Below are 57,671 nucleotides of genomic sequence, written 5' to 3'. Positions count from 1 at the left end.
GCGCGAAGCCGCCATCGCCAAGCGACTGGATCGCCTGTCACGGCAGTTCGAGCGTCTCGAACGCGACCAGGCCATCGAGATCGAGACGCTGGCCTTGTTTGTGCGCTACTTCCTGACCGTCAGCACACCCGTGCCGGAGGCGCATCAAGAGGCAGCCAAAGCGCAGGGCAAGGCGCGCTTCGAGCAGTTCGTCGAGCAGCTCGGTCGCCACCTCTTGCGTGGCCGCAGTCTGGTGCGCGACGTAGTGGAGGAGCTCTACCCGGAGGGACGGCACTTGGATAGCGCGGCGGACGAACCACGGGAGCGAGGCCGATGAGTGCTGCTGGCCAAGCCACTCAGGCTGTCTCGCTGGACCGGCGTATCGCCATGCTTCGCACCGCGATGGGTCCGGTCATCGCAGCTGCCCTTGAAGACCCCGATGTCGTCGAGGTCATGCTCAACCCTGACCGGACGCTGTGGGTGGACCGGCTGTCGTCAGGGCGCGCGCCGCTCGGCGCGGAGCTCTCCGAAGCGGATGGTGAGCGCATCATCCGGTTGGTCGCCGCGCATGTCGGCGTGGAGGTGCATCGCGGCAAACCGCTGCTGAGCGCCGAGCTGCCGGAAACCGGCGAGCGCTTTGAGGGCATCTTGCCGCCCGCGGCACCGGGTCCCGCCTTCGCGTTACGCAAGCGGGCCGTGGGCGTCATCCCACTGGAGCGTTACGTGACAGACGGGATGATGACCGCAGCCCAAGCCGCCTGGCTGCGCGAGATCGTGCGTGAACGGCAAAACATCCTGATCGCCGGCGGCACCAGTACCGGTAAAACCACGCTGGCCAATGCGCTGCTCGCCGAGATTGCCTGCACTGGCGATCGGGTGCTGGTGCTTGAAGACACCATCGAACTGCAGTGTGCCGCCCGCGACCACGTACCGCTTCGCACCCGTGCAGGCGTGGTGTCCATGCGCGAACTGGTGCGCACGACGATGCGGCTGCGTCCCGACCGCGTGGTGGTGGGAGAGGTGCGCGGTGGGGAGGCGCTGGACCTCGTCAAGGTTTGGGGCACCGGTCATCCGGGCGGCATCGCCACCATCCATGCCAGCTCCGCTCAGGGCGCACTGCTGCGATTGGAACAGTTGGTGCTGGAGGTCGCGGTAAATCCGCCTCGAGCGTTGATCGCCGAGGCGGTCAACGTGGTGATCGTCATCGCCGGGCGCGGCCGGCTTCGCCGAATCCAGAGCATCGCCCGCGTGGTCGGTTACGACGGCGCGGGTTATCACCTGGCGGACGCGCAGCACGCCTCTAATGCCGTCCCAAACGCTTCTGCTTCGTTACCCTCAACCACGCCTGGAGAACTGCCATGAAAGCCGCGTATGCCCCTGTTTCCCGCCCGGTCGCCAACCTGAGGTTGGGCCTGACGCACTTGCGTCGCCTGGCTGCGTCTGTCGACAGCGGCCTGTTGCTCGCAGCCATCATGCTGACGACCGTCGGTACGGCGAGGGCGGCCGGCTCCTCGATGCCTTGGGAAGGTCCGCTCGAATCCATTCTCGAATCGATCCAGGGACCGGTCGCGCGCATCGTGGCGGTGATCATCATCATCGCCACAGGCCTCGCGCTGGCATTCGGTGACACCTCGGGTGGTTTCCGCAAGCTGATCCAGATTGTGTTCGGCCTGAGTATTGCCTTCGCCGCGTCGTCGTTTTTCCTGACGTTTTTCAGCTTCGCTGGCGGAGCGGTTGTATGAGCGCCGAAGTCGACTTGCCGGGCTTCGAGGTGCCGCTGCACCGAGCACTGACTGAGCCGATCCTGCTGGGTGGGGCGCCGCGGACCGTGGCCATTGCCAACGGTACGCTGGCGGTGGCCGTCGGGCTGGGTTTGCAGCTCTGGCTGCCGGGGCTGGTGCTGTGGCTGATTGGCCACGCGCTGGGGGTCTGGGGCGCGCGCGTCGATCCACAGTTCATGCAGGTGTTTGCCCGGCATCTCAAGCACAAGCCGCTGCTGGACGTGTGAAAGGGAAGGCGCTGCAATGCTAAATCTCACCGAATACCGTCAACGCCCAGCGCTGCTCGCCGACTGGCTGCCCTGGGCCGGGCTGGTTGCGCCCGGCGTCGTGCTGAACAAGGACGGTTCTTTCCAGCGCACGGCACGCTTTCGCGGCCCTGATCTCGACAGCGCGACGCAGAGCGAGCTGGTCGCCACCACGGCGCGGCTGAACAACGCATTGCGCCGGCTCGGCACCGGCTGGGCGATGTTCGTCGAAGCCGAGCGTTGTCCGGCGGCAAGTTATCCGCACTCCGACTTCCCCGAGCCGTTGTCGTGGCTGGTGGACGAGGAGCGCCGCGCGGCGTTCGAGGAAGGTGGCAACCACTTCGAGAGCTGCTACCACCTCACGCTGCAGTACCTGCCTCCAGAAGAGTCGCGTGCCCGCGCTGCCAAGCTGATCTATGAAAACACCTCGACGGCCGGCGTGGACTGGCGCGAGCGCCTCACGGCTTTCATTGCCGAGACTGAGCGCATTTTCGACCTGCTCGCGGGCGTGATGCCGGAGATCGGCTGGTTGGATGATGGTGAGACGCTGAGCTACCTGCATACGACCGTCTCGACACGGCGTCATCGCGTCGGGGTTCCGGAGGTTCCGTTCCACCTCGACATGCTGCTGACGGACGTGCCACTACTAGGTGGCTTGGCGCCGATGCTGGGCGATGAGCACCTGCGTGTGACTACGCTGCGTGGGTTCCCGACCTCAACTTGGCCGGGGATCCTCGATGACCTCAACCGGCTGGGCTTTGCCTATCGCTGGAGTACACGCTTTGTATGTCTCGACAAGGACGAGGCGGAAGGGGAGCTGGGTCGCCTGCGTCGCCAATGGTTCGCCAAACGCAAGAGCGTGCTGGCGCTGCTGCGCGAGACCCTATTCCAGCAGGAGAGCCCATTGCTCAACACCGACGCCAGTAATAAAGCGGCGGATGCGGACGCTGCCCTCCAGGCGTTGGGCAGTGATCAGGTTGCCTTTGGCTACCTGACTTCCACCGTGACGGTGCTCGATGCAGACGCCGACCTGGCCGACGAGAAGCTTCGCAGGGTGGAGCGCGTCATCCAGGGACGAGGCTTCGTCACCATTGCAGAAAGCCTCAACTCAGTGGAAGCGTGGCTTTCGTCCATCCCGGGCAACGCCTACGCCAACGTGCGTCAGCCGGTTGTGTCGACGTTGAACCTCGCGCACCTGATGCCCTTGTCCGCCGTATGGGCCGGACCGGAGCGCAACGCCCACCTCGACGGGCCACCCCTGATCGTGACCCGTACCGAGGGTGCGACGCCATTCAGGCTGGTCACTCACGTGGGTGATGTCGGTCACACGCTGGTCGTCGGTCCGACCGGCATGGGCAAGTCGGTTTTACTCGCCACACTGGCGATGCAGTTCCGTCGCTACAAGGGTTCACGGATTTTTGCCTTCGACATGGGGCGCTCGATGCGAGCGACCGTGCTGGGTCTGGGCGGCGAACACTACGACTTGGGCGGTAATGGCGCGATCGCCTTCCAACCGCTCGCACGTGTCAACGAGGAGGGCAGTCGTAGCCGGGCTGCTGAGTGGGTCGAAGGGCGTCTGCTTCAAGAAGGAGTGGCCGTCGGCCCCGATGAAAAGGTGGCTATCTGGTCAGCGCTCGGCAGCCTCGGGGGGGCTCCTGTCGAACAGCGCACTCTCACCGGTCTGTCGCTGCTACTGCAGTCAAACACGCTACGCCAGGCGTTGGCGCCTTATGTGCTCGGTGGCGCGCACGGCAAGCTGCTCGATTCCGACCTCGACTACCTAAGTACGGCCGATGTGCAGTGCTTCGAAATGGAGGAGCTGATGCCTAGCAAGGCCGCGGTTCTGGCCGTGCTGGGCTACCTGTTCGCGCGTTTGGAGGAACGCTTCGATGGCGCGCCGACGCTGCTGATCCTCGATGAGTCCTGGCTGTTCCTCGACGACCCGATCTTCTCCGCGCGCATCCGCCAGTGGCTCAAGACCCTGCGCAAGAAGAATGTCAGCGTCATTTTCGCCACCCAGTCTCTGGCCGACATCAAGGATTCAAGCATCGCCCCGGCGATCATCGAGAGCTGTGCGAGCCGCATTTTTCTGCCCAATTCGCAGGCAACCGAGCCACAGATTCGCAGCATCTATGAAGGCTTCGGCCTAAATGCACGGCAGATCGAGATCGTCGCTAATGCTCAGCCCAAGCGCGATTACTACTACCAGTCCCGTGCAGGCAATCGCCTGTTCGACCTCGATCTTGGGCCGGTTGCGCTTGCGTTTGCCGGCGCCTCGTCGCCACAGGACCAGCAAGCAATCGATCAGATGCTTCGCGACGCCAGCCTGCCAGGGTTCGTCGGCGCCTGGCTGCGTCATCGCGGCCTCGACTGGGCGGCTGACTTGCTGCCATCTGCACCACCGCCGGCTGTTTCTACCGAACCGGAGGAGGACGCTTGATGAGCAAAGGCGTGCATTTCTGGCCCCTCGCTGTTGCATGGTCGTTGCTGACAGTGCAGCCAATTTCAGCCATGACGGTCATCGACCCCACCAACCTGGTGCAGAACACGCTGACAGCGGTTCGCACGCTGGAGCAGATCAATAACCAGGTCGAGCAGCTGCAGAACGAATCGCAAATGCTGGTCAATCAGGCACGCAACCTGGCGAGCCTCGATTACAACGTCCTTAACCGCCTGCATGCGTCACTGGCGAAAAGCGAGAAGCTGATCGCAGAGGCACGAGGGTTGGCCTACGACGTGCAGAGCCTCGACAGTGAGCTTGCTCGGCTGTACCCAGAGGAATATGCGTCCACCATCAGCGGCGATCAGATGTACCGGGACGCGCGTAAACGTTGGGCGTACACGCTCGATGGGCTGCACACCGCCATGCGTGTACAGGCCCAGGTCTCTGGCAACCTCGCCGACGACGAGAGGGCCTTAGCCGACCTGGTGGGACAGAGCCAGTCGGCCAGCGGCTCGCTGCAGGCCATGCAGGCCACCAACCAGCTGTTGGCGTTGCAGGCAAAACAGTCGATCCAGGCACAGCAGCTTCAGCTTACACAGGACCGTGCCGCCTCTTTGGAGCTTGCTCGGCAGGCGGCAGCCACCGAGCGTGCCCGCGAAATCCGCCGCCGGTTCTTGGGCGACGGCACGCCGTATACACCCTTTCCCGTCCGTTTTTACGGGAACTGACTGAAATGGCCATGCGCTATGTTTTGGTGTTGTGGACCGGACTGTTGGTCGCCTGCGACCAACCCTGGGATGGGCTGGCAGGCGATCCAATTCGGCGCGAGACGCAACACGCCCTGCACATCGCTGTCGGCGGCAGGCCGAGTATGGCTACAGCCGAGGTGTATCGACACCGCTTTTTCAGCGGTAAGGGTGGCCCCGACGAATTCGGAACCCTAAGGCAACTGCCCGCGATTCCGCCGACATTCGATGGGCCCGTTGAGGTTTATCCCGATGAGAGCCGTAGGCCGCTTGCGCGTCAGGGGGTTGCCCATGAATGACGTCACGGTCATTGACCGGTTCCTCGATACGTTTTCCCGCTACATCGACTCGGGGTTCGGGCTGCTGCAAGGAGAAGTTGCCTACCTGACCGCCACGCTAGTGGCCATCGACATGACGATTGCCGGCCTGTACTGGGCGCTCGGCCATGCCTCAGGCCAGGGCGAGGATGTCATGGCGAAGCTGATCCGCAAGGTGCTCTACGTCGGTGCCTTCGCCTACATCATTGGCAACTTCAACCGGCTGGCTGGCATCGTCTTCAACTCCTTTGCCGGGCTGGGTCTGACGGCAACCGGCTCGCTCAGCATGGAGAGCTTTCTACACCCCGGGCAGTTGGCTAAGGCGGGTATCGATGCCGGTGCGCCGATCCTAGAGCAGATCGGCAAACTGACCGGCTTCCCCGAGGTGTTCGTCAATCTCGAACCCATCGTTATCCTGTTTCTGGCCTACCTGGTGGTCATTGTCTGTTTCTTCACCTTGGCCGTGCAGCTGTTCATCACCCTCATCGAGTTCAAGCTGACCACGCTTGCCGGGTTCGTGCTGGTGCCGTTCGCGTTGTGGAACAAAACGGCGTTTCTCGCCGAGAAGGTGCTCGGCAATGTGGTGTCCTCGGGCGTCAAGGTCCTGGTGCTGGCCGTAATCGTTGGCATCGGCACAGGTCTGTTCGCCGAGTTCCAGGTACATCCCGACGAGCCTTCCATTGATCATGCGCTGGTCGTCGTGCTGGCGTCACTGGCGTTACTCGCTCTGGGCATTTTCGGCCCTGGCATCGCGACCGGGTTGATCTCCGGAGGACCACAATTAGGTGCTGGGGCCATGGCCGGTGCTGCCCTTGGCACAGCCGGGCTGGCGGCGGGCGTCGGCGCCGCAGCGACCGGTGTAGGCACCGCAGTTGCCGCCGGGGCGCGTATGGCGTCCGGCGCAAAACTCGCAGCAGGCGCGCGCACGCTTGAAGGCCAGTTTGCAACAGCAGGCGGAGGAGCAGCCGCAGGTCACGCGGCTGCACCGAGCAACACCGCAAACGCCTTCACCAATACCAAGGCGCAACCTGCCTGGGCCAGGCGCCTGCAGCAGCGTCAGCAAATCAGCCATGCCGCTACCACCGTTGCGCACACGTTACGCGGCGGTGACGGCGGTGGCTCCGGCAGTGGGCCGAACCTGCGCGATGCAGATGGATAAGGGGGAGTCATGCGCTTCAAACGACCACGTGTGCGCTACGCCGAGACGCCGCAACCTGCTACACCATATCAAGCCGCTGGGCAGGCTTGGGATGAGCGCATTGGCTCGGCGCGCGTACAGGCGAAAAACTGGCGCCTCATGGCCTTTGGTTGCCTATCGCTTGCCCTGCTGATGGCGTGTGGTTTGGTCTGGCGCTCGGCACAGTCCATCGTCACGCCTTATGTGGTGGAGGTCGCTAGCAGCGGCGAGGTGCGGACGGTCGGCGAGGCCGCCATGCCCTACCGGCCATCCGATGCCCAGGTGGCCTACCACCTGGCGTGCTTCGTCACCCTGGTGCGCTCACTGTCGATCGACCCGATTGTCGTTCGGCAGAACTGGCTAGACGCATACAACTACACCACTGATCGCGGTGCCGCCGTGCTCAACGACTACGCACGCAACAAGGATCCGTTTGCCCTCGTCGGCAAGGAGTCTGTCACGGTGCAGGTGATCAGCGTAGTGCGGGCCAGCGATGCTTCATTCAACGTGCGCTGGACCGAGCAGCGCTTCGTCAACGGTGGGTCCGCCGGCACCGAACGCTGGAACGCAGTGATTTCCATTGTTCAGCAGACCCCGCGCACCGAACAACGTCTGCGCAAAAACCCGTTGGGCATCTACGTTAATGGGCTGTCCTGGAGCCGCGAACTGGATGTATCTGAGGGAGCAAAGCCATGAACCTGTTCCGCCGCACACTTACGCTGTCGGTCGTCGTACTTGCGTTGGCCGGCTGTGCGACCCAAGGCAAGCCGGCGCCGCGCATCTCGCTCGACGAGCCCGTGCAGGCGCAACCACTGCCCGAGCCGCCGAAGCCCATCGCAGTCGTCGAGGTGCCGAAAGTGTTGCCGATGCCTGCGCAAATGAAACCTCTATCGGGTGTCGCCAATAACCAGACCTCGCCGGAGCCAGTCGATGAAAAGCGACGCGTCACCCACGCGAACCGCGAGGCCCGAATGCCGCCTACTCGCGAGGGGTACATTGATGCCATACAAGTCTGGCCGTACAGCGAAGGGGCGCTATATCAGGTATTTGCCGCGCCGGGGCGAGTCACGGTGATCGGGCTGCAGGAAGGAGAGGAGTTGGTGACGGTGGCCGCCGGCGATACCGTGCGCTGGATCGTCGGCGATACGTCCAGCGGTGCTGGCGACGCTTTGCGCGTCAGTGTGTTGGTCAAGCCAATACGTTCGAACCTGAAAACCAACCTGGTGATTACAACCAGCCGGCGGACTTACCTGATCGAACTGACCTCTACCGAAAAAGCCTGGATGGCCTCGGTTTCCTGGAATTATCCGAAAGACCGGATGCTGGCGCTGCAGCGTCAGGCACGGGCCGCACAGGTTAGCGCACCGGTCGATACTGGTCTTTCGCTGGAGCGGATCCGCTTTCGCTATGCGATCAGCGGGAGCAACCCACCCTGGCAGCCGCTGCGGGCCTTTGATGACGGCGAAAAGGTCTACATCCAGTTTCCCGCCGGCATCGCTCAGGGCGAACTGCCGCCCATGTTCGTGATTGGCGCGCAGGGCGATGGGCAACTGGTCAACTACCGCTTCCGCTCGCCGTACTACATCGTCGACCGGCTTTTCGGTGCAGCTGAACTGCGCCTGGGGGCAGACAAGGGCGACGTGGTGCGAATCGAGCGTACCGACGGTCTGCCGCGAGGGCGTTAAGGATGAGCCAGGAAGGTAATCCCGAACGCTTGGCGGCACCTGTTGATAAGGTCCCGCCGGAAGCGGTGGCGTTGCGCGCTCAGCCTCGGCCCGTCAAACGCTTGAGCCGGCGTACCCTGGCAGCGCTTGTCGGTGGACTCGCTGTCGCTGTGCTGGGTGCCACGATCTGGTCGCTGCGGCCGCTGGAGCGCCGTGAACGACACGGCCCGGCCGAGCTATACAATGTCGATCGCGTCTCTCGCTCCGAGGGGCTCGAGAGTTTGCCGACAGACTACGCTCAGCTACCGCCAACATCTTTGGTGCACCCTCCTGAATTGGGGCCTCCGCTTCCGGGCGACCTCGGGCCAGCCATGTTGAAGTCTCAGCGGCCGGCGGCACCCATTTACACGCCGGCCGGCCAGGATCCCGCTGAGGCTAAACGATTGGCTCGATTGAAAGAGGCCGAAGAGGCGGCTGGCTCGTCGCTGTTTTTTCAAGCCGACAGCCGGCGTTCTGCTTCCACTGCAAACGCCTCGTCAGAGCGAACGGCGCAAGCGTCCATGCTGTCGGCTTTTGATCCGCTGGCGACGGTATCGAGCTCGGAAGTGGCGCAGCCAACCGATCCGATGGCTGTGCAGAATCGACAGCAGCAGAAGGAACAGTTCCTGCGTCCGGACACCAGGGCCACACGCAACACAGGGGACCTGCAGCTACCGGCATCGCCTTATCAGGTTATGGCGGGCACGGTCATCGCCGGCGCGCTGGTGACCGGCATAAAGTCCGATCTTCCAGGCGACATCATCGGTGCCGTGACTGAGCCGGTCTACGACACGGCAACGGGTGAGCACCTACTCATCCCGCAGGGTTCGAGGATACTTGGACGTTACAGCAGCCAGGTCAGCTACGGGCAGAGCCGCGTGCAAGTGGTGTGGAACCGCATCATCCTGCCGGACACCACTTCGCTGACCCTGGATAATTTGATCGGCACCGACCCGGCCGGATACGCCGGCTTGGAGGATGGGGTCGATTGGCATTGGAATCGCGTCTTCGCCGGCGCTGCGTTGACCACGCTGCTTGGTATCGGCGCCGAGCTGGCAGCACCGGAAAACCGACAGGACGGAGACCGCGTCATCATCGCTGGTCGCGATGGCCTTCAAGACAGCGTCAATCAGGTGGGCCAGGAAATGACCCGGCGCAATATGAACATCCAGCCGACATTGACCGAACGACCAGGCTTGCCGGTGCGCATCATCGTTAACCGGGACTTGGTGCTGCGACCTTACCAACCCTTGTTCTTTAACAGTGGAGGATCACGATGAGCGCGACGCGCAAGCTGAGACTGGGGCCGCTGCCTAAGACTGAGAACACCAAGCTGACCTTTCTCTGTCCTGCAAGTCTTAAGGCCGATCTAGACCGTTACGCCTCGATGCACGTGGAGACATATGGCGAGCCGGTTGATGCGGTAACCCTCATTCCGTACATGCTGGAGGCCTTCATGGTGGGGGATCGCGGATTTAAGCGTGAGGCGAACCGCTATAGATTCTCGTCGCTTTCTACGCCGAGCGCTCAGAGCACTTGAAGCCCGCCGTTGCGCAAGGCACAGCGGGGCTTGAAGTTGTAGCTACATCAAATCCTCGCGAGTGCCCACTGGACTCGTGGCTCAGGTCCGTACCTATGCGTCCAGAGAGCGCAAGCCTGTCGGTTGGTGGCAGGAATGATCATCCATGCCGCACGCAACCCGTGCCACTCGGTCGATAAAACGATCCAATGGTGCTGACGGCTCGCTATTGCGACGGACCAAGTAGGTGGTCAGCGTGCTCTGGCCCGCCAGGGGACGGGTGGCGATGTCCGGATTGTGGAGCTCTAAAATTCGCGGCAGGCTGGAGAACCCCAGACCGTAACCGGCGGCTACCAACGCGATCATCAGATCGAGGGTTGGGACACGCTCCGCGATGGTCAGTCTGGGCGCAATAGGCCGTAGTACGAGCTGTAGCTGCTGCCAGAACCCTTCGCAGACTTGAGGCTCACAGAGCACCAGTGGGTGCCCGGCGAGTTCCTCCAGCGGAATCTCGCGGTGGGCGAGCAATTGGTGGCGTGCTGGCAGGGCAACGACAAGCGGGTCATGCCATACGGGCACGGCCAGCAGCCCGTCAGTCTGGTATGTGGTTTGCGACAGACCGACATCGAACAAATCGTCCAGCAGGCCTCTGGTCTGCATCGCAGACGGCACTTCACGCAGGAAGATTTCGATGTCGGGGTCTTCCTCGCGGCACAGCGCGAGCAGCGACGCCAGCCGCGATTGCGGGACGCCGTCGGACAGGGCAATGCGTAGCTGACCTCGGTAACCCGAGGCGGCGCCTTTCACGCTTGCTTTGGCCTGTTCTACGACCGCAATGACACGCCGGGCTTCCTGCAACAGGACCGTGCCCGCCCAGGTGAGACGTGTTCGGCGCGTTGTGCGTTCGAACAGCTGCACACCCAAGCGGTGCTCCAAGTCCTTGATGGTCCGCGACAAGGGCGATTGCTCCATATGCAAACGTTCGGCAGCCCGTGCGAAATGCAGCTCCTCGGCGACCGCCACGAAACAGCGAAGATGACGAAGCTCCAACTTGCTCCTCCAGCTAGGTCAATGGTTGGTTTTAGGTTGGACTGTGCGCGGCCAGGCTCGCTGACGACGAAGGTTGAGAACCTGAAGCAGTGCGCCGAGTAACGCGATCAAGCCGGCACAGGTGGCCAGCGTCCAGGTGGGCATCTGTAGCAGCAGGACGAAGCCACCCGAGGCCGCACCTATGGCGCTGCCCAGGTACAGCGCCGATTCGTTGAGAGCGATCGCAAGGTTGCCATCGCCGTGTGCCTGCCTGGCCTGTATCAGTTCGTTGTTCTGCGGTACCTGCAGGGCCCAGCCTACGGCGCCCCATGCCATGATCGGCAGCATGACCAGCCATGTGCCGAGCGTGGCCGAAACCGGTAAGAGGAACAAGGAGACCGAGAGGATCACCATAATGGCGAAGACCAGCACGGGCCCCCTGACTCGATCGACAACCGGGCCCACCAGAAAGCTGCCGAGTACGCCGCCGATGCCCCAGATCCAGAGATAAGGCGTTACCGAGCGGACTGCACCGAGTTCCGGGTCGGCGAGCAGTGGAGCGATAAAGGTATACATGCCCAGACTGGCAACGGCAGCTAGTAGGGAAATAAGAAGTATGGTCATCACGTGCCCATCGGCAAGGATCCTGAGCTTTTGTCCCAGGGAGCTGGTGGGCGCCGCTTGCAGCCTCGGCAACATCAATGCCAGGCCCGCAAAAGCTAACAACCCCAGCAAGGTGACGAGCCAAAGTGCAGCTTGCCAGCCGAAGCTGTCTGCAGTTATCAAACCCACTGGAACTCCCAGCACAACGCCGCTCGCCATGCCTCCCATGATGATGGCGATCGACTTTCCGCGCCGCTCGGGCGATGAGAGCGCTGCTGAGGCGCCGATGCCCATGGCGAGGTAGACGCCGGCGCCTATTCCGGCCACGGCCCGCCAGATCACCAGTTCGGCAAAGCCTGCTGCGAGGGCGCTGGCCGCGTTTGCCAGAACGAACAATCCAAGGGCGAACAGCAAACCGGTGCGTTGATGATCGGGTGGGGTCAGCGCAACGAATATCGGCGAGCCCAGGCCATAAGCGAGGGTAAAGGCGGTCACAAGCTGCGCAGCCACAGCGACCGAAACGGAAAAGGAGACCTCGATTAGGGGAATCAGGCCTGCTGTGACATAGGAGGCCATGCCCAACGCAAATGCACCGAGTGCGATCAGGTAGATGGGAAGTTGCTTGTTGGGATACGGGGTATTCATAGTATCGCCGCTCCAGGATGGAGGCTGGACGCGGTCGCTGGACCGCGTCGCGCTGAGTTAAAGATCGAGGCTGACATCCTGTTCGGTCAGCCAGGTGTTCAGGCCAACCGCCAGCTCCATGCCCATTCGGTCGTACATGGGCGAGGTGTCGCCAACGGGTCTCTCCAGGGTGCGCTTGACCTGCGATGCATCGAGAAGGGCTCGCACAGGTGCGTCCTTGTCGGCCATGATCTGGGTGAGTGAGGTGCGAAGCGCCTGCTCGTAAGCAGGATCCTGCGTCGAGGGGTAGGGGCTCTTGACCCGATCGCTGATCGATTTGGGTAACAGGTCACGAGTCGCCGCACGCAAAATGCTCTTTTCGCGCCCGTCGAAGGTCTTCATTTCCCAAGGAATGTTGAATGTGTACTCGACAAGCCTGTGGTCACAGAAGGGCACCCTGACCTCAAGACCGACGGCCATGCTCATCCGGTCCTTGCGATCAAGCAATGTCTGGACGAAGCGGGTCAGGTTGACGTAGCTCATCTGGCGCATGCGCCGATCCGTCTGCTCCTCCGACGGCAGTACTGGGGCTTCGCTGAGCGCCTGACTGTAGCTGTCCTGTACGAACCCGGGCAGGTCTAGCTGATGTAGCAGCGCCGGCTCGAAGAGGGTCTTGCCGTCGAAGTATTTGCCCGTCACAGACACCAGCCAGGGAAAGGTCTGGGCCTGGATTGCCGCGGGGTCGTGGAACCAGCGGTAGCCCCCAAAGACCTCGTCCGCGCTTTCTCCGGACAGTGCAACGGTGGAGTGCTGGCCCACTTCCTGGAACAGCCGATAGAGCGATGGCCACATGTCGCCCCAGAAGGCAGGCGGTAGATCGAGCGCCTCGATGACTCGATGACGAAGCGCCGGATCGGCCAGTTCTCGGCTGTCCAGGACGATCTCGTGATGACTGCAATGGATACACTCAACCAAGTCGCGAACGTAGGGCGCATCAGGCGTGCCCCTTACTGCATCGCTGGCAAAACTGCTGCCGTGATCGAGAAAATCGACCGAGAACGAATGAATGTTTTCCTTGCCTTCAGCAAGCAGTTTTCTGGACGCCAAGGCGGTGATGATCGACGAATCGAGACCCCCGGAAAGCAGGCTGCACAGGGGTACATCCGAAACGACTTGCCGCTGCACGATATCTTCCAGGAGATCTCGCGTATGCCGGACGGTCTGGTCAAGCGTATGACCATGCTCACGAGCCTCGAGTCGCCAATAACGGTGTCGTGTGAGGCCCTGACGATTGATGCGGACGACCTCGCCAGGCAAGACTTCACGCATGCCGTCATACACTGCATGGCCCGGAGTTTTGACCATCTCCAGGATCTCACGCAGCCCGTCGGCCCTTACGGTACGGGGCACGAGCGGGTTGGCTAACAGGGCCTTGGGTTCGGACCCAAACACCACCCCGTCGACCGTCTCGTAGTAATAAAGCGGCTTCACGCCCATCCGGTCACGAACCAGCAGTAGTTCCTGCGTTGTGAGGTCCCAAACCGCGAAGGCATACATCCCGTTGAGCCGCTCGACGAATCCCTCTCCCCATTCTAGGTAGGCGCGCAGGACCACTTCAGTGTCGCTGAGGCTTTCGAAACGATGGCCGCGTCCTTTCAGCTCGGCGCGCAGTTCACGAAAGTTGTAGGCCTCACCGCTGTAGGTGATCGCCGCCGCTTCTAACCCGTCGTCGCGTCGAGCCAGCATGGGCTGCCGACCACCTTCCAGGTCGATTATTGACAACCTTCGATGGCCAAAGCCGATTGGACCCGTTATCCAGATCCCCTCGGCGTCGGGCCCCCGATTTGCCATCGTTTCGGTCATGCGCTTCAGCGTATTGCGTTGCGCCTGCATGTCCTGGCTGTAGGACAGCCATCCAACGATTCCACACATGTGGTTCTCCCGCTGATATCCATTTAGCCGAGGGCTTCCAGGTCGCTGCCCTCGACGAGCAAGGCGCGCTGAGCGCCACGGTTGTAACGGGCCGCGGCAGGGGTGAGCGCGCGATGCTCCAGTTGATTGAGCAATTCCTGTAGCTCGACGGCGTCGTCCCGGCTGGCGAATGGGAGGGGAGGCGGCTGGCGCCGCACGACCCAGTCAAGGACCTGTTGGCAGAACTCAGAAAGCTTGTGCAGGGTCTCGAGTCCCGACTGGCTGGGAGAGAGTCGGAGCTCGTGCAGCACGAGTTCCGTGCCGTCGATATCGCGCATCCAGATCCGCAGATGGTCATGATCCCAGCGCGGCGTATCGAAGGTCAGTCGCGCATGGATAAGCTGGTCTTCCCGATCGATAAAGCTGAAGTCGACGGTGCGTTGGCGAACGACGTTGACAAAGCTGCTGTAGCCGGTGACTGGCGCGGAACCAAGGACAGCGGTCAGCTGCACGGTGTCGAGAACCGCAAGTCCAGATACCGAAAAGTCTGACCGGATACCCAGAACGCCATCCAGCCGCAGCGGACCCGCGGTCGGGCATACCCAGCGCAGCAGATCCAACGCATGAATCGCTTCACTGGTAACTCCGCAAGTGGGCCGGTAGTCATTGATGCGATCCTTGCCCCAATAGAAGCTGGCACGTGCCAATTCCCACCCATGGCGGGCGACCCATTCACGCAAGATCTGCGTCGCCTGCGAATAGCGCTCAATCAGATTCAGCGCGAATCCGCCGACACCGCTGAGCGCGTCTTGGACGCCGTTCAGCGCGTCAGTGGGTGTGGCGAGCGGCTTTTCGCAGACGACAAAGCCTTGGTAGCCCGCAAGCTGGCGCAATACATCGGCGTGACTTATATCGTTGGCACTGACCACTACGATATCGGGTGTGAAATGCTGGAGCGCACTGTCAATGCAGGCGAAGTAACGCAGTGGCGTAGCTTTCTGACGTCGTCCGACATATGCGATAGAGGTCGAAACACCGGCTCGGTTTGTGACATGTTCGAATGCTTGGCGAAATCGCTGTCCGGCGTAGCCCAGGCCAATAATCAATACGTTCATGCTGACGCCCCCTGGCGAAGCAGGAGGCCCTCGCCTGTTGGGCAGAAGCCAAGACGTTCGTACAGCCCGGATGCGCCTGCTGTAGTCTGGAGCGCTACCGTTGCAACGTCCCGGTTGCCAAACCAGCGAAGCAGATGATTCATGAGCTGAGTTGCGATGCCGTGCGCCCTCCATTGCGGATCAACCACAACCGACTGGATCCATCCGGACAGACCGTTAGCATTCGCAGCGGTGGGCGCCCTGAGATCGATGATTCCAGTAGCACAGCCGGCGACTTGCCGAGTTTCACAGTGTTCAGCTACGAGCACCTGCACACTGTCATGTACCCCTAGGTGCGCGGCTAGCCAGTGCTTATACGCCGTACGCCATCTTTCAGAGTCCGTCTGGCTGCGGCTGGCGTAAATGGCCGACGTACCGTCTAGCAAGAAGGACCTCAGTTCTATCAGCCACTCGATGTCCTCCTGCGTCGCGTTTCGCACGGTGAACGATAAGTTGTTCATCAGGCCACCTCCGAAGTGAAGGTTTTGGATGCCCAAGGGATCGCAAAATGGTCGAAGGTTTCGCGCAGGGAAACGGCTAGATTCTCGATCTGGGCTTGGCTGTGGTTGGGCGTTGCGTTAACCCGAAAGCGCTCCGTACCGACCGGCACAGATGGGTAGTTAATTGGTTGGAGATAGACCCCGTGTGTATGTAGAAGCCGCAGGGCGGCAACTTTGCAGCGCTCGGCGTCACCGACCAATACCGGCAATACGTGCGTCTGCGAGCAGGGCATGACGGGGATGTCGTGTTGTTTCAAACGCTCGCGCAATAAAGCGGTGTTGATCTGTAGCTTCTGGCGCTCGTCATCGCTGGACTTGAGATGCTCGACGCTTGCCAGGCAGCCAGCCGTGACGGCAGGAGGAAGGGACGTGGTAAAGATGAAGCCTGTCGCAAAGGAACGTACTGCGTCCACGATGACACGGGTCGAGGCGATGTAACCACCGATCACGCCGATGGCCTTGGCCATGGTGCCTTGGATGACGTCGATCTTGTCGACCAGGTCGAGCTCGGCAGCGATGCCAGCCCCTCGAGCGCCGTACATGCCGACCGCATGAACTTCGTCGAGATAGGTCAGCGCGTTGAAGCGCTTGGCAACTTCCACGATGTCGGCAATCGGTGCGATGTCGCCGTCCATCGAGTAGATCGACTCGAACACAACCAGCTTCGGTTGACCAATTGGATAGCGGGACAGTATCTGGGCCAGGTGTTCCACGTCATTATGGCGAAACACCTGCCGTTCATTCGGTGTTGCTCGGATGCCGTTGACGATCGATGCGTGATTCAGCGCATCGCTGATCACGACACAATCGGGGATTTGCCTCAGCAGGCATTGGAGGGTGGCGTCGTTCGAGCCAAAGCCGGTCGGGAAAACCAGTGCCGCTTCTTTATCGTGCCAGTCGGCAAGGCTCGCCTCGAGTCGCTCATAAAGCTCGTAGGAGCCACCGATGTTGCGCGAACCGCCTGAGCCAGCGCCGTACGTTTCCAATGCCAGGTGCATCTGCTCGCGTACGGTCGGGTGCTGCGACATTCCTAGGTAGTCGTTGCTGCACCATACAACGACCGGATCCGGCTGCTCGCCGTTCAGCTTGGCGAACGGATACTGGCCGCAGATGCGACTGAGAGTGGTGAAGGTGCGGTACTGGTTGGAGGACTTCAGTAACTCCAGTTGCTCACGAAGCAATGATTGGTACATCCGAATATCTCCTGAACGATCAAGCCGCTCGATGCCGGCCAGCTGTCTGGAACGGGGCATTGGCGACGAGGAGTTATTCTTAATCCCGCTTCGATGGGGTTACAATTTGACCTCTTATACTATTACTGGAGAGTAACTGGATGAGCGCGCCTCGCAGCCTTGAGCGAAACCGGGCGGAGCTGGCCAACTTTCTGCGAAGCCGCCGTGAACGTATTTCTCCACAGGACGTGGGCTTGCCTACTGGTGCAAGACGGCGGACTCCGGGGCTTCGACGGGAGGAAGTCGCAGCCCTCGCCGGGGTAGGACTGTCCTGGTACACCTGGCTGGAGCAGGGGCGAGAGATCAGCGTATCTGCAACTTTCCTCGAAAATCTGTCGCGCACGTTGAAGCTGGACGCCACCGAAAGACGGCATCTTTTTCTGCTGGCGCATCAGAGGCTTCCGCCAGAGCCGGGCAAAACCTGGTGTGTCGTGCCACCGCTCGTTCATCGGTTGATGGCCGACCTCCCAATGCGTCCGGCGTACGTCCTCAATCTTCGCTGGGATGTGCTGGCTTGGAACGCGGCTGCAGATAAGGTCTTCGCTTTCTCAAGTGTTCCGACAGAGCGGCGCAACTTCCTTTGGCTGTTGTTCACCGCATCTTCGATGCGCGCATTGCTCGACCCATGGAAGGATCAGGCCTTGCAAATCCTGTCGAGTTTTCGCCGTGATTTCGTCAGGGCAGCCGAGGACCCCGACATTGGAGCATTGGTTAAAGATTTGGAGAAGATCGATACCGATTTCAGGGCCTGGTGGCGGCAACAGGATATTCATGGACCCTGCCAGGGCATCCGGAATTTTCAGATCGACGGGATCGGCCAGGTGGTGTTCGATCACACCTCACTCACGATCGATGTCGACCGGGACTTGCGGCTTGTCTACTATGCGGCGAAAGAGGGGCAGGTGCAAAGCCGGCATTTTGAGCGATGGCTGACGACCCCGAGCGGAAACGCGATCGGCGTGTAGCAGGCCTTTAACCAATACTTGGGTAAGTGAGGTAGGCAGGTCGCACATAGCACATGGTTACTAAGACTTCGGTGTACGCCGATTTTAAAAAGTTTCAACGATACGGTGTTTCTCTCATCAGTCTGTTGGACCGCTTTGCAGCATTACCTACTTAACCGCGGGGGTTGTATGGGCGCACGAAGCCGATGATCCCAACTGGCCTGAGAGGCTATTAAATGGATGGAGCTACATGGGTCGGTGGGCCAGCTGCTGATGGTTGTTGCGACCATCGACCTGATTTATTCAAGCGGCATGGCTCCTATAAAGCCTTTGTAAAGGTAAATGATCAAGTTCAACAATGCTGCCGGAAAACAGCATTTTTCTTAGGGCTAGTCTTTCTGACTTGCCAGCGCATAACACTGCGATTCGGTCACTATGTTGCAGCGTCGTTGTCACAAATACATAGGATCTGGAGGGCAAGGCTGCTAAGTCGTCAGATATTTTCCCAGTTTCTGACGAGGCCTCGGAAAAGCGGGTCGATCAACGGACCGCTGTCCCCTATTGGGTCGAACAATTGCGTGTTTCTTGTCCAGTCAGTGAACAAGCCAATCATAAGAGCATGGATCGAGATTGCAGCCATTCGAGGTGTGACACCTGGCTGCAGTATCTCAATGTTGCTGGCAAATATCTGCTCACATTGATCAATAAGCTGAATTATCAAGAAATTGTGGCGAGCTTCCGCTGCAATAAGCTCGTCGGTGAACTCGCAGCGATGCAGAAGAATTTTCATGACGCGGCCTTTTTGCTGGTCTATCGCCAGAGCATTTACGCCTTCTACACATAAGTCCCGTAATAAGCGCAACGGATGTTGTGAAGAATTATCATTGGTTACTTCCATTATTTTTTCAGGCGATATCCGAACCTGGTCGAGCAATTGGTTTAATAGGTCGGATTTGTTCTCGAAGTGCCAATAAACTGCGCCACGCGTTACGTCGGCATCATGGGCAATCTGGCTGAGACTCGTTCGTGTCACTCCGTTAGCGAGAAAGAGTCGCTCCGCAGATGCGAGAAGTGCCGTCCGAGTTTTTTTAGCGTCTTCTTTTGTTCGTCGCATTCTTTCTCTCAAAACTTTGTCTGCTGGTCGTCCCACTAGGCAGTTGTAATTGTGTTCCTGACGACACGTGATTGCCTCAGCCTAGCGGTTAGTCACCCTACGAAACTCAGCAAAATGCCCGCGGCGACCGCCGAGCCAATGACGCCCGCTACGTTAGGCCCCATGGCATGCATGAGCAAGAAGTTCTGCGGGTTCGCCTCTAGCCCCAATTTATTGGACACTCGCGCCGCCATTGGCACTGCCGATACACCGGCCGACCCAATCAGCGGATTGATCTTGTTTGTGCTGAACATGTTCATGACCTTGGCCATCAGCACGCCCGCCGCGGTACCACCACAGAACGCAACCATTCCAAGCAGCAAGATCCCAAGCGTTTTCATCTGCAGGAAGGCTTCAGCGGACAGTTTGGAGCCGACAGTTAGCCCCAACGCGATGGTCACGATGTTGATCAGCGCATTTCGTGAAGTGTCGGCCAGACGATCCACGACCCCGCATTCGCGTAACAAGTTACCAAAGGCGAACATGCCCACAAGCGGCGCGGCATCAGGCAATAGCAAACCAACCAGAAGAGCAAGCATGAGCGGAAAGACGATCTTTTCTGTCTGACCGACATGGCGCAGCTGCGTCATGACAATGGCGCGCTCCTCCTTTGTCGTCAGGGCGCGCATGATGGGCGGCTGAATCAACGGAACCAGCGCCATGTAAGAGTAGGCTGCGACAGCAATCGGCCCCAGCAGATGCGGCGCGAGTTTGGCCGTAACGAAGATTGAGGTCGGCCCATCCGCACCGCCAATGATCGCAATCGACGCCGCTTCACGCAGGGTGAACTCCATGCCTGGAATACCCATCGCTGCTATCCCCAATGCACCGAGCAACGTCGCGAAGATACCGAACTGCGCTGCCGCACCGAGCAACAATGTTTTGGGGTTAGCCAGCATTGGCCCGAAGTCGGTCATGGCACCGACGCCCATGAAGATCAACAGCGGGAACACACTGGTCGGTAGACCGACTTCATAGAACAGGTGGAGGATGCCAGCACCCTCGGCCATGTTGGCGACGGGAATATTGGCGAGCACACCGCCGAATCCAATCGGGATCAGCAACAAGGGCTCAAACCCCTTGCGAATCGCCAGATAGATCAATGCCAGGCACACCACGATCATCAGCAGCTGACCAGGCTCTATGTGATAGAGACCGGTGCTGTGCCACAGCTTGAGCAACTTATCCATGCCGCACTCCTTAAGCGATCATCAGCAGGCTGTCGCCCACCGACACCGCGTCGCCGACCTTGACGTTCACAGCTGAGACGGTGCCGGCCTTGAATGCACGGATTTCAGTTTCCATCTTCATGGCTTCGAGGATGATCACCAGATCTCCTTCCTGAACCATCTGACCGGGCTGTACGAGGACTTTGAAGATGTTGCCGGCTAACGGCGCCGGCTGAGGTTCGCCCGTACCTGCGGCCGGCGCAGCAGCCGCTGGTGCTATGCCTGATTCGCCGCCAACAGGCTTGATTCCCTCGATGTCGCCGCCGTCGTTGACCTGTACGACGAACGACTTGCCGTTGACCTCGACGGTATAGACCTCGGGTGCGCCCGCTTCGCGTGGCGCCTGCTGCTTGCCGGTCGGCACCGGCTCGAAAGCAGCGGCATTACCGCGGTTCTCCAAAAATTTCAGGCCGATCTGAGGAAACAGCGCATACGTGAGGACGTCATCGATCTCGTCCTCGGCCAGCTTGATGCCTTTTTCTTGCGCCAGCCCTTTTAGCTCGGCCGTCAGCTTGTCCATTTCTGGCTGCAGCAGATCAGCAGGGCGGCAGGTGATGACCTCTGCACCGTCGAGCACGCGTTGCTGCAGTTCGGCATTGAAGGGAGCAGGCGCGGCGCCGTACTCGCCTTTGAGGATGCCGGCGGTTTCCTTGGTGATGGATTTGAAGCGCTCGCCGGTAAGCACGTTAATCACGGCTTGAGTTCCGACGATCTGCGAAGTCGGCGTCACCAACGGAATGAAACCGAGGTCTTCACGCACGCGAGGAATCTCGGCGAGCACTTCATCGAACTTGTCGAGTGCACCCTGCTCCTTCAGTTGGCCTTCCATATTGGTCAGCATGCCACCCGGCACCTGTGCCACGAGGATCCGCGAGTCGACGCCCTTGAGCGTGCCTTCGAATTTCGCATATTTCTTGCGCACTTCACGGAAGTACGCAGCGATCTCTTCAAGCAGCAACAGATCGAGCCCGGTGTCCCGCTCGGTGCCCTGGAAAATAGCCACCACCGACTCGGTTGGCGAATGTCCATAAGTCATCGAGAGCGAGGAAATGGCGGTATCAACGTTGTCGATGCCCGCCTCGACAGCCTTGAGAATGGCCGCAGTGGACAGGCCCGCCGTGGCGTGACACTGCATATGGATCGGAATGGATAGGCTTGCCTTCAAACGCGAAACCAGCTCAAAAGCCATGTAAGGCGTGAGAATGCCGGCCATGTCCTTGATCGCCACCGAGTCGGCGCCCATCTCCTCGATCTGCTTGGCCAGGTCGACCCAAATCTCCAGAGTATGTACAGGGCTAGTGGTGTAGGAAATCGTGCCCTGGGCGTGCTTGCCCTGCTGCTTGACCGCTCGCAGAGCGGTCTCCAGGTTGCGCGGATCGTTCATAGCATCGAACACACGAAACACGTCAACGCCGTTGATCGCCGCGCGCTCAACGAACTTTTCCACCACGTCATCGGCGTAATGCCGATAGCCCAGCAGGTTCTGGCCACGCAGCAGCATTTGCTGCCGGGTGTTAGGCATCGCCTTCTTCAGTTCTCGAATGCGCTCCCAAGGGTCTTCACCGAGATAGCGAATACAGGCATCGAAAGTCGCCCCACCCCACGATTCGACGGACCAGAAGCCAACCTGATCCAGCTTGCCGGCAATCGGCAGCATGTCTTCCAGGCGTACACGGGTGGCCAGAATGGATTGGTGCGCATCACGCAGCACCACATCGGTAATGCCGAGCGGTTGTTTGACAGATGTCATGAGGGGAACTCCCTGTTCTGAATCAACCGCGACGAGCGCGGTGCTGATGAATGGCGGCCTGGATGGCTGCAAGAACGTCGGCGTCCAATTCAGCCGTGACAGCGGCAGACTTAATGGAGGCAGGCTGAGTCGTCGGCGCGCTATCAAAGCGGCCGATCATGAAAGACATCAGGCGAATGCAGGCAATCAACAGAACGAGGAAAACAAAAACGGAACCTAAGCCGAACAGCATAAGTTCAACGCCTTCCCAGAGAAGCTGGTTAGAGGTCATAACGGAAACCGCCTGGTTAGGTTCAAATTAAAGAGCAACCATGTCGATCTTGGCCTTGGCCGCTGACTCGCGGAACTCGGCGATCTGATCGAAGCTCAGGTAGCGGTAGACGTCTGCTGCCATGGTGTCGATCTGCGCGGCGTACACCATGTACTCTTCGACAGTCGGCAGGCGGCCTAGAATCGAAGCGACCGCTGCCAGCTCGGCAGATGCCAGGTACACGTTGGTCGCGTCGCCCAGGCGGTTGGGGAAGTTACGGGTCGAAGTGGAGACTACCGTCGAACCGGTTTCCACGCGTGCCTGGTTACCCATGCACAGCGAGCAGCCCGGCATTTCCAGGCGCGCACCGGCGCGACCGTAGATGCCGTAGTAGCCTTCCTCGGTCAGCTGATGCTGGTCCATCTTGGTCGGCGGCGACAGCCACAGACGGGTCGGCAGGGAGCCTTCGACCTTGTCCAGCAGCTTGCCGGCCGCACGGAAGTGACCGATGTTGGTCATGCACGAACCGATGAAGACTTCGTCGATCTTCTCGCCCTGTACGCTGGAGAGCAGACGGGCATCGTCCGGGTCGTTCGGTGCGCAGAGAACCGGCTCGGTGACTTCGGACAGGTCGATCTCGATAACTTCGGCGTACTCGGCGTCAGCATCGGCAGTCAGCAGCTGAGGGTTGGCCAGCCAGGCTTCCATGGCCTGAGCGCGGCGCTCGAGGGTACGGGCATCGCCGTAGCCTTCGCTGATCATCCAGCGCAGCAGGGTGATGTTGGACTGCAGGTATTCGGCAATCGCCGCTTCCGGCAGCTTGATGGTGCAGCCCGCGGCAGAGCGTTCGGCCGAGGCGTCGGAGAGCTCGAAGGCTTGCTCTACGGTCAGCTCGTTCAGACCTTCGATTTCGAGAATGCGGCCAGAGAAGATGTTCTTCTTGCCCTTCTTCTCGACGGTCAGCAGGCCTTTCTGGATGGCGTAGTAGGGGATTGCATGGACCAGATCGCGCAGGGTGATGCCAGGCTGCATCTTGCCTTTGAAGCGAACCAGTACCGACTCCGGCATGTCCAGCGGCATGACACCGGTGGCAGCGGCGAACGCGACCAGACCGGAACCTGCCGGGAAAGAGATGCCCATCGGGAAGCGGGTGTGCGAGTCACCGCCGGTACCGACAGTGTCCGGCAGCAGCATGCGGTTCAGCCAGCTGTGGATGATGCCGTCGCCCGGACGCAGGGAAACACCGCCGCGGGTCATGATGAAGTCCGGCAGGGTGTGGTGCGTGGTGACGTCGATCGGCTTCGGGTAGGCCGCGGTGTGGCAGAACGACTGCATTACCAGGTCAGCCGAGAAGCCCAGGCAAGCCAGGTCTTTCAGCTCGTCGCGGGTCATCGGGCCGGTGGTGTCCTGGGAACCGACGGTGGTCATCTTCGGCTCGCAGTAGGTGCCCGGACGGACGCCTTTGCCTTCCGGCAGGCCGCAGGCACGGCCAACCATCTTCTGCGCCAGGGTGAAGCCTTTGTTGCTCTCGGCGGGGGCTTTCGGCTTCTTGAACAGGTCGGATGGGCCCATGCTCAGTTCGGCGCGGGCCTTTTCGGTCAGGCCGCGACCAATGATCAGCGGAATACGGCCGCCAGCGCGAACTTCGTCGAGCAGGACGTCTGTTTTCAGCTGGAAGGTAGTGACCAGCTCGTCACTGCCGTGGCGGCGGACTTCACCCTTGTAGGGGTAAACGTCGATCACATCGCCCATGGCCAGGTCGGAGCAGTCGAACTCGATCGGCAGGGCGCCTGCGTCTTCCATGGTGTTGTAGAAGATCGGCGCGATCTTGGTGCCGAAGCAGAAGCCGCCTGCACGCTTGTTCGGTACGTTCGGGATGTCGTCGCCGAAGAACCACAGCACCGAGTTGGTAGCGGACTTACGCGAAGAACCTGTACCAACCACGTCACCGACATAAGCAACCGGGAAGCCTTTGGTCTTCAGCTCTTCCATCTGCTTGAGCGGGCCAACCGAGCCAGGAACGTCGGGAGTGATGCCGTCGCGCGCCATTTTCAGCATGGCCAGGGCGTGCAGCGGGATGTCCGGGCGCGACCAGGCGTCAGGCGCCGGGGAGAGGTCGTCGGTGTTGGTTTCGCCGGTGACCTTGAATACGGTCAGGCTAATCTTTTCGGCGACCGGGGCGCGGTTCTTGAACCATTCGCCCTCGGCCCAGGACTGCAGAACGGCTTTGGCGTTGGCATTGCCAGCCTTGGCTTTCTCGGCGACGTCGTGGAAGGCGTCGAACATCAGCAGGGTGTGCTTCAGTTGCGCTGCGGTGGTATCGGACAGTTCCGGGTCGTCCAGCAGGTCGACCAGCGTGACGATGTTGTAACCGCCCTGCATGGTACCCAGCAGTTCGACAGCGTGCTGCTTGCTGATCAGCGGAGAAGCGGCTTCACCCTTGGCGATGGCGGCGAGGAAGCCGGCCTTGACGTAGGCGGCTTCATCCACGCCCGCCGGAACGCGGTTGGTGATCAGGTCGAGGAGAAATTGCTCTTCGCCAGCTGGCGGGTTCTTCAGAAGCTCGACCAGGCCTGCGGTCTGCTCGGCGTTCAGGGGCAAGCCGGGAAGTCCTTGGCTGGCGCGTTGTTCGAGTAGGATTCGATAAGCTTCGAGCACAATGTTCTCTCATGCGGGCCCTGAAAGCAGGCTGGATAGTCGGGTTAAGTTGTGAAAGCCGAAAGGGCAGAGCAAGCCGGGCGTTATAAAACGAACAAGGCTGATCTTGCAGCCTGCTGCGCTTAGAACTGTTCAAGCAGATTTCTAAAAAATGTACAAAATATCAAAAAGCGTGCAGAAAGTAAGTTGCACGCGATTCGTTGTCAAACACAAATTTGCTAAAACGAACCCGCTGTGAACCGAGAATTGACGCGCGCCGCAGCAAGGTGAATGCCGAGGTGGTTGTTTATATCTGTGCCGATGGACGATGCACAATGACTTTGATAGGCAGTCCTGTGTTTCGGAAAAGGCGCGGTGAAAGCGGGGTGCCTATTCTTGGCTCGGGGACTTTCTTAGCGGCCGGGTTGCTTGCCGCAGCGAGTTGGGTGACCGTCAAAAAAGCCCGCTGCTGTCAGCCTGCGATAATCGATTACCTCATTTGGTGAGGTCAATGAACGCCGGGTTTTGCCAATGACAGGTTGCAGCTATCCCAGGCGTTTGTGACGCGCCCAGACGATCCCGCCAACTCTGAAGGTTGCTGGTTCGCCGATGCCAGGTTGGGCTAGCTAAACGGGCGCGAGCATCGCTTCGTCATGCGTGCGCTCATAAATTCCGCTCTGTCTGTTTTTCGATTTTCATCGCCTTGATGGCTACGAGTTTGGACGTCGGTGTATGGCTTGCTTCACCGAAGCTGCCAAGCGGTACCGGTGGGTTGGTCTCGCGTCCGCCTGGCCCACGGGGTGCCGTAGGCGAGAAGACTGAAACCATGTACCTTCCGATCGACGCCGTCGTCCGAGAGCGCGACCTTCCACAACTTCTCCATTCTCGAACCCGAGCCGTGGAATGTCGCGCGGACTGACAAGCACAACCTCGCGCAACGCAGGGTCTGCAAGATGAGGTCCGGCGTCTGGCCGTCGCGGCTGGTCGTTTCCGTCAACAGGTCCAATGGCAGTGGATGATGCTTGGACTGAGCACGAACGCTTGCGGTGTTCCAGATTCGGCATACCGCATCGGTTTCCAGTCCAGGGCGGGATTCAAGCCGCGACTGCGCAACGCGTGATCGAGTGATTGCCGAAAATGCATGCCGCTCCACAACGTGCCGAGCGGAAGCTTCGCCAGCGCCTTCCCACGTCACAGGCACCTGGAAAGCGAAAGTGACGCCGGTCGTGCAGCAACCGTGTTGCACCCAGCGGCAGGCTCGCGAAATACGCCTGGTCGAGACGCTCAAGATAGGAATGCTCACGTCGAACTGGTTTTGGTTCAGCCTTCCCAAAATCTGATCGCTGCTCAAGGCGAACAGCTGGAAGCGCAGACTTGGATGCCGCTCGGTGAACAAGGTTGCCAATTGCCTAAGTAATGGCATTGGGAGTGCGGCGACAGGTAGCTGTGAGCAGCCTGTATTCAGCAACGCCCTTAAAATGAACACAAAATAAAAAATTGCCTATTTATTGTTGTTTCGTCCGGCGCCACGGTCTACTTTGCTCTGAAGCGATGGTTTAGGCGTCCGGGGACCAACTGATCGCACAAACAATAACAATACGAGGCAAACATTCGATGGCGACCAGCTCATGGTGGGCTTCGGCCCTTTGCGAATCCGTGAATAATGTAAAGCCTCTCGCAGTGATCTGCGGCGGGGAAGAACTGGTTCTGTTCCGCAACGCTGAAGGGCAGGTCTTCGCCCTGGAAGATCGCTGTCCGCACCGGCGGGTGCCGTTATCGCTAGGCTGCGTGGTGGGTTCCGGGCTGCAGTGTGGCTATCACGGCTGGACGTTCGATGGAGCCAGCGGCGCCTGTACTGCCATCCCGAACCTGAGCGCCAGCGAACGCGTCCCGCAACGCCATGCGGCGCGCGCCTTTATGGCAAAAGAAAGTAACGGTTTCGTGCATGTATGGGTGGGCGACGGCGAGCCGGACGCCACCCTGCCAAGTGCTCATTATTGTCCTACGGGGCGTGAGTACACGGGAAGCGCCGTCGTCAGTATGACGCACGATGAGTACCTCGCCGTGATGCTGGATGGGCCCAACTGCCTGTTGAGCTTCGACGCAGTGCAAATAACGGATTTCTTCCTGGGCGATCCGCAACTGATGAACGACCGTCTCGTGCTCGACAGGGGCGCGGTCTGGTCGAGTCAGATTTTGCCGTCGCAGTTCGTTGCCGACTACCCGCTGATCGTTCGAACGGCGGTTCCGCTGCGTGGCGGCACCATCCGGGTGGACCTGCTGAGCCAGGATGAAACGCCGCTCAGCACGCTTTTCATCGGTGCGAGCGCCAACCGACGAGGCACCACCAGCCTCTGCTGGCGCGGCTTCCAGCACACGTCCAGCATCGCGGGCGCGCCGTTGCGCTGGCGTGCCTCGCGGACTGCAGGCAGAGCGCCATTCAGCGTGAATGCCACGATCGATGGCTCGGCCATCGCCGCGTTATTGGTCGCACCCTCGCGTGACTTACATGAGTTGCGTCAGCAGATAGTCGTTGAACAACGCCTCGCCGTCTGACCTTCATTCAGCTGAACCCGGAGAATTCCATGCACGCCGCCACGCCTCTTTCCGATGCCCAGCCGCAAGCCGCTGCGCGCCGGATTCGCAAAGACTGGACACCGATCAACTATGACCTGCGCGATACCTGGTTCCCGGTATCCCACAGCCGCGATGTCACCGAGCGGCCCATTCGCCGGATCATTCATTCCCAGAGCTATTACCTCTGGCGAAAGGACGGTAGGCCATTCGCAGCCGAGTTTCATCCCGAGCGGCTGCATGGCGAGCGTGCATCGTTCACCGAGTTTACCGGCGGTATGGGCTACTACCCGGTTGTCGAGCGTTACGGTTACATCTGGGCCTGGTATGGCAATCCTGATGCGGCTGATTCTTTGCTGCTGCCGCACATCCCGTTTCTGCCGGTTGATGGCAGTCTTCCTGGTTACACCCAGCGCACGGTTCGTTTCGATGCCAGTTCTGCCTTGTCGGTGGAAAACCTCATCGACCTGACCCACGCCGACTTTCTACATGCCAATACCATCGGCGACGGAATATCGGAATCGGACGTGGTGGAAGTGGAGTGGACCTCGGAAACCGTGACCCGTACCCGCACGGTCGCGCAGAAGTCCGTCGCGCCAGTGATGCGTTGGGTCGGCGGTGTGCGAGCGAAGTACCAGGATTTCCGCGCCGTGCTGCATATTCATCTGCGCAGCAACGTCTGTATCTCCTATCCGCGCTTTCGTCCGGGTTACGACGTGCCCAACCTGCAGCCATTCCTGCCGGTGGGCAAACACCGCTCGCGCTGCGACGTGACCTTCAACACCACGGCGGCACCGGCACCGTTCCGCTATCTGATGCCGCGCATCAATTACATCATCCAGCCGCAGGACAACTCCGTGGTGCGTCCGCAGAACCAGCGCTATTTCGAACCGGGTGAACGCATCGACCTGCATTCGCGCTTCGATGCGCCCGGCACGCGTTATCGCTTTCAGATGGAACAACTGGCCGAACGTCAGCGCAAGGGCGATTTTTCCTATGGATCCGATGCCGAACCGGGTCGGGACATCACCCAATTGCTGGGTATGGACGGCTGATACCTCACCTGCGCAAGGACATCGAACACTCAATACGCCGACACCGTTGGCAATCACAGGAAGCAGCGTTATGGATTTGGGAATCGCAGGGCGCAGCGCAATTATCTGCGCTTCGTCTCGTGGCCTCGGTAAGGCCTGCGCGCTGGCGTTAGCGCAGGAAGGTTGCCGCGTATTGATCAACGGTCGCGATGCCGAGCAGTTGAAGCGGACGGCTGCGGAAGTCGAGACCACTACAGGTCACAGGCCGCTTGTCGTGCGCGGCGACCTGAATACCGACGAAGGCCGAGCAGCCCTGATCGCCGCATGTCCCGCGCCCGACATCCTGATCACCAACAACGGCGGCCCCGCGCCGGGGAAGATCGAAGATTGGGCCCATGCGGTCTGGCTGCAGGCCATCGAGGCAAACATGTTGTCGGCGATCATGCTGATCCAAGGCGTGGTCGGTGGCATGCGCGAGCGGCGCTTCGGACGGATCATCAACATCACCTCGGCCATGGTGAAGTCGCCGCGCCTGCCCTTGGGACTTTCCACCGCCTCTCGGGCAGGGCTGACGGCGTTTTCCAAGGCGTTGTCCAGCGAAGTGGTGCGCGACAACGTGACCATCAACAACCTGCTACCTGAACGCATCGAAACCGACCGCTTGCGCTACATGACCGAGCAGCTGGCCAAGCACAGAAAGCTGAGCCTGGAAGATGCCCGCACCGAGATGCTCAGGCCCGTAGCGGCGCGGCGGTTCGGCAAGCCGGAAGAATTCGCCGCGGCTTGTGCCTTCCTTTGCTCTGTTCAGGCGAGCTACATCTCGGGGCAAAATCTTCAAGTGGATGGCGGCAGCTACGACGGCTTGATCTGACGCGGCGGCAAGCGGGCTTTCCAGTCTTCGGGAGGCGTTTCCTCTGCCGCGAAGTCCAGCTCCACTTCCACGCCATTGGGGTCCAGGAAAAACAGCTGCCAGGTACGAACCGCCCCCGGCGCTCTGATGACACGAAATTCGATGCCGCGATCTTCGAGCAGTTGCCATGTCTGCTGCAGCCCTTCGGCCCAAAACGCCATGTGGTCGAGCACGCCGCGGCGGGGCTCTGGCATTCGCTGCACCTGCACCACGTGCAGCACTGGGTGGCCGTTGGCATAGAGCCACAAGCCAGCCACCGGGAAAGGCGGGCGCGGGCCTTCGGTCAATCCGAGCAGGTCAATATAGAACTCCCGCGTTGCCTGCAGCTGATCCGTCACGATCGTGAAGTGATCCATACGTTCGATCACGAAGCTCTCCCTTGGATGTGGTCGCAGCGCGTATGAATAGATGCTCGCATCGCGACGTTGATTAATTGCACAGATATCTGATATCTGTCTATATTCAAGGTTCCAACAATAAGAATGACTTGAATGTACGCATCCGATTCTGCTTCACGCCCTGCATCAATCCTTTCCGCTTACGGCACTGCTCGTGATCCTGCCGGCGTCCTCTGACGGAGCGCTCGCTGAGCCCTTTCCCTACTTCAAGCTGTGGGTCCTGGTGCTGTGCCAGATCGGCATGCACTCATACCTGACCGGGATGCGCATGGCCGCGCCACTGCAGCTGCTGTAACGCGATGTGGATGTCTGGTCGGTCGGCGTGGTGATGGCGATGTGTGCGACCGCGCCGGTATTTCTCGCCCTGACCGCGGGTCGTATGGTGGACCGACACGGCTATCACCGCCCGACACGCATCGCCGCGAGCCTGTCCTTTGCCGGCGCAGTGATCGCCAGTTCGACGAGTCATTACCTGTGGCTTTGTCTGGCTGCCGCACTCTGTGGCGGCGGCTCCAGTTTCGGGTTGATCGCGCTTCAGCGCACGGCGGCGCGCCTGGCCCGTAACGCAGGCGAGCGCATGAAGGTGTTCGGTTGGATCGCTATTGCGCCGGCCCTGGCCAGCCTGATCGGGCCTCTGGGAACGGGACTGCTGATCGATCATCACGGCTTTCGCATTGCGTTTGCGGCCCTAGCGATACTGCCCCTCGGTACGCTGCTGCTATCGCAGTGGGTGCCGCGCGAACAGATGGACGCGCCGGTATCGCGCGAGCAGCGACGCCCTGCATGGGATCTGCTGCGCGAGCCGTCGTTTCGTCGATTGCTATTCATCAACTGGCTGGTGTCGGCTAGCTGGGATGTGCATTCCTTCGCCTTGCCGATTCTGGGCAATGCCCCGGGGCATGAGCGCCTCGGTGATCGGCGCGATCCTCGCAGCCTATGCCGTCACCTCGACACTGGTGCGGCTGCTGTTGATACCGCTACTGGCTAATAGTCTGTCGCAGCGCTCGATCATCCTGGGCGCCTTGCTTCTCACCGCAGCGGTGTACGCCATCTACCCCTGGCTCGGCCCTGCCTGGGCGATGGCTCTGGGAACCGCCACGCTAGGTGTTGCGCTGGGCACCATTCAGCCTGCGTTGATGACACAACTGCACCATGAAACCCCCAGTGCGCGTCACGGCGAAGGGCTGGCGGTGCGCTCGGTATTTATCAATTGTTCCGGAGCCAGCATGCCGCTGCTGTTCGGCGTGCTGGGCGCGCCGCCTGGTGCCGCGTCACTGTTCTGGTTGATGAGTGGCGTGCTGCTGGCGGGTAGCTGGCAGGCGCGCCGGCTAGGCGCTGCCGGGGGATAGCCACAGTAAGCTGCAAAAAATCGTACGAAGTCAGTGCGAATAAACAATTTACAGGATTATGTATAAAAACTATCAGTCTGACACTGGAATCATCCTGATTCATGCACTAGCTTCTTAATTCGCCGAACGAGGTCGGGCACGGTTTCGCTCCGGCGTAGAACAGCAGAACAGCAGAACAGCAGAACAGTAGAACAGTAGAACAGTGGAACAATAACAAGACACCCAGAGGTGCTTATGAACGAGTCAACGCTGCACGGCCTGCGTGTGGTCAGTTTAGGGTCGGGTATCGCGAGTGCTGCGGCGGGTTTGCAGCTGTACGAAGCGGGTGCCGAGGTGTTTCTGGTCGAACCGCCCGACAGCCCGGCTCGGCGTGAGGAAGCGCTGTTCGCGGTGCTCAATCGGGGCAAGCGCAGTGTCACGCTGGATATCAGCGTGCCGGATGGGCAGCAGCGGCTCGAACGGCTGCTGGCCGCGGCCGACGTGTTTATCCACGAATTCACTCCCAAGCAGGCCGCGACGCTGGGGCTCGACGATGCACAGCTGGCGCAGCGCTTTCCTGCGTTGATCGTTTCGGCCATTACCGGCTGGCCGAAGAAGCATCCACTGGCCGGGGCAGTGCCACGTGAAACGCTGGTGCTGGCACGCCTGGGCCTGCTCGACGAACAGCCGGGCCACCGCCCTGGGCCGGTCTTCGTGCGCATGCCCTTTGCCAATTGGCTGGCAAGCTGGCTGTGTGTGGTGGGCGTGATGGCGCGGTTGATCGCGCGTGATCGTGATGGCCGTGGCGGCGCCGCGCACACCAGTCTGGCTCAGGCCGCGCTGGTCCCGATGACCATGCACTGGAGCCGCGCGCAAACACCGACGCCGGTATTCGCCAAGGGGCTGGACAAGCACATTCCGATCCCGCTGCACCAGTGCGCCGACGGTCGCTGGATTCACGTGCATTACTCGCCGGATAAAGCCCCGTGGATGGCCAATACCATGGCAGAACTGGGCGAGGCGGAAGTCGCCCGGCTGAATGCGCAATGGCCGCCGAGCCACGTGGCGCCGAATTTCGGAGCCAACCGAGCCATCATTGCCACGCGGCCCGCTCATGAGTGGGTTGAGCATTTCTGGCAGCACGATGTTTCGGCGCAGATTGCCGCGCCCTTCGGCGACATCTATTTCGATGAGCAGGCGCGACTGAACGGGTATGTGATCGAAGTGGAAGACGCCACGCTCGGCAAGACGCTGCAACCGGGGCCAGCCTGGATGATCACCCCACCGGCACGCATCGGCCGTTCCGCACCTCAGCCCGGCGCGGACAATGACAGCGACTTCAAGGACTCGCCAACGCTGCGTCTGGTTCCGGGCACTGGGCGTCAGGGCGAGCCGTTGCCTCCTTTGCATGGTCTCAAGGTGCTCGACTTGGGCGCCTATCTGGCTGGGCCGTTCGCCTGCATGATGCTGGCCGATCTGGGCGCGGAGGTGATCAAGGTCGAGGCCCCGACCGGCGATGCCATGCGCCGACTGGAGCGCATTTTCAGTGGAACTCAGCGCGGCAAGCTGGGCGTAGCGCTAAAACTCGGCGATGAGCTGAGTCAACCGGCGGTAGAGGCGCTGGTGCGTTGGGCCGATGTGGTCCATCACAACATGCGCCTGCCGGCGGCGCGTAAGCTGAAGGTCGATTACGACAGCCTCAAGCGGATCAATCCGCAACTCATCTATTGCCACGTCAGCGCTTACGGACCCACCGGACCACGTGCCGATTGGCCCGGCTTCGACCAGCTGATGCAAGCCTCTTGCGGTTGGGAAGTGGAGCAGGGCGGTGCCGGCCAACCGCCGATGTGGCTGCGTTTTGGCGTTGGTGATTTCTTTGCAGGACTTTCTTCGTTGTACGTTCTGCTGTTGGGGCTTTACCAACGCGCGCGGACCGGTGAAGGGCAGATGGTGAACGCGTCGTTGCTTGGCGCGACCTTGCTCACCATGAGCGAAGCGGTGGGCCGTGAGGACGGCAGCGTCACGCCCATCGCGCATCTGGACGCCAGCCAGACCGGCCTTTGCGACACGCACCGGCTGTATTGCTGCAATGACGGTTGGATCGCCGTGGCGGCGCTGGAGCCCGAAGAAGCGCAGCGTTTCCGTGCGCTGGCCGGAGCGGACCCCGAAACGTATTTCGTCGGGCGGACCCTGGCCGATGCGCTGTCATCCTTGAGCGCACAAGGCGTGCCCGCCGAAGCCGTTCTCGAGGCACAGCTCGACCCCTTTCTCGACAACCCCGACCACGCCGCGGCTGGCTTGCATACCCACTATCAACATGCGGTGTACGGCGAGCTGCAACAGATTGGCGCGTTCTGGGATTTCGGTGATCTGCCGTTGTCGCTGGATCGTCCGCCGCCCGCCCTCGGCCAGCACAGCCGCGATGTACTCGGCGGGCTTGGCTTGGAAAACAGCGAACTGGAACGTCTGGCCGCGGCCGGTGTGGTTCGGCTGTAAGCAATTGATGCACGAAGGCGGCCCACTCTGGCTGAAGTCAACGATGAACCCGACCTGATCGTTCGAGCGCGTGTTGGGTTGAACACACAGGAATAACGCATGAACGAGTTGGATTTCAGCGGCAAAACGGTGCTGGTCGTCGGTGGCTCCAGCGGCATCGGTAACGGTATCGCGCAGAACTTCCGTCAACGCGGCGCCGAGGTGCACGTCTGGGGCACTCGTCCGAGCGCGCAGGATTATGCCGACTCGGCGGATTCGCATCTTGAAGGGCTGCACTACGCGCAGGTCGATGTCTCCAACGCCAACCTGATCGAGGCGGCGATCGTGCCGTTCACTCGACTCGACGTGCTGGTTCAGGCGCAAGGTACGGTGCTGTACGACCGTCAGGAATTTCTCACCGACGGCTTCAAGAAAGTAGTCGATATCAACCTCACCAGCCTGATGATTTGCGCGCAGAAGTTCTTCGAACTGTTGAAGGAATCACGAGGCGCAATGCTCATCGTCAGCTCGGCCGCCGCCTTCCATTCGACCCGCGGCAATCCGGCCTACAACGCCTCCAAGACCGGCGCTTTCGGTTTGACGCGCACGCTCGGGGAGGCTTGGGCGCGTGAGGGTATTCGTGTCAACGGTATCGCGCCGGGCCTGGTGGAAACCAAGCTCACTCGCGTCACCACGGAACACCCCAAACGTCTCGAAGGTGCGCTTCGTGGTATCCCGCTGGGCCGCCTCGGCACCCCGCAGGACATGGCCAACGTTGCGCTGTTCCTGGCTTCGCCGCTGGCTGGCTACATGCTGGGTCAGACCCTGTTGGTCGACGGCGGCATGCTGCTCGCTTGAGCGCCACTCATATTTTTAGGAGCACGACATGGCCTGGGATTTCGAAACCGATCCGGACTTTCAAACGGAACTGGACTGGATCGACCGCTTCGTCCGCGAAGAGGTCGAGCCGCTGGAACATGTACTGGGCAGCCCCTGGAACATCCACGATCCGCTGTTCAAGCAATTGGTGCGTCCACTACAGGCGCAGGTCAAGGCGCGCAGGCTCTGGGCCTGTCATCTTGGTCCGGAGCTGGGCGGGCCGGGATACGGCCAGGTACGCCTGGCCCTGATCAACGAAATTCTCGGCCGCGCACTGTTCGCGCCTATCGTGTTCGGCTGTCACGCGCCGGATTCGGGCAACGGCGAAATCCTCGCCCACTACGGCATCGAGGAGCAGAAGCGCAAATACCTCGAGCCCTTGCTCGATAACGAGATCGTCTCCTGCTTCGCCATGACCGAACCCCAGGGCGGCGCTGACCCCAGCGTGTTCACCACCGAGGCCGTGCGCGATGGCGATGACTGGCTGATCAGCGGCGAGAAGTGGTTCGGCTCCAATGCACGCTATGCGGCGTTCTTCATCGTCATGGCGGTGACCGACAAGAGCGTATCGGTGCACAAGGGCACCACCATGTTCATCGTGCCGGCGAATGCGCAGGGCGTGACCATCGTGCGCAACGTCGGCATAGCGGATGATCCGGAGGCGACGCACGCCTACCTGCGTTTCGATAAGGTGCGGGCATCGTCCGCCGACCTGCTCGGCAAGCCCGGCGAAGCCTTCGTCGTCGCTCAAGTGCGACTCGGCGGTGGTCGCGTGCACCACGCCATGCGTGTGATCGGCCAGGCGCAGAGAGCGCTCGATGCGTTGTGCGAGCGCGCCCTGTCGCGCACCACGCAAGGTGGCCTGTTGGCCGAAAAACAAATGGTGCAGGAAAAGATTGCCGACTCCTGGATCGAACTGGAGCAGTTCCGGCTGCTGGTGATGCGCACCGCCTGGCGTATCGACAAGTACCAGGACTATCTGCGCGTGCGCAAAGACATCGCCGCGGTAAAGGCGGCGATGCCCAAGGTGCTGCATGACATTGCCGCCCGTGCGCTGCATGTGCATGGCTCGATCGGCGTATCCGAAGAGATGCCGTTCGCCGGGTACATCCTGCGCTCCTTCCAGATGGGGCTGGCGGACGGGCCGACCGAGGTGCACAAGGTGACGGTGGCCAAACAGCTGCTCCGCGACTATCAGCCAAGCGACAGCCTGTTTCCCAGCTACCATCGCCCGACTGCGACGGCGCTGGCGCGTGAAAAATATGCTGACGCGCTGGCGACGCTGGAACAAAGCGGAGAGCAGCGTTGAGCGGCGGGGCTGACTGGCATGAGCTGGTCGATCTCGACCGTTTGCGTGCCTGGATGGAAGAGCGGGAACTCGCATCCGGGCCGCTGGAAAATGCCGTGCGACTGACGGGTGGCACTCAAAACCTGTTGCTGCGCTTTCGGCGAGGCGAGCGTGAATTCGTGCTGCGTCGACCATCGGCGGCGCTACGGGAAGTAGGCGGCAAGACCATCTCCCGCGAAGCTCGCATGCTAAAAGCGCTGGCGGGCAGCCGGGTGCCGCATGCGGGCTTGGTCGCCGCCTGCGATGACGAGGCCGTTCTGGGCGCGAAGTTCTACCTGATGGAGCCGGTGGATGGCTTCAATCCCAATTCCGCGGCCGGCTTGCCGCTGCCCCATGCCGCCGACCGCGACATGCGTCGGCGCATGGGGCTGGCCATGGTCGATGCGCTGCTCTGCCTTCATGAGCTGGACTATCGAGCCATCGGCCTCGACGACTTCGGGCGCCCCGGCGGTTTCCATCAACGACAAGTCGCGCGCTGGCTGCATCAGCTCGAAAGCGTCGCCGGCTGTGCCGGTTGGCCGGGCGCAGGCAGCCTTCCTGGGCTCGACCGGCTGGCGCGCTGGCTGAATGACAACTGCCCGCAACGGTTCAGCCCCGGCATTCTGCATGGCGACTATCACCTGTCCAATATGATGTTCAGCCGCGAGGGGCCGGCGCTCAGCGCGATCGTCGATTGGGAGCTGGCCACCATTGGCGATCCTCTGCTTGATCTGGCCTGGCTGGTGGTGACATGGCCGGACGCCGGCGGCCATGGCGCCGGCACGATCGAGGTGCATCCCTGGGACGGCTTTCCCGCAGCGGATGAATTGGTGGCGCGCTACGTGGTGGGCAGCTCCCGAAGCTTCGAAGCCTTTACCTGGTATCTGGTACTGGCGGCTTTCAAGCTTGGCATTTTTCTCGAAGTCAGTTACGCCCGCGCCTGCGCGGGCAAGACATCTATGGAACACGGTAGAAAGCACCACGCCTCGGCGCTGCGGCTGTTCGAGAAGGCGTTAGAGCGTATTGGCTAGCTGTCCGAGCAAGCCGGCTTCGCGGAGCTAGCCAGCGTGAACCTTGGGTCGACTCAGCGAGGGTCGATTCGTTGCCAACACGGCGCTAAGCACGAAATCGATCGCGTAGCTGCGCCACGCTTTCAAGCCTGCGGGTGTGTTGGTATCGAATCCCGTTGCGGTGGAAGTGATGTGGCGACTGGTGAACCAGAGGGTGGTCAGTAACATGGAGGCCCCGCAGAACATGCGCGCGTCTACGTCAGGCAGAAAATCTTCGCTTTCAACGCCGCGTTTGAGGATTCGTCCGATCAGATCTATCAGCGGTGCGGCTATGGCACCGAAGCGATTCTGGTTGTACGTTCCATGCTCATGGAGGCGAAAGCTCTCCTGTGCGAGTGATCGCAACTCAGGATCCGCGCCGTATTGATCGAAAAGGTATTCCAGTAGAGCTGTCAGCGCCTGGCGTGGCGGCAACTGATCAAGGTCCATCGATAGCAAGTCTTTTATGATCTGCGCCGTGCTTTCGTCCAGCACGCTGGTGAACAGAGTCTCCTTATTGCTGAAGTATTGATAGATTAACTGGCGCGTGACGCCTGCCGCGGTGGCAATTTCCTCTAGCCTCGCACCAGCGAGGCCCTTTTCCGCAAAGATTCTGCGCGCCTCCACAAGTAGACGCTCCAGAGTGGCGCGTTTTCGGGAAAAGGCTTCGGTCTCGCGTGGCGGATGCATGGTGTCTCGACATCTTATTGGAAAGCATCTGAGCCTAAGCCATCTCGGCGAAGGCAGCCAGGCCAGTGAATGGTGCATACCGTTATGATTGAGGTCTGCCTGCCCTCAAAGTGGAATGTAGGCTCGATATCGAAATTTACTTTGGCTGCGCAGAATCGCATCCCGTGCGTTTCAGTCTGTGATCGCCTCCAGCCAAATCGCTTCGGCGGGGCAGGCAGCGGCGCCCTCGCGAGCGCCTTCTTCCAACTCCGGCGGCACGCGGTCGATGGTTAGATAGACAATACCGTCATCGTCTAGTTTGTAGATTTCCGGACAGACCGCAGCGCAGAGTCCGTAACCGCAGCAACGGCTGCGGTCGGCGATTACTTGGTATTGGGTTGTGTGCAGGCTCATGGTGTTTCTCCGGCCAGGTTCAATGACAGAGCGGAAGATTGGCGAAAATGAGGACGCCCCAGAGGCTTGCTCGTTTCCGTAACGCTGCCCATTTGCTCGGTTCAGGCATGATGTCCTCCCGTAGTGCAGCGATTTCCGGCGGGCGTTAGACAACGGTGGAGGGGCGGCCTTGCGGCCGCCTCGTTTACGTGGCCCGTCACGCGCTCAATCCCACAGCACATGGATGTCGCGGGTACCACGCAGCTGTCCACCGGAAATTCGGGGTGCTGGCTTGGATGGGTCCAGGCGCATGTTTGGAAACAGATCGAGCATCGCGTTGATCGCGCAGTTCAGCTCCACCTTGGCGACGAACTGCCCGATACACATATGCGGGCCGAAGCCGAAGCCGAATGACGGCTTTACTTTGCGGTCGATGTCAAACTCGTCCGGGTTCTCGAAGACGTCCTCGTCGCGGTTGCCGGATATGGTCATGCACTGAACCATGCCGCCTTTCGGCACGATGATCCCGCCAATTTCCACTTCCATCGAGGTCTGGCGAACCTTGAAGGTCGAGATAGGCTCGTGGCGGATCCCCTCGTCGATGAGTTTGCCGATGAGGCTGCGGTCGTTGCGTATCCGCTCCACTAGTTCGGGACGTTGCATCAGGTTGGTCATGATGCAGCTGAACGTGCGAGTGGTGGTTTCCCCAGCTGCCGGGGTCAGCGAGCGGACGAATGTTGTGATCTCATGGTCGTCCAGTGAGCGGCCTTCGGCTTCGGCGTTGATCAGGCGACTGATCAGGTCTGTCTCTTGGGTGCCTTGGGCTCGCCGTGCAACGACGACCTCCTTGATTCCATCATAAAGGTGCTTGGCCGCCTGACCAGCCAGTGGTCCGTAGATCTTGGCTTTTTCCGGATCGATCTGGTTGCCCGCCACCATGGCTAACGCCCAAGTAGCGTACGTCTTGTATTTTTCCGTGTCGCTGGTTGGAAAGCCCATCAGGGCATACATGACGCGAATCGGGAAATCCAGTGCGAAGTCCATTAGATTGGCTCGCTTATCCGCCACCATCGGTTGCAAATAGTCTTCGCGGATAACCCGGTCGATTTCCGGACGCCACTTGTTGACCGTCTCAGGCATGAACACCGGTTGCAGCAGCGCCCGGGTCCGGCGGTGCTGCTCGCCGTCCATGGCAAGGATGATCAGGCCGTCGAAGAACGCGCCTAGCCCTTCGGCGATGAAACCATTGGTGTAGGTTTCGGCGTCGCGCATGATGGCCATGATCTCCTTGTGCTTGAACACTGTCACCGTCGCCTTGGCCGCTTTGGCGCCAGCGTTTGTCGGCACCTTCAAATAGGTATCGACGAAATCGCCCTTCATCACCGGTTCGTTATGGCGGTACTGGCGGCACAGCGCGTGAATGTCTACATCGGTGCCGAGGTATGTGTCGCTTACGGCGTGATAGGCCGCGACGATGTCGAGTTTTTCAAACTGGCTCATTGGCTTCGATTCCCGATTTGGTTTTGTTGTAGTTGTTCTCATGCCTCGAACAGGCGACTTGGGCATGTGGCCGGCATCCAGGCAAGTTGGAGCCGGGTGGCATTCGTTTCCCGAGCGGCGATAACCGAGTCATTCGCGTGTCCGCTTTGGGCGTCTGTTCAGCAGAGCGCTCACCCTAACAGCGACAGCGATTTCTCGGGCGGGAAGCCGTTTACACGGCGTAAAGTCGTGGTGCCCAAACGCCTCAGGACAAGGGTGCGAATTCTCCTTGGTCCGCCGTTAGCGCGGCGTTGCGACTTGTCGATCCAAGGCCCCGTTGGGTACGGAGGCTTGGGTTTTCTCCAAGTATTTCGAGCAAGCAGCGCTGGTGCGCAAAAACTCAATACATGAAAGGTTCCCTACATTCCGTTTGACTTCGGGTTAAACGAAAAACCGTATGTAAATGGCGATACGCCCGCAGCGTCCGATGTTGCTTACTAAGCTTCTGGATGAACTTCATTCACTCATGCCCGTTGCCGTTGCGCGAAACATGACGTAATCGCCAGGAAGCCGCCTTTATACGAAGGCCCATATAGTTTGGAGCACAGGCATGCAATTGAATAACAAGCGCGTCATCGTTACGGGTGGCGCACGAGGAATTGGCGCCGCGGTAGTCGCGGCTTTTGTAAACGAAGGCGCCCATGTGGCGAGTCTCGACTTAAGCGAAAGCGCCCCGCAGGAGGCAATCGAGGGCAATGGCTGGGCTCGTTCGCATATCTGCGATGTCTCGGATACGGAATCGGTAAAAAGGGCCTTTGCTTGGGCTGCCGCACAGTTGGGCGGGCTGGACGTATTGGTCAATGCTGCCGGAATTGCGCCCAACGCCACTGCAGATGAAATCACCCTGGATGAGTGGGAAAAAGTGTTCGCGGTGAATGCTCGCGGCACCTTTCTGACCAATCGCGCAGCCTACGAGCATATGCACCAAGGTGGCGGGAGGATCATCAACTTCGCCTCAGCCGCTGGCGTGGGCGGGCAGCCAGGCAAGGCACACTACGCTGCCAGCAAGGGCGCGGTCCTGGCATGGACGCGCACCGTCGCACGCGAGTGGGGTCCGCACGGCATTACCGTTAACGCCATCGCTCCGGCGATATGGACGCCGATGTATGACGCCACTCGCGCCAGCATGAGTGACGCACAGCTCGAGCAGCACGATGCATTCATGGCCAGTCTGATCCCGCTGGGAGGTCGGCTTGGCGATGCCGCGCAAGACTTGGCACCCGTTCTGGTTTTTCTTGCCGGCGAAGGTTCGCGCTTCGTAACAGGCCAGACTCTAATGATCGACGGCGGAATGTTAATGCTGAGTTAAGTCAGCGACCGGAGCACTAGTTGCCACGGAGCGGCTTTGACATTCAGGGGCATCCGCCCCGCCTTACCGGAGGTAACGACAATGAATAAGAACATGTTGATCTTTTGCGGTCTGGCTATCTGTCTGCCTGTAACGGCAATGGCTGATGGGCTCGATCTGGACAAGCAGCTGAACGGTCTCGACATCGAGACCGAGGTGGTTGGTTCCAGCGGAGGAGGGAGTGCTGGCACGGCCACTGCCAGCACAACGCAGATGCTGCAGATCACTAACAATGCCGATGTCAGCGTTATGTGCGAACTGCAGCCGGGACCGGCTGAAGCCCAAAGCGACGCGCCGCCACCCACCACCATAGAGCCGGGCGAACAGACCAGCCTCGCCGTGCCGGGTAAATACACCGGCGCACCGTTGCAAGCCAAGTTGGTCTGCGAGCCTCAATAAATTTGCAGTGATGCAGTGATAAAGAATCGCCGGGCATATGCCCGGCGACTTCGTTCTTCTGACACCCCGTGCGGCCGCGCACTTTATAAGCACATCCCCGCGTGTAGCACTATCGTGCTACTTCAGGCCGCCGAGGAAGTCCATCTTGCCTAGCGACACGCCGCGGTGCCGCAGAATGTCGTAGGCGGTGACGACGTGGAAGAAAAAGTTCGGCAACGAAAATATCTGCAGGCTGCCCTGGCCGGTGAATGGAAGGTCGGCTCGCGGTGTGGCCAGCACTATTTCGCGGTCTTCGCTGCCGTTGAGATCCTCGGGGCGAACGCTTTCCAGAAGGGAGACGGTTTTGCTAATCCGCGAGCGCAGCTCGGCGAAGCTGCGATCTTCATCCTTTTGGAGTTCGGCAGGCTTGCCCGTGATGCCTGCGACAAACAGCAGTGGATGCAAGCATGCCATCTGAATCTGCTGGCTGAGGTTGAACATGTCATCGGTCAAACGGGCTTCAAGCAGGTCTTTCGGATCGGAGCCCGTTTCGTCCACATGGGCCTGCGCCTTGGCGAGGATGTCTGAAAGGTTGTTCAACAGGCGGGTGAAATAAAAAACAGATGACTGGTGCATAGTGAGCGCCATTGTTGTTCTCCTGTTAAGGCGTTCAATAGAAACGGTCGGCGTGGCTGTAGAGTCGCCCGGCGACCGCGCGGACATCAGCGTTGGGTGATACGGCTGACAATGGCCTCGGCATTCATCTGCCGCTCGGGTAACGCTTCCTTTGGAATCTTGAAGCCACCCTTCAGCCCGTCGTTGATCACGCCGTACATCCCCTTGTTGAAGTCGTAGATGACGTTCTTCACAGCGTATGGAATCTGCTTGTCATACAGCTGAACGCCACTCAGGAACATCGAGCGGTAGAGGTTTCCGTCCTGGTCCCAGGCGTCATACAGGCCTGCTCCAAAGGTGTCTTCGTCCAGGTAGTAGTGGCGCTTGCTGTACACGTGGCGCATGCCGGGCTTGAGTGTGGCTTCCACTACGTAGACGCGATGTAGCTCCCAGCGTTCGTACTTCGGATTGGCGTGATGATCGCTGAACTGGTCCATCTGGTCGGCTTCGAAGTTGAACTTGTACGCGTTGTAAGGAATGAACATTTCCCTCTTGCCCACCAGCTTGAAATCGAAGCGGTCCTGCATGCCAGCGAACATCTGCAACTCGTCGAACAACGTCACGCCACCCTGGCTCGCCACAGGCGTGTCATAGGCGAACTCAGGCGCGAGCTTGACGCGGCGCTGGCCTGGCGTGTAGCTCCAGGCGCGGCGTGGCTTCTTGGTCGGGTCCAGATAATCGCTGATACCTGTTACTTCGCCGGCTCGGCGCGCAGGCTGTTTGTTTAGAGAAAACACACGAGCATACATTTCCGGGTCACGATCATCGCGGTCTGTCTGGTAGTAGGGGAATTCCTCGAAAGTGGCCTGTTCGGCGGCCTTGGTGATGGTGCCGTTGCTGTCAATAACCCAGCTGTTGGAGGAGGTCGTAGTGGTAGCGGTCGGCCCGTTCTTGTAGCGCAGCAACTGGTTCCACATCACTTCGTTGCCGGTTTTCGGAATCGGATACGGCAGGCCGCCGCGGCATGCCGGCTCGATGGAAAGCCCATCGTTATAGGTCTTGCATGCAGTGGCGTTACGCACAGTCGCTTCCATCACATTTTCCGGATACGCCGCAGTGCGATGGGTCGGATACACGTCCATGTACCAGGTTTCCGGATTCTTCTTGAGCAGGTGCTTCTGGCCATCGCTGAGCTTGTCGGCGTACTGGTCCGCGTTGGACGCATCAATACGGTACAGCGGCTTCTCGTCCCTGAACGGGTCGGCCCAGAAGCCACTGTCGGGCTTGAAGTCGGCAGGCGCGGTGGTCAGCCCGCCTTCATACGCGGGGATCGTGCCTTCGGCATTACCGGCCTTGGTCGCGCCAAAGAGGGTGAGTTCGTTGCCCAGTTGCTTGGCTTCTTCGGGGCTGACTGCGGCAATAGAAAACGTCGTGATGCCGCTGAGGGCGGCGCAAAGAGCGAGTTGGAGTTTCATCGTGGGGTCAGTCTCCGTTTTTGGATTTATTAATGGAGCTTCTTCGAGCAGGAGCGAGGTCGTGCATCAGGACCTACCCTAGCCGTTAACGGTTTTTGCGGCTTGCGTACCGTTTTATCTCGGGTCAAACGAAACAGCGCCGAGTCGCTGGCGAATAAATGGTGGGGTTGTAGGCTGAGGTACAGCAGCCCGTGACGGCAGGTTCCGATCGATCAACACATTGCAGGCGCCAGGCGTAAGCCTCGATTTCACGACCGACAAACGGGTACTGATGCCGATTCGACTCGCCACGCGAGCGAATCCCCGTAACCAGGAGCGACTGGTGGTTCGCTGCTCTACCTTCGGGTGAGCAGCTTTTTTTTGTCCGCACGTCCGACGACCATGCAGGCTTCGCGGTGTAGTGCTCGCCGAGGCGATCAATCGCGGTGCCCGGCCAGGGTGATCGACACGGATTCGGCAAAGCGCAGGGCATGTGGCTTGTCGATTTCCACTTCGGCATAGCGTACGGCCTGTGGCGCCATCGCCAGATCCAGCACTTCTTGGGTCAACCGCTCCAGCAGGGCGAAGCGGTTTTCCTCGACATGCCGAATGATCGCCTTGGTGATGGTGCGGTAATTGAGAGCCTGTTCGATGTCGTTATCGCGTACCGCATCGGCGGCCGGGTACAGGATGGTCAGGTTGATCAGCACGTCCTGCTTGTTACGGATTTCATCTTCCTTGATGCCGATATAGGTACGCAGGCGCAAATTCTTGACACGGATCCGCGCCATCCCCGGTTCCAGTCTCGGCATGTCAGCGGCCTCGAATGAGCTGCAGAAATTCCTGGCGGGTGTTGTACGAATCACGGAACCCACCGAGCATCACCGAAGTTGTCATTACCGAATTTTGCTTCTCGCAGCCCCGCATCATCATGCACATGTGCTGCGCTTCGATGACCACGGCGACGCCAGCAGCGTTGGTTACCTGCATGATCGCGTCGGCGATCTGCTTGGTCATGTTTTCCTGAATTTGAAGACGCCGGGCGAACATATCGACGATCCGCGCCACTTTGGACAGGCCGAGGACTTTGCCGGTAGGGGTGTAGGCAACGTGAGCCTTGCCGATGAAAGGCAGCATGTGGTGTTCGCACATTGAATAGAGCTCGATGTCACGGACGATGACCATTTCATCATTGTCCGACTCGAAAAGTGCGCCGTTGACGACTTGCTCAACGGTCTGGCCATAACCCTGGCAGAGGTACTGCATGGCTTTTGCGGCCCGCTTGGGTGTGTCCACCAGACCTTCGCGTTCCGGGTTTTCGCCGACACCTTCAAGAATGCCGCGATAGTGCTGAATCATGTCTTCGTTCATAACTGCTTCCTTAACGTTCGCCTCGATTGTGCGGAGGCTATTGGCATTGAGGTGAAGCACCTTTGTATTTGAAGCAACTGCGTCGGCTGCTCAGGCCGAGCGAGCCCGCGGTAAAGATCGTTCCGCGCTGGGTCCCGCCAGCCCACCAACCGCCATCTGCGTCACTACTGCTATAAAACCTTCGACTGCAGAGGCATCGTCCGGTGACCACCACGTGGGCGCATCCTCGAGGATCGACATCAGGCTGCGCGCGACAGCACTCCTTTGTCCGGCCGCGGCCGGTGAGGGTATCTGCCGAAGAATTTTTTCCAAGTGATCGACGTGAGCCTGTCGAGTTGCCTCGATTGAAGCGCGTTGCTCGGCGCTCAGGCAGCGGGACTCCCGGCGAGCCAGCACCAACCGATGTTGATGCATCAGGTTGTATCGAATGTGCAGGTCGACGTAGCTGCGCAGGCGGGTCAGCCCGTCCGCCTGACAGGGATCATCGGCCTCCAGTAGATCCAGCAGGTCCGTTTCGTGCTCCTCGATCAGCTCGAAAAGCAGGATTTGCTTGCTCTCCATGTGGTTGTACAACGAGCCGGCTTGCATGCCGAGCGCCATGGCCAACTGGCGCAGGCTGACCGCCTGAAAGCCATGCTCGACGAATAGTGTCAGCGCCACTATTCGTAGTTGCTCATGCACCGGCGGTGTGTCAGCCCGCACCGGTCGGCTGGCGTCGCCGTGGGCGAGGTCAATCAGCGGTAGCGGTCTGCCCCGTTGGTAGCTTGCGCGCATAGAGCGGTTCACGGTCAGTCGCGCTGCAATGTCAATGCGACGCCCTGGCCACCACCGATGCAAAGCGTGGCCAGACCTTTCTTGGCGTCACGGCTCATCATCTCGTGCAGCAGGGTAACCAGCACACGACAACCGGATGCGCCGATAGGATGACCCAGGGCGATGGCGCCGCCATTGACGTTGACCTTGTCGCTGTTCCAGCCCAGCTCTTTGCCGACTGACAACGCTTGTGCGGCAAAGGCTTCGTTTGCTTCGATGAGCTCGATTTCTTCGAGTGTCCAGCCGGACTTGTCCAGGCACTTGCGAGTCGCACTGACCGGTCCAATCCCCATGATCGCCGGATCTACGCCAGAGCTGGCATAACCCTTGATGGTGGCCAGAATCGGTAGGTCAAGCGCTTTGGCCTTGGACGCGCTCATCAGCAGCACCGCTGCCGCACCATCGTTAAGCGTCGAGGCGTTGCCGGCTGTGACGCTGCCGTTCTTATCGAAGGCTGGTTTGAGTTTGGCCAGTGACTGGGTCGTGGTGTCTGTCCGGGGCTGCTCGTCGGTATCGAACAGCAGGGCATCGCCTTTGCGCTGCGGGATGGATACGGGTGTGATTTCCGCCTTGAAGCGACCACCCTCGATAGCGGCCGCCGCGCGCTGTTGGGATTGCGCGGCGAAGGCGTCCTGTTCCTCCCGGGTCAGTTTGTAGCAGGACACGAGGTTCTCTGCGGTGATACCCATGTGATAGTCATGAAAGGCGTCAAGCAATCCGTCCTGCAGCAGCGAGTCGGCCAGTTGGGCATGGCCCATGCGTAGGCCAGTGCGCGCCTTGGGTAATACATAAGGCGCGAGGCTCATGTTTTCCATGCCGCCGGCAATGACGATTTCGGCATCGCCGCAGCGTATTGCCTGGGCGGCCAAATGCACGGTTTTCAGGCCGGAGCCACAGAGCTTGTTCACTGTCATGGCTGGCACGCTATAGGGAAGGCCAGCATTGATCGCTGATTGCCGCGCGGGATTCTGCCCGCATCCAGCGGTAAGCACCTGGCCCATGATCACTTCGTCGACCGTGGCTGGGTCGATGCCGGTTTTCTCCAACAACGCGCGGATGACCGTGCTGCCCAGTTCCGTCGCGCTCACGTTGGCTAGCGCGCCTTGGAAAGCGCCGATTGCAGTGCGAGTTGCGGCAACGATTACAACGTCTTGCATGTTTTATCTCCTTGAACCCTGATGCCGCGGTGAAGCGACCCTGCAGGGAGAATAAAAAAGCACCCGCCGTCAAAAGGTAGGGGAGCAGAGCGTAACGGCGGACGCTTGGGTAATTGGCGCTGCATGTGGCAGCGAGTGGCCTGCTGTATCTGTATTTCAACCGCTTCACTGACGCGCTGGAGCGCTAACCTCGACGCCTGTTTTGCGACAGCTTGTTCTTGCATTGAGCCAAACGAGTTCATGTTTGTGTTGTAAGTCGGCCGCAGGTCAGCCCATCGATTCGTTGTCACAAGGCACTCAGCCGCGCCCGCGCGACCCTCGATCCGTTGGGGCGGCCTAACAGATCGCTGATGCGTTGCCCGGCTGCGACCAGCGCATCCAGATCGATACCCGTCTCGATGCCCAGGCCGTTAAGCATGTAGAGCACATCCTCGCTGGCAACGTTGCCGCTGGCACCCTTGGCGTAAGGGCAGCCGCCGAGCCCGGCGACCGAGCTGTCGAATACGCAGAGGCCTTCCAGCAGGCTGGCATAGATATTCGCCAGCGCCTGACCATAGGTGTCGTGGAAGTGGCCGGCGAGCTTGTCGCGCGGCACCTCGCGGCTGACGGCCTCGATCAGTTGGCGGGTTTTACCCGGCGTGCCGGTGCCAATGGTGTCGCCCAGCGAGACCTCGTAGCAGCCCATGGCGAATAATTCGCGCGCGACGTGGGCGACGCGCTGCGGATCGATCTCCCCTTCGTAGGGACAACCCAGCACGCAGGACACGTAGCCACGCACCTGAATGCCGTTTTCGCGCGCCGCTTCCATCAGCGGGGCGAAGCGCGCCAGGCTCTCGTCGATGGAGCAATTGATGTTCTTCTGCGAGAACGCCTCGGACGCGGCGCCGAACACCGCGACTTCGTTGACACCGGCTTCGATGGCCGCTTCGAGGCCTTTCAGGTTCGGCGTCAGGGCCGCATAGGTCACGCCCGGTTTTTGCCGGATCTGCGCGAAAACCTCGGCCGAGCCGGCCATCTGTGGCACCCACTTGGGCGACACGAAACTGCCGACCTCGATGTACTGCAGGCCGGCGGCGCTGAGGTCGTCCACCAGCCGCACTTTGTCGGCGACGCTGATCGGCTGCTTTTCGTTCTGCAGGCCGTCGCGGGGGCCGACTTCCACCAGACGGACGTGTTTGGGCAGAGTCATGTGTCCTCCATGGGTGTCGCGATGTTTGCAGCGTCACCTGGGTTAGGGGTCAGATCGTGAGACCTTTTCATCGTGCCTGGTGGGCTGAAGCCCACCCTACAAGGCTAGTCTGTGGCGTGAGCCACCCATATAAGCGGGGTGCAGAATCTCAGCAGGGTAGGCCGGGCGGCGCTCCGCTTCAGCTCACCAATGCCATGCAGAAGTTTCCGCATCACGCCGTTTTCCATCCTGCGTCAGGCGTCTTCCAGCTCCAGCAATACCGCACCTTCGCTGACCATATCGCCTTCGGCATAAAACAGACCTTTGACCACGCCTGCCTGTTGCGCACGGATGCTGTGCTCCATCTTCATCGCTTCGAGCACGATGAGCGTGGCGCCGGCCTCGACGCTTTGCCCGGCCTCGACCAGCACCCGAACGATGCTGCCGTTCATGGGCGCGGTCAGGCCGCCGTGGTGCTGGTGGCTGGCCTCGACTTCAGCGATGGGGTCGAACGCGGTTACGGCGTGCAGCTCGCCATTGCATTCCAGATAGAGCGTGCAGCCCTGGCGGATGGCTTTTGGAAGATGCGTGATCTCGGTTGCGGCGCGACTGCTCACGCGTACCTGACGGCTCTCGCCATTGCACATCAGATGCACACTGGTTTGCGCCGGTAATCCGAAGCGCAGGCCATCGCGCTTGGCCCATGGTGAGTGGAGATCGTCTTCACGGACCTTGGCCGGCTCGGTCTGCACGAAGAGCTCGCCGGCCAGTTGCCAGAATTCATCGGCCAATTCGCCAGGTTTGCGCATCAGCTCCGCTTCATGACGCGGAATGAAACCGGTGTCCAGTTCCGCGTCGGCAAAAGCAGGGTGGCCAATTACGCGCCGCAGAAAAGCCAAGTTGGTCCGCACGCCGCCGACGTAGGTTTCATCGAGCATAGTCAGCAGTCGCAGGCGCGCTTCCTCGCGGTTCTCGCCCCAGGCGATCAGCTTGCCGAGCATCGGATCGTAGAAGGGTGAAACCGTATCGCCTTCGGCCACACCGCTGTCGACACGACGGCCCGGGCCGGGGGCGGATTCGCGGTACAGATCCAGCGTGCCGGTGGCGGGCAGGAAGTCATTATCCGGGTCTTCGGCATACAGCCGCACCTCGATGGCGTGGCCGTTGAGCGGAACCTGATCCTGAGTGATCGGCAGCGGTTCGCCACGGGCGACACGGATCTGCCAGGCCACCAGATCGAGGCCGGTGATGGCCTCGGTCACCGGATGCTCGACCTGCAACCGCGTGTTCATCTCCATAAAGAAGAACTCGCCACGCGCATCGAGCAGGAATTCGACCGTGCCTGCACCGACGTAACCGATAGCCTGCGCGGCCTTGACCGCCGCTTCGCCCATCGCCCGGCGCAGCTCGGGCGACAGTCCCGGTGCGGGCGCCTCCTCGACGACCTTCTGATGGCGGCGCTGGATCGAGCAATCGCGTTCATTGAGATACAGGCAGTTGCCGTGCTGGTCGGCGAATACCTGGATCTCCACATGGCGCGGCTTGAGCACGTACTTCTCGACCAGCATCCGCGAGTCGCCGAACGAGGATTGCGCCTCGCGCTGGGCCGATTGCAGCGCTTCGGCCAGATCCGCCTCGCGCTCGACCACCTTCATGCCTTTACCGCCGCCGCCGGCAGTGGCTTTGAGCAGCACCGGAAAACCGATCTTTTCCGCGGCCGTGCGGAAGGTCTCTACGTCCTGCGCCTCGCCGTGATAGCCGGGCACCAGCGGCACGCCGGCTCTTTCCATCAACGCCTTGGCGGCGGACTTGCTGCCCATGGCGTCAATGGCCGAGGCGGGTGGGCCAAGGAAGATCAGCCCGGCGTCTTCAATGGCGCGAGCGAAGCCAGCGTTTTCGGAGAGAAAGCCGTAACCGGGGTGAATCGCCTGGGCGCCGCTGGCCTTGGCAGCAGCGATCAGTTTGTCGATCAGCAGATAGCTCTCGGCCGGCTTGGCGCCGCCGAGGTCGATGCGGATGTCGGCCTCGCGGGTATGCCGTGCGTCACGGTCGATGGCGCTGTGCACGGCCACGGTGGTCAGGCCCATGGCCTTGGCGGTGCGCATCACGCGGCAGGCGATCTCGCCGCGGTTGGCGACCAGGAGGGTAGTGATATGTTGTTTGCTCATGAATGCTGTTCCTGCCAGGCCGGCTGGCGTTTTTCGAGGAAAGCGCGCAGGCCTTCTTGGCCTTCCGGGCTGGTTCGCACGCTAGCGATGACACCTTCGGTATAGGTACGCAACGAGGGTTTGAGCGCGCCGCTGCCGACCTGATGAAGCAGGCCCTTGGTGGCCCGCATGGCCTGCGGACTGTTAAGCAGCAAATTGCCAAGCAGCTTCTCTACCTTTTCATCGAGCTGCTCGCTCGAACAGCTTTCTGCAAAGAGCCCCAGCTCGCGGGCACATTCACCGCTGAAGCGCTCGGCAGTGAGGGCGTAGCGTCGGGTGGCGCGTTCGCCAATCGCCTGGACGACGAAGGGGCTGATCACGGCTGGTGCCAGGCCAATGCGCACCTCGGACAGCGACAGCTGGGCATCAGCCGTTCCGATGGCCATGTCGCAGCAGGCAATGAGACCAACCGCGCCGCCAAAAGCCGCACCTTGAACAACGGCCAGCGTGGGTATTTTCAGGTGATAGAGCTTGTGCATCAGCTCGCCCAACTCGTGGGCGTCGCGCACGTTGGCGTTGTAATCGAGGCGAGCGGAATCTTGCATCCACGCCAGATCCGCACCCGCCGAGAAATGCTTGCCGCGACCGCGCAGCAGCAGGAAACGCAGCGACTTATCGCTCTGCACTTCATTGAGCACCAGGATCAGCTCGCGAATCATCTCGGCATTGAAGGCATTGTTCTTTTCCGGACGGTTGAGCCAGAGCGTGGCGAAACCTTTCTCGGAATTCTCAAGTTCAATGGTTTGAAAGGACGACGTGCTCATAAATTGTTCCTGCAAACGAAGGCCTACGGCCCTTGGCTTAAGGCCGAAAGCTGGACGTCTAGCCTCCAGCCTCCAGCGCCTTTGTCGATTTTTAATTACATCCGGAACACGCCAAAGCGGGTCGGCTCGATGGGCGCATTGAGGGAGGCCGATAGCGCCAGGCCCAACACATCACGGGTTTGCGCGGGATCAATCACGCCGTCATCCCACAGCCGCGCGCTGGAATAATACGGATGGCCCTGATGCTCGTACTGCTCAAGAATCGGTTGTTTGAGCTGGGCTTCCTCTTCGGCCGAAAACGTTTGCCCGCTACGCTCAGCCTGTTCGCGCTTGACCTGAGCCAGCACGCCGGCGGCCTGTTGCGCTCCCATCACGCCAATCCGCGCGTTGGGCCACATCCACAAGAAACGCGGGTCATAGGCGCGGCCGCACATGCCGTAGTTGCCCGCACCAAAGCTGCCCCCGATGATCACCGTAAACTTGGGCACCTTGGCGCAGGCCACCGCGGTCACCAGCTTGGCGCCATGCTTGGCGATGCCGCCGGCCTCGTATTTCTGCCCGACCATGAAGCCTGTGATGTTCTGCAGGAACAGCAGCGGGATGCCGCGCTGACAGGCCAGCTCGATGAAGTGCGCGCCCTTCTGCGCGGACTCAGCGAACAGGATGCCGTTGTTGGCCAGAATCGCGATGGGATAGCCCTGTATATGCGCGAAGCCGCAGACCAGCGTGCTGCCGTACAGCGCCTTGAATTCGTCGAACACCGAACCGTCGACGAGGCGGGCGATTACCTCGCGGACGTCGAACGGCTGCTTGGCATCGGCGGGGATGACGCCATACAACTCCTCGCCATCGAACAACGGCGCAATCGGTGCGCGACTGTTCACTTCACCACGCTTGCGCCAGTTGAGGTTGGCGATGCTGCGGCGAGCCAGCGAAAGGGCGTGCTCATCATTCTCGGCGTAGTGGTCGGCCACGCCGGAGGTCTTGCAATGCACATCGGCACCGCCCAGGTCTTCGGCCGTCACCACTTCTCCGGTGGCGGCTTTGACCAATGGAGGGCCGGCGAGAAAGATGGTCGCCTGATTGCGCACCATGATGGCTTCGTCCGCCATCGCCGGCACGTAGGCGCCGCCAGCGGTGCAGGAACCCATCACCACGGCAATCTGCGGAATGCCCATGGCGCTCATGTTGGCCTGATTGAAGAAAATGCGGCCGAAGTGCTCCCGATCAGGAAATACCTCGTCCTGACGCGGCAGGTTGGCGCCGCCGGAATCCACCAGATAGATGCACGGCAGGCGATTCTGCTGCGCGATGGTCTGCGCGCGCAGATGCTTTTTCACGGTGAGCGGATAGTAGCTGCCGCCTTTTACCGTCGCGTCGTTGGCGATGATCATGCACTCGACGCCCTCGACCCGGCCGATGCCGGCCACCAACCCGGCCGCTGGGACCTCTTCGCCGTAAACCTCATGGGCAGCCAGTTGGCTGACCTCGAGAAACGGCGAGCCAGCGTCGAGCAATCGGTTGATGCGTTCGCGCGGCAGGAGCTTGCCGCGCGAGGTGTGGCGCAGCTGCGCCTTCTCGCCACCGCCTTCATGGACACGACCGAGCAGGGCGCGAAGGTCCTCGACTTGGGCGAGCATCGCTCCACGGTTCGCGGCGAACTCAGGCGAGCGGGTGTTGATCTGGGTATGCAGGATAGCCATAAAATCCTCGAAAAAGCGCTATAGGCTGGAGGCTGGACGAGGAACGAGGCGGCTTCTCATCGTAGGGTGGACCCGCACCACACTGCGGGCGGTGGGCTGAAGCCCACCCTACAGACTGGACGGCAAACGAGTCCGCTTCGTCCAGCCTTCGGCCTCGAGCCTCCAGCCGCTTTTTTATTTCGTTTCGTTGAACAGCTCGCGGCCGATCAACATCCGACGAATCTCGCTGGTGCCGGCACCGATCTCGTAGAGCTTGGCGTCGCGCCACAGGCGCCCGACTGGGAATTCGTTGATGTAGCCGTTGCCGCCCAAGATCTGGATCGCTTCACCGGCAAGCCAGGTCGCCTTTTCAGCCGCGTAAAGGATGACACCGGCACAGTCCTTGCGAACCTGACGGACATGACCACTGCCCTGCGCATCGAGGTGCTTGCCCACGGCGTACAGATACGCGCGGCATGCCTGTTGAGTGGTGTACATGTCGGCAACCTTGCCCTGAATCAGCTGGAACTCGCCGATGCTTTGGCCGAACTGCTTGCGGTCGTGGATGTAGGGGATGACCACATCCATTGCCGCCTGCATCAGGCCCAGTGGTCCGCCGCTGAGTACCGCGCGCTCGTAGTCGAGGCCGCTCATCAGCACCTTGACGCCTTCGCCGACACCGCCCAGTACGTTCTCTTCCGGCACCTCGACATCCTGAAACACCAGTTCGCCAGTGTGCGAGCCGCGCATGCCGAGCTTGTCGAGCTTCTGCGCAACCGAGAAACCGGGGGCGCCTTTTTCTAGGATGAAAGCGGTCATGCCCTTGGGGCCTGCAGCCAGATCGGTTTTGGCGTAGACCACCAGCACATCGCAATCGGGGCCGTTGGTGATCCACATCTTGGTACCGTTGAGCACGTAGCGGTCGCCTTTCTTATCGGCGCGCAGCTTCATCGAAACCACGTCCGAACCGGCGTTGGGTTCGCTCATGGCCAATGCGCCGATGTGCTCCCCTGAAATCAGCTTGGGTAGAAACTTGCGCTTTTGCGCCTCGCTGCCGTTGCGGTTGATCTGGTTGACACAGAGGTTGGAGTGGGCGCCGTAGGACAAGCCGATGCCGCCAGCGGCGCGGGATATTTCTTCCATGGCGATCATGTGCGCCAGGTAACCCATGCCGGAGCCGCCGTATTCTTCTGAAACGGTCAGGCCAAGCAGACCCATGTCGCCAAACTTGCGCCAAAGGTCCATCGGGAATTGATCGGTACGGTCCGCTTCCTCAGCACGCGGGGCGATTTCCTTTGCAGCGAAACCGGCAACGGAATCGCGCAACATGTCAATTTCCTCACCGAGGAAAAAATCCAATCCGGGCAAGCCACTCATGGTCCAGCTCTCCTATTGTCATTGTTGGTTCCTTTGGAAACGCCGCTGGCTCGCTCAAGAGCCAACCGGCAGCGTTGTTCCGCAAGGTCTAGTTCGGCCTGCATCTTTTGAATGTCCTGCACCTGCCGATTGAGCTGCTGACGCCTGTTTGAGATCGTTTCCAGCAACCGGCTCAGCTGCATGCTGTTGCCGCCGGCTGGGCAGTACATGCTGATCAATTCCTTGCATTCTGACAGCGACAGTCCGATGCGCTTGCCACGCATGATCAGCTCGAGCGTTACCCGATCGCGCTGCGAGTAGAGGCGCGTCTGACCGCGTCGCTCGGGCAGCAGCAAGCCCTGCTCCTCATAGAAGCGAATGGCACGAGTGGTCACCGTCATCTCGCGAGCCAGTTCGGAAATGCTGAATACGTCGGGTATGTTCACTCGTGACTACCTGTCCTTCACGTTAACGTCTGCTGGTATCGGCGGAAACGGCAGTCGCCAGCCCATCCGGTTGTCTCTAAATGTTGGGTCGCCCGGCTTCGCTTGAGGCCGGGCACCGCATCAAAGCTGGACAGCGTCGATGCGTTTCGATGTCCCGGGCTGGCTTGCGTCATAAAAGTTCGAGCCGGAGCGCAGTTGTGTCAGCAGCTGCGATTTTCGGCTCTCGGCATGCGAGAGGTAGCGTTCCTTGACCGGGCCATAACCGCGTACCGCATCTGGCAGCTCGGCCAGTCTCACAGCCAGACTGAGGTTGTCCGCCGTTACCGCAGTCAGGAGTTCGTCAAGCAACTCTTCGTAACTTTGCAGCCAGTGCCGCTCAACCTTGCGCTCCTGGGTGTAGCCGAAAGGATCGATCCAGGTGTTGCGCATGAATTTCAGCTTGGCCAGCAGCTTGAAACCCTTGAGCATCCAGGGGCCGAAGCTCTTCTTGGCTGGCTCAGTGCCGGACTCGGCATTGTTGAGCACAGGCGGCGCGAGGTGAAAACGCAGGCTGTAATCGCCTTCGAACGTCGCCTCGATCTTTTTCAGGAAGTCGCCATTGGTGAACAGTCGCGCCACTTCATACTCGTCCTTGATCGCCAGGACCTTGAAATAGTAGTGAGCCACTGCTGCTGTGAGCGCGCCAGGCTGGCCGACGAGCGCCGTTTCCTTGGTGCTGAATTGCTCCACGCGATCCAGATAACGCTTTGCGAGTGCGGTGTTCTGATAGTCGGTGAGGTAGCTGCTACGCCGTTCGATGGTCTCCTCCAGCGTCTGCGAGAGTTGCCGATCGCGGATCTGGACCTTGCCGGACTCCAACTTGTACTGCACGCGAAGCAGATCGACCGCTGCGCGACGGCCCCAGACAAAAGCGTTGCGGTTGAATTCCACGGCCGTGCCGTTCAGTTCGATTGCCTGCATCAGGGCCGCTTCGCCCACCGGCAGCCAGCCCTTCTGATAGGCGTAACCCAGCATGAAAGTGTTGGTGGCGATCGAGTCTCCCATCAGTGCGGTGGCGAGCTTGCTGGCGTCTATGAAGGTCGCCTGGCCGTCGCCTACCGCTTCGCGAATCTGTGCTGCCATGTCGCCGGTCTGGAAGTGCGGGTCCGGGTGCGCTTCAAGGTCGCCGCTCTCCGCCTGCATGGCAAAAGTACGGACGAAGGCGCTGGTGATGCTTTCTTCACTGTTGACCACCGCATGGGTCACACCCTGGCGCATCTTCAACAGCGTTTCGGTGTTGGCACTGACCACCAGATCGCAGCCAAGTAGCAGGCTGGCTTCGCCCTCGGCGATGCGCGGGGCGAAAAGCTGATCCTGCTGAGCGGCAATGCGGATATGCGACCACACCGCGCCACCTTTCTGCGCCATGCCGGCCATGTCGAGGTTCAGCGCGCCCTTGCCTTCGATGAAGGCGGCCATGCCGAGCAGGGCGCCGATAGTGACCACGCCAGTGCCGCCAACGCCAGTGACCAGGATGCTATAGGGCTCATCCAGCGTCAGCGGTGCGGGCTGTGGCAGGTCCCAGTGGTCCTCGGGCTTTTCCACCAATGCCTTGGGCTTGCGCAGCTTGCCGCCTTCGACTGTGACGAAGCTCGGGCAGAAGCCAGAAAGGCAGGTGAAGTCCTTGTTGCAGGACGACTGGTCGATTTCCCGCTTGCGGCCGAATTCAGTTTCTACTGCAACCACGGACATGCAGTTGGATTTACTGCTGCAGTCGCCGCAGCCTTCACAGACGGCCTCGTTGATCACCACACGGCGCGCCGGGTCCGGAAATTTGCCGCGCTTGCGCCGGCGCCGTTTTTCGGCGGCACAGGTCTGGTCGTAGATGATCGCTGATACGCCATTGAATTCACGCAGCTCGTTCTGCACGTCGTCCATGCGGTCCCGGCGATACACCGGAACGCCGGGGGCGAGGTCCTTTACGTGTTCATATTTGTCCGTGTCTTCGCTGACCACCACGATATTAGTAACGCCTTCGGCGGCCAACTGGCGAGAGATCTGCGACACGCTGAGCGTACCGTCGACAGGCTGGCCGCCGGTCATCGCCACCGCGTCGTTGTAGAGGATTTTGTAGGTGATCGAAACCTTGGCAGCCACAGCCGCGCGGATCGCCAGCAGGCCGGAGTGGAAATAGGTGCCGTCGCCGAGATTGGCGAACACATGCCTGGTTTCGGTGAAGGGCGCCTGGCCAACCCAGGCGACGCCTTCGCCACCCATCTGGCTGAATGTCTGGGTTTGCGGGTAGATCCAGGCAGCCATGTAGTGACAACCGATTCCCGCCAGCGCTCGGCTGCCTTCTGGAACCTTGGTGGACGTGTTGTGCGGGCAACCGGAGCAGTAATGCGGCACGCGATCCATCAGGTTGACCAGATGGCCCTTGCTGCACAGTTGTGCTTCCAGGACGGCCAGGCGTACCTGCAACTCACCGCCCTGGTAGACCCGCAGAATCCGCCGCGCCAGCGCACGGGCGATTTGTGCGGGCGTCAGCTCTCCGATTGCCGGCAGCAGCCAGTCAGTATGTGGCCGCGCCCATTCGCCCTTGTCGTCGAACTTGCCGACGATGGCGGGGCGCACATCCTCGCGCCAGTTGTAGAGTTCTTCCTTGAGCTGGTACTCGATCATGTGGCGCTTTTCCTCCACCACCACGATTTCTTCCAGGCCCTCGGCGAACTGCCGCACGCCTTCGGCCTCGAGCGGCCAGATCATCCCTACCTTGTAGACACGCAGCCCAATTTGCTGAGCGATTGCATCGTCGATGCCGAGAATCTTCAGCGCCTGACACACGTCCAGATACGACTTGCCAGAGGTGATGATGCCCAGGCGCGCCTTGGGCGAATCGATCACGATGCGGTCGAGGCGGTTGGCACGGGCATAGGCCAGAGCGGCGTAAACCTTGTGCTCGAACAGGCGCTTTTCCTGATCCAGTGGCGGGTCCGGCCAGCGGATGTTCATGCCACCTTCCGGCATTGGCACGACGGGGATGATCGGCTGCACGCGCTGCGGATCGACGTCGACGATGGCGGCGCTTTCAACGGTGTCGGCGACTGCCTTGAGCGCAACCCAACAGCCGGAGAAGCGCGACATGGCCCAGCCATGCATGCCGTAGTCCAGGTATTCCTGCACGCCGGACGGCGCCAGCACTGGCATCATCACGGCCTTGAAGATGTGTTCGGTCTGGTGTGGCAGGGACGACGACTTGGCGCCGTGGTCGTCACCGGCGATTGCCAGCACACCGCCGAAACGCGAGGTGCCTGCGGCATTGGCGTGGCGGAACACATCGCCACAGCGATCCACGCCCGGACCCTTGCCGTACCAGATGCCGAAAACGCCGTCGTACTTGGCGCCTTCGAAAATGTTGACCTGCTGGGTACC

General features: G+C 60.6%; 52 protein-coding genes and 1 pseudogene (2 of these 53 cut by a window edge). 24 read left to right on the top strand and 29 right to left on the bottom strand.

The window, feature by feature from the left end; genetic code table 11:
* The 11 genes from NA619_RS12305 to NA619_RS12255 form a co-directional block, all read left to right on the top strand.
* On the top strand, positions 1-316 hold the 3' portion of the coding sequence (locus NA619_RS12305) for a ribbon-helix-helix protein, CopG family (protein WP_126190219.1). It extends 143 nt beyond the left edge of the window; 316 of the gene's 459 nt are visible here — the last part of the coding sequence; its start codon lies off the left edge, out of view; its stop codon occupies positions 314-316.
* Positions 313-1,341, top strand: a complete 1,029-nt coding sequence (gene trbB, locus NA619_RS12300; RefSeq protein WP_126190220.1) for a P-type conjugative transfer ATPase TrbB — start codon at positions 313-315, stop codon at positions 1,339-1,341. The genes NA619_RS12305 and trbB overlap by 4 nt, the downstream gene beginning before the upstream one ends.
* Positions 1,338-1,721 carry a TrbC/VirB2 family protein gene (locus NA619_RS12295; protein ID WP_126190221.1) on the top strand — a complete coding sequence of 128 codons (384 nt, stop codon included), beginning with the start codon at positions 1,338-1,340 and terminating at the stop codon, positions 1,719-1,721. The genes trbB and NA619_RS12295 overlap by 4 nt, the downstream gene beginning before the upstream one ends.
* Positions 1,718-1,987 carry a VirB3 family type IV secretion system protein gene (locus NA619_RS12290; protein WP_126190222.1) on the top strand — a complete coding sequence of 90 codons (270 nt, stop codon included), beginning with the start codon at positions 1,718-1,720 and terminating at the stop codon, positions 1,985-1,987. The genes NA619_RS12295 and NA619_RS12290 overlap by 4 nt, the downstream gene beginning before the upstream one ends.
* Positions 1,988-2,003: 16 nt before the next feature.
* Entirely contained in the window at positions 2,004-4,445 is a 2,442-nt protein-coding gene (gene trbE / locus NA619_RS12285) for a conjugal transfer protein TrbE (RefSeq protein WP_126190256.1), read from the top strand.
* Entirely contained in the window at positions 4,445-5,176 is a 732-nt protein-coding gene (gene trbJ, locus NA619_RS12280; protein ID WP_126190223.1) for a P-type conjugative transfer protein TrbJ, read from the top strand. The genes trbE and trbJ overlap by 1 nt, the downstream gene beginning before the upstream one ends.
* 309 nt (positions 5,177-5,485) lie before the next feature.
* The gene (gene trbL, locus NA619_RS12275) at positions 5,486-6,670 is read left to right on the top strand and encodes a P-type conjugative transfer protein TrbL (RefSeq protein ID WP_126190224.1); all 1,185 of its coding nucleotides are present in this window, start codon (positions 5,486-5,488) and stop codon (positions 6,668-6,670) included.
* A 9-nt stretch (positions 6,671-6,679) separates the two neighbouring features.
* Entirely contained in the window at positions 6,680-7,384 is a 705-nt protein-coding gene (trbF, locus tag NA619_RS12270; protein WP_255962131.1) for a conjugal transfer protein TrbF, read from the top strand.
* A complete protein-coding gene (trbG, locus tag NA619_RS12265) occupies positions 7,381-8,373 on the top strand; it encodes a P-type conjugative transfer protein TrbG (protein ID WP_255962130.1) in 993 nt (330 codons plus the stop codon). The genes trbF and trbG overlap by 4 nt, the downstream gene beginning before the upstream one ends.
* Positions 8,374-8,375: 2 nt before the next feature.
* The gene (locus tag NA619_RS12260) at positions 8,376-9,671 is read left to right on the top strand and encodes a TrbI/VirB10 family protein (protein ID WP_255962129.1); all 1,296 of its coding nucleotides are present in this window, start codon (positions 8,376-8,378) and stop codon (positions 9,669-9,671) included.
* Positions 9,668-9,931, top strand: coding sequence for a DUF2274 domain-containing protein (locus tag NA619_RS12255; protein WP_255962128.1), 264 nt, complete (start codon positions 9,668-9,670; stop codon positions 9,929-9,931). Before NA619_RS12260 ends, NA619_RS12255 begins: the two co-directional genes overlap by 4 nt.
* 93 nt (positions 9,932-10,024) lie before the next feature.
* On the opposite strand, the gene NA619_RS12250 is transcribed toward NA619_RS12255, so the two are convergent.
* From NA619_RS12250 to hemA, 6 genes are read right to left on the bottom strand one after another with little or no spacing between them, the layout of a single operon-like run.
* Entirely contained in the window at positions 10,025-10,960 is a 936-nt protein-coding gene (locus tag NA619_RS12250) for a LysR family transcriptional regulator (protein WP_255962126.1), read from the bottom strand.
* A gap of 18 nt (positions 10,961-10,978) precedes the next feature.
* On the bottom strand, positions 10,979-12,187 hold the full coding sequence (locus NA619_RS12245) for an MFS transporter (protein ID WP_255962125.1): 1,209 nt from the start codon (positions 12,185-12,187) through the stop codon (positions 10,979-10,981).
* A 57-nt stretch (positions 12,188-12,244) separates the two neighbouring features.
* Positions 12,245-14,098 carry an asparagine synthase (glutamine-hydrolyzing) gene (asnB, locus tag NA619_RS12240; protein WP_255962124.1) on the bottom strand — a complete coding sequence of 618 codons (1,854 nt, stop codon included), beginning with the start codon at positions 14,096-14,098 and terminating at the stop codon, positions 12,245-12,247.
* A 23-nt stretch (positions 14,099-14,121) separates the two neighbouring features.
* Entirely contained in the window at positions 14,122-15,192 is a 1,071-nt protein-coding gene (locus NA619_RS12235) for a Gfo/Idh/MocA family oxidoreductase (RefSeq protein ID WP_255962123.1), read from the bottom strand.
* Positions 15,189-15,692, bottom strand: coding sequence for a GNAT family N-acetyltransferase (locus tag NA619_RS12230; protein WP_021209644.1), 504 nt, complete (start codon positions 15,690-15,692; stop codon positions 15,189-15,191). Before NA619_RS12230 ends, NA619_RS12235 begins: the two co-directional genes overlap by 4 nt.
* Positions 15,692-16,924, bottom strand: a complete 1,233-nt coding sequence (gene hemA / locus NA619_RS12225; protein WP_255962122.1) for a 5-aminolevulinate synthase — start codon at positions 16,922-16,924, stop codon at positions 15,692-15,694. The genes NA619_RS12230 and hemA overlap by 1 nt, the downstream gene beginning before the upstream one ends.
* Before the next feature lie 140 nt (positions 16,925-17,064).
* Here hemA and NA619_RS12220 point away from each other — a divergent pair, with 140 nt between their 5' ends.
* The gene (locus tag NA619_RS12220) at positions 17,065-17,928 is read left to right on the top strand and encodes a helix-turn-helix transcriptional regulator (RefSeq protein WP_255962121.1); all 864 of its coding nucleotides are present in this window, start codon (positions 17,065-17,067) and stop codon (positions 17,926-17,928) included.
* A 472-nt stretch (positions 17,929-18,400) separates the two neighbouring features.
* Here the strand turns inward: NA619_RS12220 and NA619_RS12215 are convergent, their stop codons facing one another.
* From NA619_RS12215 to NA619_RS12190, 6 genes and pseudogenes are all read right to left on the bottom strand, one after another.
* Positions 18,401-19,021, bottom strand: a complete 621-nt coding sequence (locus tag NA619_RS12215; protein ID WP_255962120.1) for a TetR family transcriptional regulator — start codon at positions 19,019-19,021, stop codon at positions 18,401-18,403.
* Between the two features lie 92 nt (positions 19,022-19,113).
* Positions 19,114-20,250: a sodium ion-translocating decarboxylase subunit beta gene (locus tag NA619_RS12210; protein ID WP_255962119.1), complete on the bottom strand. Its 1,137-nt coding sequence runs from the start codon at positions 20,248-20,250 to the stop codon at positions 19,114-19,116.
* A gap of 10 nt (positions 20,251-20,260) precedes the next feature.
* A complete protein-coding gene (oadA, locus tag NA619_RS12205; protein WP_255962118.1) occupies positions 20,261-22,039 on the bottom strand; it encodes a sodium-extruding oxaloacetate decarboxylase subunit alpha in 1,779 nt (592 codons plus the stop codon).
* A gap of 22 nt (positions 22,040-22,061) precedes the next feature.
* Entirely contained in the window at positions 22,062-22,310 is a 249-nt protein-coding gene (locus NA619_RS12200; RefSeq protein WP_255962117.1) for an OadG family protein, read from the bottom strand.
* A 27-nt stretch (positions 22,311-22,337) separates the two neighbouring features.
* Positions 22,338-24,947, bottom strand: a complete 2,610-nt coding sequence (gene acnB / locus NA619_RS12195) for a bifunctional aconitate hydratase 2/2-methylisocitrate dehydratase (RefSeq protein WP_255962116.1) — start codon at positions 24,945-24,947, stop codon at positions 22,338-22,340.
* 1,042 nt (positions 24,948-25,989) lie between these two features.
* Positions 25,990-26,334 (bottom strand): annotated as a pseudogene (locus NA619_RS12190) (LysR substrate-binding domain-containing protein); the annotation flags it as partial.
* A 248-nt stretch (positions 26,335-26,582) separates the two neighbouring features.
* Between NA619_RS12190 and NA619_RS12185 the strand changes: the two are divergent.
* From NA619_RS12185 to NA619_RS12175, 3 genes are all read left to right on the top strand, one after another.
* Positions 26,583-27,482: a Rieske 2Fe-2S domain-containing protein gene (locus NA619_RS12185; RefSeq protein ID WP_423836826.1), complete on the top strand. Its 900-nt coding sequence runs from the start codon at positions 26,583-26,585 to the stop codon at positions 27,480-27,482.
* Positions 27,483-27,511: 29 nt separating this feature from the next.
* Positions 27,512-28,555: an aromatic ring-hydroxylating dioxygenase subunit alpha gene (locus tag NA619_RS12180; RefSeq protein WP_241283937.1), complete on the top strand. Its 1,044-nt coding sequence runs from the start codon at positions 27,512-27,514 to the stop codon at positions 28,553-28,555.
* A gap of 70 nt (positions 28,556-28,625) precedes the next feature.
* Positions 28,626-29,405 (top strand): SDR family oxidoreductase, encoded by a 780-nt coding sequence (locus NA619_RS12175; protein ID WP_255962114.1) that lies wholly within the window; start codon positions 28,626-28,628, stop codon positions 29,403-29,405.
* Here NA619_RS12175 and NA619_RS12170 read toward each other — a convergent pair.
* Positions 29,387-29,812, bottom strand: coding sequence for a VOC family protein (locus NA619_RS12170; protein WP_255962113.1), 426 nt, complete (start codon positions 29,810-29,812; stop codon positions 29,387-29,389). The genes NA619_RS12175 and NA619_RS12170 overlap by 19 nt on opposite strands.
* A 184-nt stretch (positions 29,813-29,996) precedes the next feature.
* Between NA619_RS12170 and NA619_RS12165 the strand changes: the two genes are divergently transcribed.
* From NA619_RS12165 to NA619_RS12135, 7 genes are all read left to right on the top strand, one after another.
* Positions 29,997-30,137 carry a hypothetical protein gene (locus tag NA619_RS12165; RefSeq protein ID WP_255962112.1) on the top strand — a complete coding sequence of 47 codons (141 nt, stop codon included), beginning with the start codon at positions 29,997-29,999 and terminating at the stop codon, positions 30,135-30,137.
* A 6-nt stretch (positions 30,138-30,143) separates the two neighbouring features.
* A complete protein-coding gene (locus NA619_RS12160) occupies positions 30,144-30,830 on the top strand; it encodes an MFS transporter (RefSeq protein ID WP_336605456.1) in 687 nt (228 codons plus the stop codon).
* Positions 30,754-31,191: an MFS transporter gene (locus NA619_RS12155; protein WP_255962111.1), complete on the top strand. Its 438-nt coding sequence runs from the start codon at positions 30,754-30,756 to the stop codon at positions 31,189-31,191. Before NA619_RS12160 ends, NA619_RS12155 begins: the two co-directional genes overlap by 77 nt.
* Positions 31,192-31,425: 234 nt before the next feature.
* On the top strand, positions 31,426-33,666 hold the full coding sequence (locus NA619_RS12150) for a CoA transferase (RefSeq protein WP_255962110.1): 2,241 nt from the start codon (positions 31,426-31,428) through the stop codon (positions 33,664-33,666).
* A gap of 99 nt (positions 33,667-33,765) precedes the next feature.
* Positions 33,766-34,503 carry an SDR family NAD(P)-dependent oxidoreductase gene (locus NA619_RS12145; RefSeq protein ID WP_255962109.1) on the top strand — a complete coding sequence of 246 codons (738 nt, stop codon included), beginning with the start codon at positions 33,766-33,768 and terminating at the stop codon, positions 34,501-34,503.
* A gap of 28 nt (positions 34,504-34,531) precedes the next feature.
* Positions 34,532-35,833: an acyl-CoA dehydrogenase family protein gene (locus tag NA619_RS12140; protein ID WP_255962108.1), complete on the top strand. Its 1,302-nt coding sequence runs from the start codon at positions 34,532-34,534 to the stop codon at positions 35,831-35,833.
* Entirely contained in the window at positions 35,830-36,882 is a 1,053-nt protein-coding gene (locus NA619_RS12135; RefSeq protein ID WP_255962107.1) for a phosphotransferase family protein, read from the top strand. The genes NA619_RS12140 and NA619_RS12135 overlap by 4 nt, the downstream gene beginning before the upstream one ends.
* Before the next feature lie 27 nt (positions 36,883-36,909).
* Here NA619_RS12135 and NA619_RS12130 read toward each other — a convergent pair whose 3' ends face one another.
* The 3 genes from NA619_RS12130 to NA619_RS12120 all read right to left on the bottom strand — a co-directional run bounded on the left by NA619_RS12130 (position 36,910) and on the right by NA619_RS12120 (position 39,462).
* The gene (locus NA619_RS12130) at positions 36,910-37,590 is read right to left on the bottom strand and encodes a TetR/AcrR family transcriptional regulator (RefSeq protein WP_255962106.1); all 681 of its coding nucleotides are present in this window, start codon (positions 37,588-37,590) and stop codon (positions 36,910-36,912) included.
* A 171-nt stretch (positions 37,591-37,761) separates the two neighbouring features.
* Positions 37,762-37,983, bottom strand: a complete 222-nt coding sequence (locus NA619_RS12125) for a ferredoxin (RefSeq protein WP_021208044.1) — start codon at positions 37,981-37,983, stop codon at positions 37,762-37,764.
* 204 nt (positions 37,984-38,187) lie between these two features.
* Entirely contained in the window at positions 38,188-39,462 is a 1,275-nt protein-coding gene (locus NA619_RS12120; protein ID WP_255962105.1) for a cytochrome P450, read from the bottom strand.
* A gap of 589 nt (positions 39,463-40,051) precedes the next feature.
* Between NA619_RS12120 and NA619_RS12115 the strand changes: the two genes are divergently transcribed.
* Positions 40,052-40,810, top strand: a complete 759-nt coding sequence (locus NA619_RS12115; protein WP_131647887.1) for an SDR family NAD(P)-dependent oxidoreductase — start codon at positions 40,052-40,054, stop codon at positions 40,808-40,810.
* A gap of 81 nt (positions 40,811-40,891) precedes the next feature.
* A complete protein-coding gene (locus NA619_RS12110; RefSeq protein ID WP_131647889.1) occupies positions 40,892-41,248 on the top strand; it encodes a hypothetical protein in 357 nt (118 codons plus the stop codon).
* A 117-nt stretch (positions 41,249-41,365) separates the two neighbouring features.
* Here NA619_RS12110 and NA619_RS12105 read toward each other — a convergent pair whose 3' ends face one another.
* The 13 genes from NA619_RS12105 to NA619_RS12045 form a co-directional block, all read right to left on the bottom strand.
* Complete coding sequence (locus NA619_RS12105; RefSeq protein ID WP_255962104.1) at positions 41,366-41,950, bottom strand: DUF1993 domain-containing protein; 585 nt, start codon at positions 41,948-41,950, stop codon at positions 41,366-41,368.
* Positions 41,950-43,317 (bottom strand): DUF1329 domain-containing protein, encoded by a 1,368-nt coding sequence (locus NA619_RS12100; protein ID WP_255962103.1) that lies wholly within the window; start codon positions 43,315-43,317, stop codon positions 41,950-41,952. Before NA619_RS12100 ends, NA619_RS12105 begins: the two co-directional genes overlap by 1 nt.
* A 416-nt stretch (positions 43,318-43,733) precedes the next feature.
* A complete protein-coding gene (gene folX, locus NA619_RS12095; RefSeq protein ID WP_255962102.1) occupies positions 43,734-44,108 on the bottom strand; it encodes a dihydroneopterin triphosphate 2'-epimerase in 375 nt (124 codons plus the stop codon).
* Position 44,109: 1 nt separating this feature from the next.
* Complete coding sequence (gene folE / locus NA619_RS12090; RefSeq protein ID WP_042926793.1) at positions 44,110-44,667, bottom strand: GTP cyclohydrolase I FolE; 558 nt, start codon at positions 44,665-44,667, stop codon at positions 44,110-44,112.
* Between the two features lie 90 nt (positions 44,668-44,757).
* Positions 44,758-45,441 (bottom strand): TetR/AcrR family transcriptional regulator, encoded by a 684-nt coding sequence (locus NA619_RS12085; RefSeq protein ID WP_255962101.1) that lies wholly within the window; start codon positions 45,439-45,441, stop codon positions 44,758-44,760.
* 14 nt (positions 45,442-45,455) lie between these two features.
* A complete protein-coding gene (locus tag NA619_RS12080; protein ID WP_255962100.1) occupies positions 45,456-46,637 on the bottom strand; it encodes an acetyl-CoA C-acetyltransferase in 1,182 nt (393 codons plus the stop codon).
* 286 nt (positions 46,638-46,923) lie between these two features.
* Positions 46,924-47,826 (bottom strand): hydroxymethylglutaryl-CoA lyase, encoded by a 903-nt coding sequence (locus NA619_RS12075; protein ID WP_255962099.1) that lies wholly within the window; start codon positions 47,824-47,826, stop codon positions 46,924-46,926.
* A 233-nt stretch (positions 47,827-48,059) separates the two neighbouring features.
* Entirely contained in the window at positions 48,060-49,973 is a 1,914-nt protein-coding gene (locus NA619_RS12070) for an acetyl/propionyl/methylcrotonyl-CoA carboxylase subunit alpha (protein ID WP_255962098.1), read from the bottom strand.
* Positions 49,970-50,776, bottom strand: a complete 807-nt coding sequence (locus NA619_RS12065) for a gamma-carboxygeranoyl-CoA hydratase (RefSeq protein ID WP_255962097.1) — start codon at positions 50,774-50,776, stop codon at positions 49,970-49,972. The genes NA619_RS12070 and NA619_RS12065 overlap by 4 nt, the downstream gene beginning before the upstream one ends.
* 95 nt (positions 50,777-50,871) lie before the next feature.
* Positions 50,872-52,479: a carboxyl transferase domain-containing protein gene (locus NA619_RS12060; RefSeq protein WP_255962096.1), complete on the bottom strand. Its 1,608-nt coding sequence runs from the start codon at positions 52,477-52,479 to the stop codon at positions 50,872-50,874.
* Positions 52,480-52,653: 174 nt separating this feature from the next.
* A complete protein-coding gene (locus NA619_RS12055; protein WP_255962095.1) occupies positions 52,654-53,835 on the bottom strand; it encodes an isovaleryl-CoA dehydrogenase in 1,182 nt (393 codons plus the stop codon).
* Positions 53,832-54,254, bottom strand: coding sequence for a MerR family transcriptional regulator (locus NA619_RS12050; protein WP_255962156.1), 423 nt, complete (start codon positions 54,252-54,254; stop codon positions 53,832-53,834). The genes NA619_RS12055 and NA619_RS12050 overlap by 4 nt, the downstream gene beginning before the upstream one ends.
* 126 nt (positions 54,255-54,380) lie before the next feature.
* A protein-coding gene (locus NA619_RS12045) for an indolepyruvate ferredoxin oxidoreductase family protein (protein ID WP_255962094.1) crosses the window boundary here: on the bottom strand, positions 54,381-57,671 show its 3' portion. Its footprint extends 273 nt past the window's final position; only the last 3,291 of its 3,564 coding nucleotides appear in the window; its start codon lies beyond the right edge, outside the window — the gene reads right to left on this strand; its stop codon occupies positions 54,381-54,383.

Origin of the sequence: Stutzerimonas stutzeri (genome assembly GCF_024448895.1) — a bacterium.
GTDB lineage: Bacteria > Pseudomonadota > Gammaproteobacteria > Pseudomonadales > Pseudomonadaceae > Stutzerimonas > Stutzerimonas stutzeri_Q.
Note: the sequence above shows the minus strand (reverse complement) of the source record. Positions and strands in the feature narration are given on the sequence as shown.

Coding starts and splice junctions, on each gene's coding strand:
- trbB (WP_126190220.1), top strand. CDS start 313: ATGAGTGCTGCTGGCCAAGCCACTCAGGCTGTCTCGCTGGACCGGCGT.
- NA619_RS12295 (WP_126190221.1), top strand. CDS start 1,338: ATGAAAGCCGCGTATGCCCCTGTTTCCCGCCCGGTCGCCAACCTGAGG.
- NA619_RS12290 (WP_126190222.1), top strand. CDS start 1,718: ATGAGCGCCGAAGTCGACTTGCCGGGCTTCGAGGTGCCGCTGCACCGA.
- trbE (WP_126190256.1), top strand. CDS start 2,004: ATGCTAAATCTCACCGAATACCGTCAACGCCCAGCGCTGCTCGCCGAC.
- trbJ (WP_126190223.1), top strand. CDS start 4,445: ATGAGCAAAGGCGTGCATTTCTGGCCCCTCGCTGTTGCATGGTCGTTG.
- trbL (WP_126190224.1), top strand. CDS start 5,486: ATGAATGACGTCACGGTCATTGACCGGTTCCTCGATACGTTTTCCCGC.
- trbF (WP_255962131.1), top strand. CDS start 6,680: ATGCGCTTCAAACGACCACGTGTGCGCTACGCCGAGACGCCGCAACCT.
- trbG (WP_255962130.1), top strand. CDS start 7,381: ATGAACCTGTTCCGCCGCACACTTACGCTGTCGGTCGTCGTACTTGCG.
- NA619_RS12260 (WP_255962129.1), top strand. CDS start 8,376: ATGAGCCAGGAAGGTAATCCCGAACGCTTGGCGGCACCTGTTGATAAG.
- NA619_RS12255 (WP_255962128.1), top strand. CDS start 9,668: ATGAGCGCGACGCGCAAGCTGAGACTGGGGCCGCTGCCTAAGACTGAG.
- NA619_RS12245 (WP_255962125.1), bottom strand. CDS start 12,187: ATGAATACCCCGTATCCCAACAAGCAACTTCCCATCTACCTGATCGCA.
- asnB (WP_255962124.1), bottom strand. CDS start 14,098: ATGTGTGGAATCGTTGGATGGCTGTCCTACAGCCAGGACATGCAGGCG.
- NA619_RS12235 (WP_255962123.1), bottom strand. CDS start 15,192: ATGAACGTATTGATTATTGGCCTGGGCTACGCCGGACAGCGATTTCGC.
- NA619_RS12230 (WP_021209644.1), bottom strand. CDS start 15,692: ATGAACAACTTATCGTTCACCGTGCGAAACGCGACGCAGGAGGACATC.
- hemA (WP_255962122.1), bottom strand. CDS start 16,924: ATGTACCAATCATTGCTTCGTGAGCAACTGGAGTTACTGAAGTCCTCC.
- NA619_RS12220 (WP_255962121.1), top strand. CDS start 17,065: ATGAGCGCGCCTCGCAGCCTTGAGCGAAACCGGGCGGAGCTGGCCAAC.
- NA619_RS12215 (WP_255962120.1), bottom strand. CDS start 19,021: ATGCGACGAACAAAAGAAGACGCTAAAAAAACTCGGACGGCACTTCTC.
- NA619_RS12210 (WP_255962119.1), bottom strand. CDS start 20,250: ATGGATAAGTTGCTCAAGCTGTGGCACAGCACCGGTCTCTATCACATA.
- oadA (WP_255962118.1), bottom strand. CDS start 22,039: ATGACATCTGTCAAACAACCGCTCGGCATTACCGATGTGGTGCTGCGT.
- NA619_RS12200 (WP_255962117.1), bottom strand. CDS start 22,310: ATGACCTCTAACCAGCTTCTCTGGGAAGGCGTTGAACTTATGCTGTTC.
- NA619_RS12180 (WP_241283937.1), top strand. CDS start 27,512: ATGCACGCCGCCACGCCTCTTTCCGATGCCCAGCCGCAAGCCGCTGCG.
- NA619_RS12175 (WP_255962114.1), top strand. CDS start 28,626: ATGGATTTGGGAATCGCAGGGCGCAGCGCAATTATCTGCGCTTCGTCT.
- NA619_RS12150 (WP_255962110.1), top strand. CDS start 31,426: ATGAACGAGTCAACGCTGCACGGCCTGCGTGTGGTCAGTTTAGGGTCG.
- NA619_RS12145 (WP_255962109.1), top strand. CDS start 33,766: ATGAACGAGTTGGATTTCAGCGGCAAAACGGTGCTGGTCGTCGGTGGC.
- NA619_RS12140 (WP_255962108.1), top strand. CDS start 34,532: ATGGCCTGGGATTTCGAAACCGATCCGGACTTTCAAACGGAACTGGAC.
- NA619_RS12130 (WP_255962106.1), bottom strand. CDS start 37,590: ATGCATCCGCCACGCGAGACCGAAGCCTTTTCCCGAAAACGCGCCACT.
- NA619_RS12125 (WP_021208044.1), bottom strand. CDS start 37,983: ATGAGCCTGCACACAACCCAATACCAAGTAATCGCCGACCGCAGCCGT.
- NA619_RS12120 (WP_255962105.1), bottom strand. CDS start 39,462: ATGAGCCAGTTTGAAAAACTCGACATCGTCGCGGCCTATCACGCCGTA.
- NA619_RS12115 (WP_131647887.1), top strand. CDS start 40,052: ATGCAATTGAATAACAAGCGCGTCATCGTTACGGGTGGCGCACGAGGA.
- NA619_RS12110 (WP_131647889.1), top strand. CDS start 40,892: ATGAATAAGAACATGTTGATCTTTTGCGGTCTGGCTATCTGTCTGCCT.
- NA619_RS12105 (WP_255962104.1), bottom strand. CDS start 41,950: ATGTCCGCGCGGTCGCCGGGCGACTCTACAGCCACGCCGACCGTTTCT.
- NA619_RS12100 (WP_255962103.1), bottom strand. CDS start 43,317: ATGAAACTCCAACTCGCTCTTTGCGCCGCCCTCAGCGGCATCACGACG.
- folX (WP_255962102.1), bottom strand. CDS start 44,108: ATGCCGAGACTGGAACCGGGGATGGCGCGGATCCGTGTCAAGAATTTG.
- folE (WP_042926793.1), bottom strand. CDS start 44,667: ATGAACGAAGACATGATTCAGCACTATCGCGGCATTCTTGAAGGTGTC.
- NA619_RS12085 (WP_255962101.1), bottom strand. CDS start 45,441: ATGCGCGCAAGCTACCAACGGGGCAGACCGCTACCGCTGATTGACCTC.
- NA619_RS12080 (WP_255962100.1), bottom strand. CDS start 46,637: ATGCAAGACGTTGTAATCGTTGCCGCAACTCGCACTGCAATCGGCGCT.
- NA619_RS12075 (WP_255962099.1), bottom strand. CDS start 47,826: ATGACTCTGCCCAAACACGTCCGTCTGGTGGAAGTCGGCCCCCGCGAC.
- NA619_RS12070 (WP_255962098.1), bottom strand. CDS start 49,973: ATGAGCAAACAACATATCACTACCCTCCTGGTCGCCAACCGCGGCGAG.
- NA619_RS12065 (WP_255962097.1), bottom strand. CDS start 50,776: ATGAGCACGTCGTCCTTTCAAACCATTGAACTTGAGAATTCCGAGAAA.
- NA619_RS12060 (WP_255962096.1), bottom strand. CDS start 52,479: ATGGCTATCCTGCATACCCAGATCAACACCCGCTCGCCTGAGTTCGCC.
- NA619_RS12055 (WP_255962095.1), bottom strand. CDS start 53,835: ATGAGTGGCTTGCCCGGATTGGATTTTTTCCTCGGTGAGGAAATTGAC.